Here is a 57671-nt window from a genome sequence, read left to right on the forward strand (position 1 = left end):
GGGTGGGAGGGGTGGGGCGGGTCGTAGGGCTGGGACATGCGGATCACTGTGCCACGCCCGCCCGTTGTTCCGACATCCCTCCGGTGATCGAGGGCAGGATGGGCCCATGCGTATCGCGGTCACCGGTTCCTCCGGACTCATCGGCACGGCACTCGTCCGCTCGCTGCGCGGGGACGGCCACCAGGTGGTGCGTCTGGTGCGGCGACCGGCGCGTGCGGAGGACGAGGTGGAGTGGAACCCGCGGCGGCAGTGGGTGGACACCTCAGGGCTGACGGGCTGTGCCGCCGTGGTCCATCTCGCGGGCGCGGGCGTCGGCGACCGGCGCTGGACCGACGCGTACAAGAAGGAGATCCGGGACAGCCGGGTGCTGGGCACCGCGGCCATCGCCGAGGCGGTCGCCTCGCTGGACACCCCGCCGCGGGTGCTGGTGAGCGGGAGCGCGGTGGGGTTCTACGGTGACACCGGGGAGCGCGCGGTCGATGAGAGTGCGCCCCCCGGCCACGGTTTCCTCCCGGATGTCTGCCAGGACTGGGAGGAGGCGGCGACCGCGGCCCAGGAGGCGGGCGTCCGTACGGTCTTCGCCCGGACCGGTCTGGTGGTCTCCGCCGAGGGCGGGGCATGGGGGAAGCTCTTCCCCCTGTTCAAGCTGGGGCTCGGCGGGCGGATGGGCAGCGGCCGGCAGTACTGGAGCTTTATCGCGCTGCGGGACCACATCGCCGCGCTGCGCCATGTCCTCGACACCCCCGAGCTCAGCGGGCCGGTCAACCTCACCGCCCCGGCGCCGGTGACCAACCGCGAGATCACGGCCGCCATGGGCCGGGTGCTGGGCCGCCCCACGCTCTTCCCGGTGCCCGCGCCCGCGCTCCGGGTCGCCCTGGGCGAGATGTCCGGGGACGTCCTCGGCAGCGTCCGGGCCGTGCCCCGCCGCCTCCTGGACTCCGGCTTCACCTTCGCCTGCCCGCATGTGGACGAGGCGATCAAGGCGGCGCTCGGGTAGGCGAGTTGGGCGCTCCGCGCCCCCTCCCGCCCTCACCCCTCCCGGTCGCGAAGCGTTGTGTGGACCGGTCGCGGATCCATCGCGAGGCGTTGTGTGGACCGGTCGCGGACCGGTCAATGACCGCGTGCGACTGGCGTGCGACCGGTGTGCGCCCGTGCCCGGTCGATGCGCGTCTGGCATCGACCGTTTTTGTCCGTACTGTCATGACCGTCTCGCCGAGCCGACTCGCGGGACCCACGCATCCGGGCCGCCGGTCGGGGCAACAGCCCCCGTGACGGACGCACCGACCTCGGGGAGGACACGTGCTCAAGCGCGCGCACCGCACGGACGTCGTCATCGTCGGCGCCGGGCTCGCGGGACTGGCCGCGGCCCAACGGCTGACCGGCGCGGGAGTCGCCGTCACGGTGCTCGAGGCCGCGCCCCATGTGGGCGGACGGATGACCACCGAGACCGTGGACGGCTTCCGGCTGGACCGCACCGGCCATCTGATGAACACCTCGTTCCCGGAGCTGCGGCGCACTCCGGGGCTCGGCACCCTCGCCCTGCGCCCCTTCGCCCAGGGGGTGCTGGTCCACAGCGAGGGCCGTACCCACCGGGTGGACACCCCCCGGAGCATGAGGGGCGCGTTCACCACGGCACGCGCTCTCGCGAACGCCGCCCGCGCGCCGCTCGGCAGTGGGCTCGATCAGGCCCGACTCGGTGCCGCGCTCGGCAGGCTCGCCGCCCTGCCGGCGGACCGCCTGCTCGCCCGCCCCGACCGGCCGGTCTCCGAGACCCTGGGGGGGCGGGGCCTACCTGCTCGTACGGTTGAGGGGGTGCTGCGTCCACTGCTCGTCTCGCTGCTGAGCGACCCGGACCTCACCACGTCCAGCCGCTGCGCCGACCTCGCGCTGCGCGGCTACGCACGCGGCCGCCTGTGCCTCCCGGCGGGCGGCGCGTCCACCGTCCCCGAACTGCTGGCGGCCGCGCTGCCGCCGGGGACGGTCCGTACGGGCGTCCGGGCCGTTTCGGCCTCCACCACCACCGTGGCCACCGCCGAACACGGCGAGTTCGGCTGCCGTGCGGTGCTGGTGGCCACCGGGGCGCACGACGCGGCCGGGCTGCTGCCCGGCCTGCGGGTGCCCGCCTTCCACCCGGTCACCGTGATGCACCACAGCGCCGCCCGGCCGCCGCTGCGCGAGCCCGCGCTGATACTCGCCGCGGGCGGCGATGGCCCGGTGGCCCACACGATGGTGGCCAGCGAGGTGGACCCCTCGCGCACCCCGCCCGGCCGGGTGCTGATCACCTCCACGGTGCTGGGCACCTCCGCCGCGCTGCCGACCGCCGAGCTCGACCGGGCCGTCCGGGACCAACTGGCGGCGGTGTACGGGACGTCGACGGCGAACTGGGACCTGCTGGCCGCCCACCACGACCCGTACGCCGTCCCGGCCATGCCCGCACCCCACGACCCGCGCCGCCCGGTGCGGCTGCTGTCCGGGCTGTACGTCTGCGGCGACCACCGCGACTCCAGTACGGTCCAGGGCGCCCTGGCCTCCGGCCGCCGAGCCGCCCGAGCGGTCCTCAGCGACTTCGGCGCCCCGCCCGGCTCGGACTCCGACGCCCATCCGCGCCCCTTGCCCGCCGCAGCGGCCTGACCCGGGCGTCCGGGGGCCTCAGGCGTGAGGCCAGGCCCCCGCCACGCCCCCAGCCGAGGAGAACCGACATCCGCATCGCCGCGGGCTGCCCCGCAGCGCGCCCGCGGGGCAGGGTCCCGTACGGCTCGCGTCTCACGGACCGGCCCGGCCCCGGTCCGTGCCCGCCGTGGCGGCCTACGCTCGCCCGCGAGGGCGCAGCAGGACCGCCGCGCCCGCCGCGCTGCGGCTGCCTCGCGACTGTGCGGCTGTGCGGCTGTACGGCTGCGCAGCCGCGCGTCACGACGCATCCGTGGCAGAGGCGTTGGGCATGGTGCGGGCGGCGGGAGCCGATAGCGCTGCCAGGAGCGCGGCCCGCCGCCGAGGGTGCACGCGGTCGCCTCCCACGCCTCGTGGCACGGCACGTATGGCGAAGCTCCGCCCTGGAGGGCACATCCCCAGGCGCGCAGGGAACGGGGCAGGGGCCCGGCACCGCACTCGGCACTCGGCACTCGGCACTCGGCACTCGGCACTCGACCGGAGACTCCTGGAGCCAGCGCCAATCCCAACGCGCGCGGCGCGAGGCCCGGCGCGGCCCGTGTCGCCGGAGCATGGGCGGGGGCGCCCCGCCCATGCTCCGGCCGTCGCCGATACTTCGGTCCTCGCCGAAGCGTGGCCGCCCTACGCTGGAGCCATGGTCACCACCACGGATGCCCGTGACGCCGACATCGCCCGCGCGGCGGCGGCCATCGCCGATCCGTCCCGCGCCCGCGTCCTGCTGGCGCTGCTGGAGGGGCGGGCGCTGCCCGCCAGTGTGCTGGCCGGTGAGGCCGGGGTGAGTGCTTCCACGGTGAGCGGGCATCTGGCCAAGTTGTTGGCGGCCGGGGTGGTGCGGGTCGAGCGGCATGGGCGGCATCGGTACTACCGGCTGGCCGGTCCCGCCGTCGGTGAGGCGCTCGAGGCGCTGGCCAGGATCGCCCCGCCGCTGCCCGTCACCTCACTGCGGCAGAGCACCCACGCACACGCCCTGCGCCGGGCGCGCAGCTGCTACGACCACGTCGCGGGCGCCCTCGGCGTGGCGCTGATGGCGGCGCTGCTGGAGCGCGGGGTCCTGGAGGGCGGTGACGGGCGCTTCCACCCCGAGACGGCGGCGGGCGACCGGCTCTCCGCCCCGGGCAAGGACACCGCGTATCGGCTGACGGCCCCGGGGCGCGCGGAGCTGGCGGCGTTCGGCGTGGACGCGGACGAGCTCGCCGGGCGCCGCCAGCTGATCCGCTACTGCGTGGACTGGACCGAGCAGCGCCACCACCTCGCCGGGGCGCTGGGCGCCGCCCTGACGGACCGGCTCTTCGCGCTGGGCTGGATCCGCCGTGGCAGCCGCCGCCGCGTGCTCGACCTGACCGGCGCGGGGCGTGACGGCCTGGAGCGCACCTTCGGCATCGTGCTCGACGCCTGAACACACCCCCGCCCCGCCCCGACTACCCCAGCGCCGCCACCCGCTCCCGGTAGCCCCGTACCGGTGCCGCGTCCCGGTAGGGCTCCAGGCGGCGCTCGAAGTCCCGTACGTACTCCGCCGCCCGCACCGACCGCATCTCCGACGCCTGCTGCGCCGCCTCCGCGCCCAGCTGGCACGCCTGCTCCAGCTCGCCGAGGCCCAGCCGCGCCGTCGCCAGGACCACCCGGCAGAACAGCCGGCTGCGCGCGAACCCGGCGCCGTGGAGCTGGAGGGAGCGCTCCGCGTGCTGGGCGGCGGCGCGGTACTGCTGCAGATCGCGGTGGCAGTGGCCGAATTCGTCGGCCAGCTGCGCCTCGTCGAACAGCCGCGCCCAGGACGGCACCTCGTCCCCCGGCCGGGCCGCCTCCAGCGACCGCTCGGCGCGGGCGAGCGAGGCGGTGCACGCGCGCACCTCGCCCAGGACGCCATGGCCGCGCGCCTCGATCGCGTGCAGCAGCGACTGCAGCACCGGCGGGGCGCCACCGCCCACCCCCTGCTGGGCCACCCGGGCCAGCTGTACGGCCTCCCGCCCATGGCCGAGGTAGACGGCCTGGCGGCTCATCGTGACCAGCACATAGCTGCCGTAGGTGCGGTCCCCGGCCGCCTGCGCCAGCCGCAGTGCCTGCACGAAGTAGCGCTGCGCCAGGCCATGGGCGGCGATGTCGAACGAGGTCCATCCGGCCAGCCGGGTCAGATCGGCGATCGCGCCGAACAGCCGCCGCCCGGTCGCCTCGTTGTACGAGCCGCGCAGCATCGGCTCGCCCTCGTGCTCGAGATAGCGCACCAGGGCCTGCCGGGCGTGGCCGCCGCCGTACGTCTGGTCCAGCGCCGCGAACAGCTCGCCGACCGAGCGCAGGGCCGCGATATCGCTCGGGGTCACCCGGTAGCCCGGGGCGCGCCGGTCGCGGTCGTGGCGCCGCTGGCGGGGCAGCGGCGCCCGGCCGTGAGCGCCATGGGCACCGTGGGGGCCATGGGCGCCATGAGAACCCTGGGCGCCGTGAGTGCCATGGACGCCATGGGCGCCATGAGATCCCTGGGCGCCATGGGCGCCCTGGCCGACCGCGCGCCCCGCTGCCGCCCCCACCGGGCCACCCACCGGGCCGCCCACCGGGCCACCGACCGGACCTCCCGCCCGGCCGCCCTGCGCGGGCAGCCGCCCGGCCCCGGCGGCTCCGGCCCCCGGCCCGGCCCCCGCTCCCACCGCCGTCCCCGGGCCCGGAGCGGCCCCCGCCGGTGGCTCGCCGCGCGCCACCCGGTCGTCGGGCCGTCCGATCAGCCAGTCGCGGCTGGGGACGACCAGACCCGCCGGGGTGAACGCGATCTTCCGCAGCTCCGCATGGCTCCCGGAGTCCTTGCGCCACAGCCCGCTGACGATGTCCACCGCCTCCTGCGGGGTGGCGGCGAACTCCAGCCCCGCGTAGACCGGAGCGCAGGCGTCCAGGCCCAGGTCCTGGGCGGTCAGTCGGCGTCCCAGCCGCCGGGTGAACACCTCGGCGATCAGCGCCGGGGTGGTGCCGCGCGGCTGCTGTCCGCGCAGCCACCGCGTCACCGATGTCTTGTCGTACCGCAGGTCCAGACCGTGCTCCAGTCCGAGCTGATCCACCCGCCGGGCCAGCCCGGCGTTGGAGAAGCCCGCCTCGGCGATGAGCGCGGCGAGCTGACGATTGGGAATGCGCTGCGGGGGTCGTTCCGTCATCAGCCTGCCGGTCTCCCTGATCGCTCGGTGGAACGGCGCGAATGTAACCGCCGCTCGAGGGCTGATCGCGGCCGTCCGGCTCCATTCATCCGATCGTGTGAGAACGAGCCGGGTGCGGACGTAAGGGGACACGGCCGTACAGTGGCGGGGGCGCCGCCGCGAGGCTCCGCCGCCCATCCGACGCGGGTCGAGAAGGAGCTTGCCGTGACCGCCGTGACCACGTCATCCCCGGGGGCAGCCCCCGGTTCATCGGCCCTTGCCTACGTCCACCTGGGCTTCGGCGCGGACGCCGTGGACTACGAGGAGGCGTGGCAGGAGCAGCGCCGGGTGCACGCCGCCCGGTTCGCGGACGAGATCCCCGACACCTGTCTGCTGCTGGAGCACCCCCCGGTCTACACGGCGGGGCGGCGCACGGCCGACAGCGAACGCCCCCTGGACGGCACCCCGGTGGTGGACGTGGACCGCGGCGGCAAGATCACCTGGCATGGCCCGGGCCAGCTGGTCGGCTATCCGATCCTCAAGCTGCCGCGCCCGGTGGACGTCATCGCGCACGTCCGCCGCCTCGAGGACGCGCTGCTGCGCACCTGTGCGGAGTTCGGTCTGGAGACCACCCGGGTCGAGGGCCGCAGCGGGGTGTGGGTGCTGGGCGACCCGGTGGACCAGCGCCCCGCGCTCGGCGGGCTGAAGCTGGATTTCGACCCGCGGCTGGAGGACGAGGAGTTCGACGCCCGGCTGAACGGGCCGGAGTACGCCCCGTCCAACGCCGGTCAGCGCCGCGAGGACCGCAAGCTGGCCGCCATCGGGGTGCGGATCGCCAAGGGCGTGACGATGCACGGCTTCTCGCTCAACTGCAATCCGGACAACACCTGGTTCGACCGGATCGTGCCGTGCGGCATCCGGGACGCGGGGGTGACCTCGCTCTCGGAGGAGCTGGGCCGGGATGTGCCGATCGCCGAGGTGCTGCCGGTGGTCGAGCGGCATCTGCGGGAGGTCCTGGAGTCCTCCGTCCCGCTGCCGCGGGCGGTCTGACCCTCCGGGGCCGTCCGGAGCCGTCCGGAGCCCTTCCGGTACGGACCTCGCGGGAATGCGTCCTCGCGACGTTCGGTTGCCCTGGACGTAAAACCGTACGAACCACGGGCGTACCCTGGTGACCGCCGACGATTCACAAGCCCGCCGGCAAACTCGCCACGCCGAGCCGCCCAGCAGAGTCAAGCAAAGAGGAGTGCCGGACGTGTCCGCAGTCGCACCCGACGGACGCAAGATGCTGCGCCTGGAGGTCCGGAACAGCCAGACCCCCATCGAGCGCAAGCCCGAGTGGATCAAGACCCGGGCGAAGATGGGCCCCGAGTACACCGAGCTGCACGGCCTGGTGAAGCGGGAGGGCCTGCACACCGTGTGCCAGGAGGCGGGCTGTCCGAACATCTATGAGTGCTGGGAGGACCGCGAGGCCACCTTCCTCATCGGCGGCGACCAGTGCACCCGGCGCTGCGACTTCTGCCAGATCGACACCGGCAAGCCGCAGGAGCTGGACCGCGACGAACCGCGCCGGGTGGCCGAATCCGTACGCACCATGGAGCTGAAGTACGCGACCGTCACCGGTGTGGCCCGTGACGACCTGGAGGACGGCGGCGCCTGGCTCTACGCGGAGACCGTGCGCCAGATCCACTCCCTGATGCCGGACACCGGTGTGGAGCTGCTGATCCCGGACTTCAACGCGGTCCCCGAGCAGCTCGCCGAGGTCTTCTCGGCCCGCTCCGAGGTGCTCGCGCACAACGTCGAGACGGTGCCGCGGATCTTCAAGCGCATCCGCCCGGGCTTCCGTTACGAGCGCTCGCTCGAGGTGATCACCAAGGCGCGCGAGGCGGGTCTGGTCACCAAGTCCAACCTGATCCTGGGCATGGGCGAGGAGCGCGAGGAGATCAGCCAGGCGCTCCGGGACCTCCATGACGCGGGCTGCGAGCTGATCACCATCACCCAGTACCTGCGGCCGTCCCCGCGCCACCACCCCGTGGAGCGCTGGGTCAAGCCCCAGGAGTTCGTGGAGCTCAAGGAGGAGGCCGAGGAGATCGGTTACGCGGGCGTCATGTCCGGCCCGCTGGTCCGCTCCTCGTACCGCGCCGGCCGTCTGTACCAGCAGGCCATCGAGCGGCGCAATGTCGCGGTGACTTCTCAGGCCGTCTGACTCTCCGTCGTCGCACCGCCGTCACATTGCGTCGGCGGTCGGCCATGTGAGCAACACGCTGTGTGATTGCGAGCACACACCGATCCGAGGGCTTTGAGAACGCCGCAGGTCAGGGGCGGAATACCGGCCGCAGCGGGGTTTCATCGGTGTTTGACCGGCCAGTCACGCACTGGTAACACCATTGGGTAACGATTAAGCCACGCACTGCTTATACGTTGTGCGTAATGATCATCCGCCGCTTCCGAGGGGTATCCATGCCGGCTGCGCCCGTACGCCCGTCCGTACGCCCGTCCGTCACCGACGCGCTCCTCGTCCTGGAAGGTCTGCTGCTGCGTGGCGGGCAGCGCACCGCCCGCCGCAACGCCTGGACCGCCGTGCTCGAGGACCGGCGCCGGGCCAAGGACCGGGACGAGGCCGAACACGTGCTGGAGGCCGTGTCCACCGGGGCTTCCCAGGCCACGTAAACTTCGCTGTATGGCGAGGAAGGAAACATCCGAGAACCCCGGGCGGCTGAAGCAGATCGCCCTGACCTACAAGATGACCAAACGGGTCGACCCGAAGGTCACACTTGTCGTCGCCGGCGTGGGGATCGTCACCTTCGGTGTCCTTCTCGCGATCGGCTTCTGGATCGGCCACCCGATCTTCCTGGGCATCCTGGGCTTCGTCCTGGCCTTCCTCGCGATGGCGATCATTTTCGGCCGCCGTGCCGAGCGGGCCGCCTTCGGACAGATGGATGGCCAGCCGGGCGCGGCGGCCGCGGTGCTGGAGAACGTGGGCCGCGGCTGGTCGGTGACGCCCGCGGTGGCGATGAACCGGAACCAGGACGTCATCCACCGCGCGGTGGGCAAGGCGGGCATCGTGCTGGTCGCCGAGGGCAATCCGAACCGGCTCAAGGGCATGCTGGCCGCCGAGAAGAAGAAGATGGCGCGCATCGTCTCGGACGTCCCGGTCCACGATGTGATGGTCGGCTCCGGCGAGGGCCAGGTCGAGATCAAGAAGCTTCGCACCACGCTGCTGAAGCTGCCCCGGGTGCTGCCGGGCGCGCAGGTCACGGTGGTGAACGACCGACTGCGCGCGCTGGGCGACCTGATGAGCAATATGCCGATTCCCAAGGGCCCGATGCCCAAGGGAATGCGGATGCCCAAGGGGCGCTGAGCGCCCACCCCTCACCCCAGCGGAAACGAAACGGCGGCCCGGACGGAGAGTCCGGGCCGCCGTTTCGTCCGGGGCCGCCGCTTCGCGAGTGAACGCCGTCGCCCGCGCGTAACGCCGTTGTACGCAATCCGCGGGCTCGGCCCGGATCCGTACGAGAATCCGCAGAGGGGTCCGTACGGGCTCAGACCCTGATCTGCACCGCGCGGGAGAGCCGGTCGTGCAGCCCCCGGGTGTCGCGGTCCCAGACCACCGCCGGGATGACCAGCACCAGCAGCACGCTGCGCAGCACGGCCCGCGGCAGGCTCAGCCGCGTCCCGCCCTCGCCGATGACCCGCAGCCTCAGCAGCAGCTTGCCGGGGGTGGCGCCGACGGTGCCGACGGTGACCAGGCTCAGCGCCAGGAAGACCAGCAGCGCCCAGTTCCCGGCGGCCTGGGCGTCACGGCCGGACAGCAGGGCGTAGGAGACGAGCAGGCACAGGCCCCAGTCGATGAAGAGCGCCCCGAAACGGCGTCCCAGGGGCGCGATGGAGCCCGGTCCGTCCTCGGGAAGACCGAGGCCCTGACCCCGGTAGCCGAAGTCGACGCCCATCTCCTCGGCGGCCGCACGGGGCCCGGAAAGCCACGATCCGATTGCTTGCCTCTTGTCCACCCGACTACGTTACTGCGACCGCATACGTTCCCCGGGCCGGGCCCCTCCGCAGCGGTTCCCGCGACCCATACGGCGCCTTTTCCGGTGCCGCCAAGGCCCCGAGGGCACCCCCGAGCCGGTTAACCTGGGTGAAACAAATGGGTCATGCCCGGGAAATCCCGTCTGCCTATGGTCGGCGGAAGCGCGCCACCGCACATGGAATACGCGCCACCGGACATATCCCCGTCCCACCGCGGCCGGGCTAGGAGGAGTTGGATGTTCCAGAACGCCGACGACGCTCGGAAGTTCATCTCGGACGAGGACGTGAAGTTCGTCGACGTCCGCTTCTGTGACCTTCCCGGCGTCATGCAGCACTTCACCGTACCGGCGGAGGCGTTCGACCCGAACGAGGAGCTGGCCTTCGACGGCTCGTCGATCCGCGGCTTCCAGGCGATCCACGAGTCGGACATGGCCCTGCGCGCCGACCTCTCCACGGCGCGCGTCGACCCGTTCCGCCGGGACAAGACCCTCAACATCAACTTCTTCATCCACGACCCGATCACGGGCGAGCAGTACAGCCGTGACCCGCGGAACATCGCCCGTAAGGCCGAGGCCTACCTCGCCTCCACCGGCATCGCGGACACCGCGTACTTCGGCCCGGAGGCGGAGTTCTACGTCTTCGACAGCGTCCGCTTCGAGACCAAGGCGAACGAGGCCTTCTACCACGTCGACTCCGAGGCGGGCGCCTGGAACACCGGTGCGCTGCAGGACAACCGCGGCTACAAGGTCCGCTACAAGGGCGGCTACTTCCCCACCCCGCCGGTCGACCACTTCGCCGATCTGCGCGCCGAGATCACCCTCGAGCTGAACAAGGCCGGTCTCCAGGTCGAGCGCCAGCACCACGAGGTGGGCACCGCGGGCCAGGCCGAGATCAACTACAAGTTCAACACGCTGCTGGCCGCGGCCGACGACCTCCAGCTGTTCAAGTACATCGTCAAGAACGTGGCGTGGCAGAACGGCAAGACGGCGACCTTCATGCCGAAGCCGATCTTCGGTGACAACGGCTCGGGCATGCACGTCCACCAGTCGCTGTGGCAGGGCGGCTCCCCGCTCTTCTACGACGAGCAGGGGTACGCGGGCCTGTCCGACACCGCCCGCTACTACATCGGCGGCATCCTCAAGCACGCCCCGTCGCTGCTGGCCTTCACCAACCCGACGGTGAACTCCTACCACCGTCTGGTCCCGGGCTTCGAGGCCCCGGTCAACCTGGTGTACTCGCAGCGCAACCGCTCCGCCGCGATGCGCATCCCGATCACCGGCTCCAACCCGAAGGCCAAGCGCGTCGAGTTCCGCGCCCCGGACTCCTCCGGCAACCCGTACCTGGCCTTCTCCGCCCTGCTCCTCGCGGGCCTGGACGGCATCAAGAACAAGATCGAGCCGGCCGAGCCGATCGACAAGGACCTCTACGAGCTCGCCCCCGAGGAGCACGCGGGCGTCCCGCAGGTCCCGACCTTTCTCCCGGCCGTCCTCGACTCCCTCGAGGCCGACCACGAGTTCCTCCTCCAGGGCGGCGTCTTCACCTCCGACCTGATCGAGACCTGGATCGACTACAAGCGCACCAACGAGATCGCCCCGCTCCAGCTGCGCCCGCACCCCCACGAGTTCGAGCTCTACTTCGACGTGTGAGCCGCGCCCGCTCCGTGAGCCCCCGCGGCTCCGGCCGAGCCCCCGCCACCGCCCCGATGGGCGGGAACGGGGGCTCCGTGGCGTGGTGCGGGGGCGGGGGTCAGCCGTCGCCGAAGCCGCCACCGAACCCTCCGCCGAAGCCGTCGAAGCCACCGCCGTCGCCGAAGCCTCCCCCGAACCCGTCGTCGAAGCCACTCCCGGAGTCGCCGCCGTCCCCGCCGTCGCCGAAGCCACCGTCGAACCCACCGGGCCCGTAGCCGGGGCCGAGGGATCCGCCCAGCAGCGTGCCGACCAGCAGCCCGGGCAGCAGCATCGAGCCGTAGCCGCCGAAGTAGCCGCTCGCCCAGGGCCCATAGGCCGGACCGGCGTCCCAGTACGGTCGGCGCCGGTCGCCGCCGACCGGGACGGTGCGGGCGTCCGGGTAGTGGCCGTCGTCGATGCGGGTGGCGTCCGCGGCGCAGGCGGGGACGGAGCGCTGGGCGCCGCCTGGGGGTGCCCATGGGACGTCGCGGACCGAAGGGCCATGGCGCGGGTCGAAGAAGCACGGCGGGCGCCGCTGGGGCAGCGGGCCGCCCTCGCGGCGGGCGTCGAGCACCGCCAGCGCGAAGCGGCCCTCCTCCAGCGCCTCGGTCACCGGCCGTACGTCCTCGGGCCGCCGGGCGGCGGCCGACCTGGCCTTCGCCTCCTCGTAGGCGTCCAGGGCGCGGCCGTAGTCGTCCGCCATCTCGGGGGTGGACGCCGGGTCGGCGGGGTCGAAGCGGGTCCCGCTGAGCCTCTCGCCGTACGCGGTGATGTCCTCCTCGACCGCGCCGCGCACCTGCTCAAGCTCGGCCCGTTCGCGCTCGCGGCGCTGCTTGCGGGTGCGCCGGGCCAGGAACAGCCCGCTTCCTCCGACGGCGGCCAGGACGATCAGCACCGCCACCGCGTCCCCCAACGACAGGGTGGAGCCCCGAGCGCCCTGGTGGCCGCCGGACCCCTGGTCGCCGCCGGACCCCTGGTCGCCGCCGGACCCCTGGCCGGTCCGGTCGTGGATCGCGGTGGCCGTGTCGGTCACGAAGCCGTTCAGGGTCGCCGCGAGGTCGTGCGGGTGCTGCCGGAGGTTCCGCTCCGCCAGCGCCTGCGAGGTCCGCCCCGGCAGCACCGAGCTGTCGGAGGCCGCCCCGAAGGAGGAGCCGAGCGCCACCGCGTAGACGCCGGGACGGTCGACGGCGGCGCGCAGCCGCTCGAAGACGCGCTCTCCCCCGTACGCGGGGTTGTCGGGCAGAACGGCCACGTAGACCGGCACATCGGCGGTGCGGATGTGTGCCACCAGGGCACGGGCCTGTCCGGCGCTCAGGGCGTCGGAGGCGCCGGGATCGACGTATACGGGGCTGCTGCGCAGCGCCTTGCCGATCTTGTTCACATCCGTTTCGGCATGCGCGCCCCCGGCGGTGAGCAGCACCGCCGTCAGGGCGACGAGGACGGCCAGCAGGAGCGTTCCCCATCGCGGGATCTTGCCGGACACACTTCACATTTACCCGCACAGGGGGCGGATATGCGAACGCGTATGCGTCGGCGCCGCATGGCTGGGCCCCGCCACCGCCCCTTTCGGGCAGTGGCGAGGCTCAGTGCTGTGCGATCAGGCCGTGATCATGGCCGTCGTGACCGTGCCGTGATCATGGTCGCAGCCGTGATCGTGTCCGTGATCGTGGCCTAAGCTCCGGTGACCACCTGTGTGTAGTCGGAGACGCCCGAGGCTCCGAAATTGGCGTCGCCCGAGTAGACCGCGCTGACGTCCCAGTCGCCTTCCGTCAGCATCTGGTCGGAGAGGAAGGCGAACCCATTGGCGTCCACGGGCTGCACGGAGGGGATGGTGGTCACCCCATCGGTGAGGGTGAAGGTGACCGTGCCCGTCGGGGTGCCGTCGCCGGGCGGGAGGGCTTCGACGAAGGCGACGAAGTCGATGGGCGCGCCAGCCGCTGCCGGGTTGGGGTTGGAGCTGAGCGAGGTCCTCGACTCGGCCGCGTTCACCACCTGCGTCAGCGTCGCCGACGACGACGGGGCGAAGTTGGCGTCACCGCTGTAGGTGGCCGTCACGGTGTGCGAACCCGTGCCCAGGTCGCCGGTGGTGAACGTCGCCGTGCCGCCCGACAGCGGCTCGGTGAACGAACCGCCCCCGCTGCCGCTGATCACGAAGGTGACCGTGCCGGTCGGGGTCCCGGTGGCGGGCGGGTTCGGCGTGACCGTGGCGGTGAACGTCACCGGCTGCCCGAACACGGACGGGTTCGCCGAGGAGGTCAGCACCGTGGTCGTGGGCGCGGGCCCGGGGCTCACGGTGTGGGTGTCGGTGCCGGTGGACGGCAGGAAGGTGGCGTCGCCGCCGTAGATGGCGACCACGGTGTGGGATCCGGCACCGAGGGTGCTGAGGGTGAGCGTGGCCGTGCCGCCGGACAGCGGCTGGGTGAACGAACCGCCCCCACTGCCGCTGATCACGAAGGTGACCGTTCCGGTCGGGGTGCCCGTACCGGGCGCGACCGGGGCGACGGTGGCGGTGAACGTCACCGGCTCCCCCAGCGTCGAGGGGTCCGGCGCCGATATCACCGATGTCGTCGTCGACGCCTGGAGCACGACGACGGCCGTGGTGCCGGTGGACGGGGTGAAGTCGGCGTCGCCGCTGTAGGTGGCGGTGACGATGTGGGTGCCGACGCCCAGGCCGCTCGCGGTGACCGAGGCGGTCCCGCCGGACAGCGTGCCGGTCAGGGTGGGGCCGCCGCTGACCACGAAGGTGACGGTACCCGTGGGCGTTCCGGCGCCGAGCGGGATCACGGTGGCGGTGAGCGTGACCGACTGCCCGGACACGGCGGGGTTCGGCGCCGCCGTGACCAGGGTGACCGTGGGTGAAGCCATGATGGCCCTCCAAGTGGGGTGGGATGGTGGGCCGTTGCTCGCCATGCGGGGCCGTGACCGCGGCGCGTGGCAGCGCATCAGGATGGGGTGCGCGCTCATGGTGTTCGACGCGGAATGCGCGCTTACGGCGTTCGACGCGGGAGGCGCGTCGCGCCGTCCCCGCCCGATGTGAAACCCACCGGTCTGTAGCACCAGTAGGCACGCGACACGCCGCCAACACCATAGATACACCCCCGAATTACCCCATACGGCGCAGCGCTCGCCCCTCCCCCAGCGCACCTCCCACACCCCGTACGGCGCATATGCCTCGCCGTCAACTGCCCGCGCACGCAGGGCGCATGGCGCGGCGGAGGCGGGGCCAGGGTGTTACCGGAACCAGGACGGGCCGCGGTTCTGGGAGATGGCGAATCCGATGAGGCCGTCGTCGCCTTCGGATTCGTCCACGGCGACCCAGCAGCCGCCGGGGTCCTCGGTGCGGAAGTGGCGCATCCGGTCGATCCACTGCCGGGAGGCGGCGGCCGGGCGGGGCCGGGGCTCGGGTTCGCCGACCCTCCCGCTGCGGCGGTCGGCCTCGAGGAGGGTGGTGGCCGAGGCGCGTTCGGCGGCGGGGAGGTCGTCGGCGCACAGCGGCCTGGCCCGCACGGAGTCCAGGCGGTCGATACGGTCCACGCAGTCCGTACGGTCCGTACGGGGCTAGTCCGCGCGGCCCGTGGCGGCGACGGTGACGCCGAGGCCGATCATGGAGAGTCCGCCGACGCCGCCGACCATCGCGAGGCGCCGCGGGGAGCGGGCGAACCAGGTGCGGGCGGTGGCCGCGGCCAGGCCCCAGACGCTGTCGGAGATCACTGCGATGGCGTTGAAGACCAGCCCGAGCAGCAGCATCTGCGGTACGACGCGCCCCTGCTCGCGGTCGACGAACTGGGGCAGTACGGCGGCGAAGAACACGATCGTCTTGGGGTTGGCCACGCCGACCGCGAACCCCTCCCACAGCGTGCGCAGACCCCCGTGGGCGGGCCCCGCGCCGGTGAACGCGGCCCGCAGCGAGTGGCGCTGCCGCACCGCCTTGACCCCCAGGTACACCAGATACGCGGCGCCCACGAGCTTCAGCGCGGTGAAGACGAGGACCGAGCGCTCCACCACGGATCCGATGCCCAGCGCCACGGCCACGACCAGCACATACGCCCCGAGGGTATTGCCGACGACCGTGGTCAGCGCGGCTCGGCGGCCCTGGGCCAGTGCCCGGCCGACCACGAAGAGCACGCTGGGACCGGGGATCACGATCAGCAGGAAGGACATGGCCGCGAAGGCGAGCAGTCGGTCGCTGGGCACCATGAAGCGCATCGAAGCACGCGAACGGCGCGCGGCTCCAGCGGTTTTCCCGGGCGCATCGCCCGGGCCTTGGCCCGCGGACGGCCCCAACTCGTACGCCGTTCCCCGGCGTTGGCGCGGAAGGTGGACCGTGGTGCCGGAGGACGGCGGTGGGGTGCCCGCGCCGCGTGGGGGCGGCTCCCTGAGCGGTGGCGGGCGCCGGTCCCGCTCAGGGGCTCTGGAACCGGCCGTTTTCGGCCGCGCGGGCGCGGGAGGCGGCTATCTCGGCGTAGGCCCGTTCGCGGCCCTCCCAGTGGGAACCCTCGACGGACTTGCCGGGCTCGAGGTCCTTATAGACCTCGAAGAAGTGGGTGATCTCCTTACGGTCGAATTCGGGGACGTCATCGATGTCCTGCACGCCGACATAGCGCGGGTCATGGGCCGGGACACAGAGGATCTTCTCGTCCGGGCCCTGCTCGTCGCGCATGCAGTACATGCCTATGGCCCGGCAGAGGATCACACAGCCGGGAAAGGTCGGCTCGGCGACGGTGATGAGGGCGTCCAGCGGATCGCCGTCCCGGCCGAGGGTGTGGTCGACATAGCCGTAGTCGGCCGGGTACTTCGTCGAGGTGAACAGCATCCGGTCCAGCCGGATCCGGCCGGTCTCATGGTCCATCTCGTACTTGTTGCGTGACCCCTCGGGGATCTCCACGACCACATCGAACTCGCCGTGCTCCATCGCCGCCTCCGCTCCCCGTCGCGCTCCGGTGTCCTTCCAGTGTGCGCCGGGCCCGCCGGGCGGGCAGCTCCGGCCGGGGGCAGCTCAGCCGCCCCGCACCAGGGCGTCGATCTCGGCCTCGAAGAGGACCGAGGGATCGAAGCCCATGCCCGTGAACTGGCCTTGCACATCAAGGCTGATCACGCCGTGGAGCCTGGTCCAGGTGCGCAGCGCGCGGCCCTTCAGCTCACCGCCGGGCTCCTCCCCCGGCACCCAGGAGCCCGCGTCCTCGAGGTGGCGCACCAGCTCGGCCTCGAGGTCGGTCAGGGGCTGCTGCCCCGGGCCGGTGGCAGCGCGGTGCGCGGTGGCGCCATCGGCATCGCCGACGGTGGAGCAGGCGTCCACGATGGTCCGCATCAGCCCCGCCGCGATCTCGGTGGTCTCCGGCGGCGCGTGGTAACCGGGCACCGGGGTGCCGTAGATGAGCAGATAGCGGTCGGGCTGGCGCTTCGCCCAGTCGCGCAGGGCACGGGCCATGGCGCGGAAGCGGTCGGCGGGGGCCGCGTCGGCGGCGTCGGCGGGTGCCGCATCGGCAGGGGCCGCGTCGGCGGCGTCGGCGGGGGCGGCGTCGGCGACGGCCCGGGCGAGGGTTTCGGCCAGATCGCGGTAGGTGTCGGTGATCAGCTCGGTCAGCAGCTCGTCCCGGCTCGCGAAATAGCGGTAGAGCGCGGGGCCGGTCATCCCCATCGCCTTCGCGATCGCGTTCACCGAAATGCCCGCCGTGCCCGACTCGGCCAGCTGGGCCAGGGCCACGGCCTTGGCCTCCTCCCGGGTCTGTTTGCGGTAGCGCTCACGCCGTGCTGTCGCCATGGACGCGCCTCTCGTGCGGCTCTTCGAATTCGGGCTTGACACGTCGAGAGTAACAGGTTCATTGTTTGGTTAGAAGATCTCACAACAACGAGAACTCCTCACTTGGAAACGAGGTCAGCCGTGATCACCGAAGTCGTTCTGCCGGGCCAGGTGGAGCCCGAAGGGCTCGAGCTCCGCACCCGCCCGCTGCCCGAGCCCGGTCCCGGGCAGGCGCTGGTGGCCGTCGAGGCGTCGGGGGTGTCCTTCGCGGAGCAGCAGATGCGCCGCGGGAAGTACTACGACCAGCCGCCGTTCCCCTTCGTGCCCGGCTATGACCTGGTGGGCACGGTGGTCTCGACGGGCCCCGGGGTGGATCCGGCCCTGCGCGGGCGGCGGTTCGCGGCGCTCACGAAGATCGGCGGCTGGGCCAGCCACACCCTCGTTGACGCGGGCGATCTGGTGAAGGTCCCCGAGGGGGTGGACGCGGCGGAGGCCGAGACGGTGGTGGTCAACGGGATCACGGCCTGGCAGATGCTCCACCGCGTGGCCAAGGTGCGCCCCGGGATGACCGTGCTGGTCCATGGGGCAAACGGCGGGGTGGGCACCACCCTGGTCCAGCTAGCCCGCCACTCGGGCATCAAGGTCATCGGCACCGCCTCGCCCCGCCACCACGACGCGGTGCACGCCCTCGGCGCCACCCCGCTCGACTACCGCGATCCGGATCTGCCCGCCCGGGTGCGGGCATTGGCGCCCGGCGGGGTTGACGCGGTCTTCGACCACATCGGCGGCGAGGGCATCGTGGACTCCTTCCGGCTGCTCGCCCGCGGCGGCACGCTGGTCTCCTACGGCACGGCGGCCACCCGGGACGTCCCCGGCTCATCCCGGACCCCGGTGCTCAAGCTGCTCGCCCGGCTGACCCTGTGGAACCTGCTGCCGAACGGACGGCGGGCCCACTTCTTCAACCTCTGGGCCGGGCGGCGGCGCCCGGCCGCCTTCCAGGAGCGGATCCGCGACGATCTGGGGCAGGTGCTGGCACTGTTGGCGAAGGGCGAGTTCACCGCGCTGGTGGCGGCGAGGATCCCGCTTTCCGACGCCGCGGAGGCGATGCGCCTGGCCGAGTCCGGCACCGTCGCCGGAAAGGTGGTCCTGGTCGCGGACGAGGACGCCCGTCGGCGCCGGAGCGGCGAGGAGGGCGCGCGGTGAGCGCCAGGTTCATCGGCACCTCCGCGACTCCTCCGGAGCAGGAGCCCAGGGCTCCCGGATGCCCGACTTCTGGATGCCGGACTTCTGGATGCCCGACTTCTGGCTGCCCGGCTTCCCCGTCGCTGCTGGCCGTCCGTGATAATTTTCGTATACGAGTTGTATGCGAAGCAGCATGGGGGCCCAGTGCCAGCGCAGTCCGGACGAGAAAAGGCGTACGCGTTCCTCAAGGAGACCGTGCTGACCGATCCCGACATGCAGGGCAGGTTCCTCACCGAGCAGGAGATCGCCGACCGGATCGGCATCTCCCGGACCCCGATCCGTGAGGCTCTGCTCCTGCTGGCGGCCGAGGATCTGGTCCAGCTGGTCCCCAAGCGGGGTGCGCATATCGCCCCGCTCTCCGGCCGGGAGATCACCGAGCTGATGGAGCTGCGCGGGATCGTCGAGCGCCACGCCGCCGAGCGGACCATCGAGGCGGGCACGGTGCCGGTCGGGAAGCTGACGGAGCTGCTGGAGCGGCAGCGCGGGCTGATGGGTCCTGAGCAGGCCAAGGAGTTCATCGCCGTGGACCACCTCTTCCACGCGACCATGGTCGCCGCGGTGGGCAATGAACTCCTCAACCGGCACTACGACGGGCTGCGCAGCCGCCAGATCCGGGCCGGGGTGGTGGCCCTCTACACCCAGACCGGCCGCCAGGAGGAGGTGCTCGGCGAGCACCAGGCGATCCTGGACGCGGTGGCCTCGGGCGACCCGGAAGCGGCCCGCACGGCGATCAGCGCCCACCTGGAGTCAACCCTGAAGGTCCTGCTCACCGGATAAGCCACCCGGGCAAGCCACCGCCCGGGAGTGAGCCACGGCCCCGGGATGGGCCATCGCCCGGGGGAGTTACGGTCCGGCTGTCGATTCCGGGTAGGTGATCACGAGCATGGTGACGCCCTCTTCGGAGAGCCAGGGGCCATGTGGCATTCCGGGCCGTCGGCAGGCGTAGAAGCCGCGCGCGAAGGTCTCTCCCAGGGTCAGGTCGCGCATGCTGCCCTCGAGGAGGTAGACCTCCTCCCAGCCGTCGTGGCGGACCACCCCGGACGGGGAGGTGTCCGTTCCGGGCTCCCAGCGCACCAGGGCGGTGGTGTGGGTGCCGCTCTCGTCCGTGGCGAGGATCTGTTCGCTGACCCCCGCGGCCGCGCCCGGCGGTCGCCGCCAGGGTCCGGCGGGCAGATGGAACTCGTGCTCCGGTTTGGCCCCGGCGGTGCCGCTCATGGCTGTCCGCCCAGCCTGCGGTTGGCCAGGACGGACACCGTGCGGCGCACCGCGGTGACCTCCTCGGTGTCCACCTCTCCCACCAGCAGCCCGGGACCCGCGTCCAGCCGCTCCCGTACGGTGCCGTCGGGGCCGATCAGCGCGCTGTGGCCGATACCGGTGGGGGCGGAGCTCGCGGCGGTCACACCGGACGCCGCCGGGTCGGCCTGACCCACCGCCGCCAGCCATACGGTGGCGTCGAGCGCCCGCGCCCGGGTCAGCAGCTCCCACTGCTCGCGCTTACCGGGCCCCGCGCCCCAGGACGCGGGCAGCAGCGAGAGCACCGCGCCCGCGTCGGCGTGGGCCCGGAAGAGCTCGGGGAACCGCACGTCGTAGCAGGTGGCCAGGCCGATCCGGACACCGTCCAGATCGAAGGTCACCACCTCGGAGCCCGGCGCCACGGTCTTGGACTCGGCGAAGCCGAAGGCGTCATAGAGATGGATCTTGTCGTAGGAGGTCTCCACCCCCGGGCCGGTGGCCAGCAGGGTGTTGGCCACCCGGCCGTCGGGCGCCGGGGTGAACATCCCGGCCACCACCACCAGCCCGGCGTCCTTGGCGATCTGCCGGACCTCGGTGGCCCAGGGGCCGTCCAGCGGTTCGGCGATGGGGCCGAGCCGGGTGCCGAAGCAGGCCATGGCCGCCTCAGGGAAGGCGGCCAGACGCGCCCCGGCCGCCGCCGCCCGCTGGGTCTCCTCGCGCAGCAGGGCGAGGTTCGACGCCGGGTCCGGACCCGTGGTGAGCTGGCTCAGTGCGATGCGGAGGGGCATGGCGGGTGCTGCCTCATTCCCTGGTCGAGGGCGATTTCCTGGTCGTGAGCGCCGGAGTGCGGATCGGAGAACGGGTCGGAGCGCGGTCGGGGTTCGTGGTCCCGACCGGGTACGCGGCCTCGTCCCGCCCCTTCCCCGGTACGGCTCGCTTTACAGCTCCGCGAGCGGGACAGGATCCGCGAGCGGGACAGGATCCGCGAGCGGGGACAGGACGGGACGGGACAGCGGTCACGATACGGTCGCGGCGGAGGCGACGGTCAGCGGCTCCGGCTCCTCCTTCTCGGCGGACGACGGATCCCGGCCCAGCCAGAGGCCCGCCACCGTGACCGCGGCGGTGACCGCGATGTAGACGGCCAGCGGCACCCAGGCGTGATACTCACCGAGCAGCGTGGCGAAGAGCAGCGGCGCGATCGCGCCGCCGATGATCCCGGCGAGGGTGTAGGCGAGCGAGGAGCCGGTGTAGCGCAGCCGCGGGGAGAACTGCTCGGCGATGAAGGCCGCCTGCGGCCCGTACATCAGCGAGTGGATCACCAGCGCGCCGACGACCCCGAGGGTGAGCAGCGCCCAACTGCCGTCCGCGACCAGCGGGAAGAACAGGAACGGCCAGACCCCGGCGGCCACGGCAGACCCCCCGTACAGCAGCCGCCGGTTGACCCGGTCCGAGAGCGCCCCGGCCAGCGGGATGAGCACGATCTGCAGCGAGGAGCCGATCAGCACGGCGGTGAGCGCCGAGCCGCGTGACATGCCGAGTTCATCGGTGGCGTAGGTGAGCACGAAGACGGTGAACATCGCGTACAGCACGTCGGGGGCGACCCGGCTGAGGATCGCGGCGGTCAGCGCCCTCGGCTGGGTGGTGAACACCTCGCGCAGCGGCGCCTCCGGGCGGTCCTGCGCGGCCTCCATCGCCTTGAAGACCGGGGTTTCCTCCAGCTTGGCGCGGATCCACAGACCGAACACCACCAGAAGCCCGGAGAGCAGGAACGCCACCCGCCAGCCCCAGTTGGTGAACTGGTCCTCCGTCAGCGCCGCGCCCAGCGCGGCCAGGACGCCGTTGGCCAGCAGATTGCCCGCCGGGGGCCCGACCTGCGCGGCCGAGGCGTAGAAGCCGCGCCGCCGTGGATCGCCGAACTCGCTGGACAGCAGCACCGCGCCGCCCCACTCCCCGCCGACGCCGACGCCCTGCGCGAAGCGCAGCAGCACCAGCGCGACCGGGGCCGCGACGCCGACCGTGGCGTAGGTGGGCAGCAGCCCGATCAGCAGGGTGGCGCCGCCGATCAGCACGAGCGTCGCGATCAGCACCTTCTTCCGGCCGATGACATCGCCGAGCCGACCGAAGACAAAGCCGCCCAGCGGCCGGGAGACATAGCCGACGGCGTAGGTGGAGAACGCCAGCAGGGTGCCGGTGGTGGGGTCCTTGGAGGGGAAGAAGAGATCGCCGAAGACCAGGGCCGCGGCGGCGGAGTAGACGGCGAAGTCGTACCACTCCAGGGCGGTGCCGGTGAGGCTGGCGACGAAGGCGCGGCGGACCCCGGACCGGTCGGCCCGGGGTGGCGGTGCGCTCGATGCGGTGGGCTGCATATTCCGTCCTCGAGATGGTGCATGAGGCTTACGGGATGGTACGTGGCGTTTTCGGGGTGGTGCGAGGGGTGGGGGTTGCGCGGATCGGCCTTCCGGCATACTTCTTGTATACCAAGCGTATGCGCAACCCCTCCGGAGGAAGTTAACCGCTTCGAAACCGCGAAGTGCGCGGTCACCCGCGGCAGCGGGTGACCGCCCGGCCAGCACAGAAACCGCAGACCCCCAGCCCCGTCGCCCCCTGGAGAGCACAGCACCCATGACAACGAAGCCGTCGCAGCCCGCAGCACAGCCCGCCCCGTCCTCGCTCACCTTCGAACTCCCCGACGGCTCCCTCCACCAGGTGGAGGTCGTCCAGGTGCTCAACGCGGGCTACGCGGGACGCAGCCAGGAGGATGTGGCCGCCCATGTGGCCGAGCTCGCCGAGCTGGGCGTGCCCGCACCCTCCGTGACGCCCGCCCTCTACCCGGTCGCCCCCTACCTGGCCCAGCAGACCGGCCGGGTCCGCGTCCAGCACGCCCGCACCTCGGGCGAGGCCGAGTGGGCGCTGGTCGTGGCCGCCGACGGGGAGCTGCTGCTGACGGCGGCCTGCGACCACACCGACCGGGAGCTGGAGGTCCACGGCGTGGCCTGGAGCAAGAACGCGGCCCCCGATGTGCTGGCCACCCGCGCCTGGCGGCTCTCCGATGTGGCGTCCCGCCTCGACGACCTGACGCTCCGCGCCTGGGTCACCCACGACGGCGCGGAGACCGAGGTGCAGAGCGGCAGCCTGGCCGAGCTGCTGCCGCCCGCGTACTGGGTGGAGGTGCTGCGCGAACGCGGCGCCCTGGTGCCCGGCACCGTGCTGATCTCCGGCACCATCCCGATGGCCGAGGGCGTGGACCAGTTCGCCGAGCGCTGGCGGGTGGAGCTGGGCGACCCGGCCACCGGCCGGACCATCGAATGCTCCTACGACGTGGTCCCGCTGCCCGAGCCGATCGGCTGACACCCACAGCCACACCCATGCCCCACACCCACACCCACACCCACACCCACCGGACCATGGGCAGCACACGCGAAGGCCGTCCGCCGCACGGCCCCGAGGGGCAGCCGGTGGACGGCCTTCGCCGCTGTCCAGACGGTTCGGTGATTCAGCGTCCGGTCAGGTTTCCCTGCCCTTCCGCATCACCATGCCGGCTGCGACCAGGCCGAACAGGCAGGTGATGGCACCCACCACGACATTGTTCGCGATCATCCCGGCATCGGCGCCCCGGGCGACCACCCAGGGAGAAATGATCATCCATACACCAATCGCGGACATGGCCCAGCACAGGCTGTACATCCTCCTCGGCGCCGTGGTGAGGCCGAGCCCCAGCAGGGCGATGGTGATGCCGAGGATGAGGTTGTTGACCATGAGGTTGGGGCTGGTGCTCGAGAAGTGCACCACCCAGGGAGAGATGGCGAAATACAGACCGGCCAGCAGAACCGGCCCGTCGAGGAAGACAACGTCCCGCGCGTCCATCATCCGCGCGTAACGCTCCCGCATTTCGGACACGTCGGGGTGGCCCGCTATATCGCCTCTCGCACGTGAGACGTCGGCCATTCGACTCGCCTCCTTCGATCCATGCAAGTCTGACCGCACAGTGCGGTAAAAACACCGCACCCCCATTGTGCGCCTCGCCTGGGTATATAGGTAGATGCCGGATTTGCGAACTGGGGTGTATCGTGCGCCCCCGCACGGCCGGGAAGCCATCGCGGTCCTTCCCTCCAACGGCCGAGCGCCCCGGGCCCGGTATCTGCTTCAATAGGGCCATGGCCAGCCTCCACGACATCGCGACGGGTCGTTACGACCTGGAGCCGTTCTGGCCGTCCCGGCAGGCGCACCACTTCGACCGCGAGTGTTGCCGCGCATCCGATGCGCGGGCCCGCTCGCTCGGTCGCTGACCCCTCCGCCCGGCCGCCCGGCCCGCGCGCACGACGTCCACTGACGCCCTCTCGCGCGAAAGAGCTGACCTCATGACGAACCTCCGTGGCCTGTCGTCCGCCACCGCCTCCGCTTCCGCGGCCCCGTCCAGCCCGTCCGCCCCGCCCGGCCGCCAGCGGCTGCGAGCCGTCGCACCGGACGAGGTGCCGCCGGTCGCCGATCTGCTGCACCCCGGCGCCACCTGGCTGCCCGCTCCCCCGCACACCGTGCCCGCGCTCCCCGGCCATCCGCCGATGGTCGGCTATCTGGTGCTGGTCCCGGCCGACCGGCAGGTACCCGAGGCGGCGAGGCCGTCCACGGAGGGGGTTACGGCGGTGACGGGTGACGAGCTGATCCGGATCGACCCCGACCAGCGGACCGCCGAGATCGCCGGTCGCCCGCTGGACCTGACGTACCTCGAGTTCGAGCTGCTGAGCCATCTCGTCGCCCATCCGCACCGGGTGCACACCCGCGATCAGCTGGTGACCACGGTGTGGGGGTACGGCCATGTCGGCGACGGCCGGACCGTCGATGTCCATGTGGCCCGGCTGCGCCGCAAGATGGGCCCCGAGCACCGGGGGACGATCGTGACGGTGCGGCGGGTGGGGTACAAGTACGTGCCCACCGCCTGACCCCCTCGTCACCCCGCGAACGTCCGCCGTGCCGGACAGGCCAGCAGCCTGTCCGGCACGGCGGACGCGTCCGGTACGGGTCCGGACCTCAGCGGACCCAGGGCCTCAGCGGGCCCTGGGCCTCAGCAAACCCTGGGCCTCAGCGCCCCGCCGCCACCAGCGGCGGTCGCTGCGGCTCCACCGGCTCCTCGCCGTGGCTCACGCTCGGCAGCCACCGCAGGGCGCGCGGCAGATACCAGTTGCGCTCCCCGAGCAGCGCCATCACCGAGGGCAGCAGCACCATCCGCACCAGCGTGGCGTCCACCAGCACCGCGACCGCGAGCCCGACGCCCATCTGCTGCATGTCCTGCATCCGCAGCAGGGCGAAGACCGCGAACACGGCGACCATGATGGCGGCCGCCCCGGTGACCGAGCCCGCCGTCGTCCGGATGCCCTCGCGGATCGCGTCCCGGGTGGCGAGGCCCCGCCCATGGGCCTCCCGGATCCGCGAGACCACGAACACGTGGTAGTCCATCGACAGCCCGAAGAGGATGACGAGGACGAAGAGCGGCATCCACCCCTCGATCGCCCCGGCCGGTTCCATCCCCAGCCACTCCGCGCCCCAGCCGTGCTGGAAGACGGCCGTCATCGTGCCGTACGCGGCGCCCACCGACAGCAGGTTGAGCAGGATCGAGACGATGGCGATCGGCAGCGACCGGAAGCAGAGCAGCATCAGTACGAAGGTCACGGCGGCGATGAAGAGGAGGACCGGTGCGATGTCGGTCTTCAGCTGGTCGGTGAAGTCACGGCTGGAGGCGAGCTCACCGCTGACGTACGCCTGGTCGGAGACCGGTCCGAGGATCCTCGGCACCAGATCCTCCTTGAGCGTGTCCAGGGCGCGCCGGGAGGTGGCGTCCTGACCGTCCCCGGCCAGCGGCACCTCGATCCGGGCCACCCCCTCCGCACGGTGCGCCTCGACGTCGACCGTCTTCCCGAACCGCCCGGACGCGGTGAGCTCCTTCCTGAAGTCCGCCACGGCCGCGTCGAAGCGGGCGGAGCCGACCCCGTCGGAGCGCAGCACCACCTCGGCCGGGGCGGGGCCGCCGGGGAAGGCGCCGGTGATCTCCTGGTACGCCACGGTGATCGGGGCGTCGGAGCCGAACTGCTTCTCCAGGCCGAGCTGTTCGGTCTTCATCCCGAGGGCGGGCGCGCACAGCACCAGCAGCAGCGCCCCCGATACGGCGGCGAACAGCTTCGGCTTGGCCAGCACGGGCCGCATCAGCCTGCCGGAGAGGCCACCGCTGGCGTGCACGCCCTTCTTGCGGCGGCGGTTCAGCAGCGGCACCCGCCCGGCGTCGATCCGGTCGCCCAGCCAGGACAGCATCGCGGGCAGCACGGTCACCGAGCCGAGCATCGCCATCAGCACGACCAGGATGGTGGCGACCGCGAAGCCGTGGAACAGCATCAGCCCGGACAGGAACATCCCGGCCATCGCCAGCATGACGGTGACCCCGGAGATCAGCACCGCCCGGCCGCTGGTGGCCGCCGCGATCCGCAGCGCGGTCCCGGCGTCCCGGCCCGCGGCCCGCTCGTCGCGTTCCCGCCGCAGATAGAACAGCGAGTAGTCGACGCCGACGGCCAGGCCCACCAGGAACATCACCGAGTTGGTGGAGTCGAACAGCGGCAGTCGATGGCTGACCAGGGCGAGCAGTCCGAAGGTGCCGACGCAGGCGGTCACCGCGAGCAGCACCGGCAGCAGCGCGGCCACCAGCGCCCCGAAGACCACCAGCAGAATGCCCAGCGCCAGCGGTACGGCGGTCAGCTCGGCCTTCTTGAAGTCGTCGGTCAGCATGTCGTCGAGCCGGTGCTGGGCGGTGGCGTCGCCGAACTCGTAGGCCACCACGCCCCGATGGTCCGACTCGGTCTTCTCCACCGCCTCCACCACGGGCTCCACCCGCTCCCCTGCCGTGTCCGGGTCGCCCCTCATCTCAAAGCTGATCAGTGCCTCCCGGCCGTTCTCCGAGCGCACCGGGGGCTGGACCCGCACCGTCTCGCCGGTCCGCTCCAGCCGCGCGGAGAGGTCGCGGGCCGCGTCCCGCCAGCCGTCCGGGCGGTCGCTGCGCAGCATCACCATCTCTCCGGCCGGGGTCTGGAGGCCCGCGTCCTCCAGGATCTTCTCGGCGCGTGCGGAATCGCCCGTACCGTTCTCGGAGTTGGTCATCTGCCGGGATCCCGACATCCCGCCGACCACGGCGACGACCACGACGAACAGCAGCCATCCGATGATCGCGGTCTTGCGGTGGCGGATGGACCACCCGCCCAGCCGCACGGCCAGGCCCTTCCTCGTTGCGCTCATGGCGTCTCTCCCCCTGAGGTGCGGACTGAACAGGTCATGCCACGACGGTAGAAATCCGCAGGTCCGCGCCCCAGCCGGACAGCCACCCTGTTGCCGAGCCCTAGGGCGACGCGGGGAGGTGGTGCCAGGTACACCCCGGGACGGTGTCCGGCCCCCGTGTCCGGGCGGCGGGCCGCTGACAGACTGAGGTGGCCCGCCGGTGCGGGCAGGACGTTCCGACCAGCGAGGGGGAATCCGGATGAGGGCACGTAAAGGGCTGACGGCCTGTGTACGGGGGTTCGCCGTCTCCTGGCTCGCACTGGTGTCGATCACCCTGTCGGTGCTGACGATCGTGTCGATCAGCCTCATCCCACTGGGCATCGGGGTGTTCAGCACCCCGCCCCTGATCCGCGCGGTGCGGGCGCACGCCAATCGGCGCCGGCTGCTGGCCGCCGCCTGGTCCGATGTGCGGATCCAGCTGCCGTACCGCCCGCTGCCGGCCGACCGGCGCTCCGGGATCACCGGGCAGGTGGAGCTGTGCACCCTCCTGCTGAAGGACCCGGCGACCTGGCGCGATCTGCTGTGGCTGCAGGTCGACATGACGGCCGGGTACACCATCGCGCTGCTGGCCTTCGCCCTCATGCCGTACGGGCTCGAGGGGTTCGTCCTGGCCGCCGGGGTGTGGCGGCCGATCGTGGACGCGAGCGGCACCTACTGGTACGCGTTCCTGCCCATCGACTCGCTGACCACCGCCCTGCTGGCCGTCCCGGTCGGCGTCGGCTTCATCGCGCTCGGCTCGGTCCTCTCCCCCGTCCTGCTGCGCGGCCACTTCCTGCTGGCGCGCTCCTTCCTGGACCCGACCCCGCACATGGCGCTGGAGCAGCGGGTGCGGCAGCTGACCGAGACCCGGCACGACGCCGTGGACACCTCCGCCGCCGAACTGCGCCGCATCGAACGCGATCTCCACGACGGCGCCCAGGCCAGGCTCGTGGCGATGGGCATGAGCCTGGGCACCGTGGAGGCGCTGATCGAGAAGGACCCGGCCAAGGCCAGGGAACTGCTCGCCGCCGCCCGTACGAACTCCGCCGAGGCCCTGACCGAGCTGCGCGACCTGGTCCGCGGCATCCATCCGCCCGTACTGGCCGAGCGCGGCCTGGGGGACGCGGTGCGCGCGCTGGCGCTGCGGATGGCGGTGCCCGTGGAGGTGGACGTGGACCTCACGGGACGTCCCGATGAACCGGTCGAGTCGGCGGCGTACTTCGCGGTGAGCGAGGTGCTGACCAACGCGGCCAAGCACGCGGGCGCCTCGCGGATGTGGCTGGACGTCCACCACCAGGACGGCATGCTGCGCATCACCGTGACCGACGACGGCCGCGGCGGTGCGGAGATCACCCCGGAGGGCGGGCTGAGCGGTGTCGAGCGGCGCCTGGGCACCTTCGACGGGGTGCTCGCGGTCAGCAGCCCGGCCGGCGGGCCCACCATGGTGACGATGGAGATCCCCTGCGGCCTGTCGGCGCCCAACGCCGCCCGATGACCCGCCGCCGGGAAGACCAACGATCCGCCGCTGGGCAAACCGGCCGACCCGTCGCCGGGGAAAATCCGGCGGCGGGGCGCGCCGCCCCGGTGTTAGCGTTCCGGTGCCGGCCGCGGGACTCCGGTGCGACTTCCGGAACCCGCCTGCTAAGCGACGATTCGCAGTTCGTGCCCCCATTCCCCGGCCGGCTTCCGCACCCCGCCGCCGGAGGGCCCCATGGAGACGCTGGCCGATCTGGTCGCGGCCGAGGACGTCCTGCTGTTCGTGAACGCGGCCATCACCTCGACTGGCCAGCGGGAATTCCACTCCGACGCGGGCGAGCAGCGCATGTCGCTCGACTTCCTCCACTCCTACATGCTCGGGAACTACCGGGAGCTGTACGCGGCGACCCTCGCGCTGAACGTCAATGACCACAACGCGGCGCTGATCGTCCGGCGGCTGCTGGAAACCGCCAAGGAGGCCACACCGGAACAGCGCACGGCAGAGGGCCGCCTGATCGCCCGCCGTCTCGCCGCGCTTCCGCCGCCCCGGGTCTACCGGCTGTTCCGCGGGCTGCGCCGGGCCGGGGTCAACAACCGCCGCACCCGCGCCATCGTGCGGGACTGGCTGGCGGCCCGCCCCGATCCGGCGTTCGACGCGGTGAAGTACCGGGGCGCGGTCAAGTCGGCCGCCCGCCACGCCCATCTGCGGCTCGACGGCGAGCTCGGCCCGTTCCTCTTCGAGCCGGTGGGCCGCCGGAGCGAGGGGTTCTCCGCCCCGCTGCTGGAGGCGTGGCGCCGCGCCCACTACGAGCGGTCCGCGGTGTACGACCTCCCGTACACCGTCGCCGAGGGCTTCGCGGCCAAGCACGGCATCGACCGCGCGGTCTTCCTGGAGCGGATCGCCCCGCGGCTCACCCGGCTGGAGCGGCTGCGGCTGCAGGGGGCGGCCCGCGCGGCCGGGGCCGACTCGGTACGGGCGGATCTGGCCACCATGCCGCTGACCCGGCTGGCGACCTATGTGCTCTCGCTCCCGCTGGGCGAACGGGTCGCGCGCCGGGCCGAGTTGACCGCCGCGCTGCGCGCCGCCGCACGGCGCGCGGCGGGCGCCAGGGCCGGTAGCTGGGGCCGGGTCGCGGCGGTCCTCGACGACAGCTTCTCCTCCTTCGGCTCCACCCGGAAGCGGCGCCGTCCGCTGGCCGTCGCGCTCGGCTGTCACTTCCTGCTGGAAGCGCTGGCGGAGGAGTTCACCCCGCTGTGGCTGTCGGGCGGCCGGGATCCGCTGCTGCGGTATCCGTACGGCGCCACTCCGCTCGGCGAGCGGATCCTGGACGCGCTGGAGCACCGGCCGGACCGGCTGCTGATCGTCTCCGACGGCTGGGACAACGCGCCGCCAGGGCTCGCCGGAGAGGTGCTGCGGGTCTGGCGCACCCGCCTCGACCCCGGCCACCGCACGGGTGCGGTGCACCTCAACCCGGTCTATGACGCGGAGGGCTTCGACGTGCGGCGGCTGGCGCCGGGCGTGCCCACGGCCGGGGTGCGGGACGCGGAGGACCTGCCGACGCTGGTGGAGTTCGCGCGGTTCGCCGAGGGGCGCACCGGCCTGGCCGAGCTGCGGGCCCATCTCGACGCCCGGGTGCGGCACTTCCTGGACCGGCCGGGGCCGGACGAGCCACCGCCGGAGGGACCATGACCACATCGCTCGAGCTCACCGGGCTGACCGCCCTGCCCGCCCAGACCTGGGGCGCGATCCGGCTGGTGCCCCTGGTACGGGACGAGCCGATCGCCGATCTGCGGCTGGACGCCCGGCTCTACGGCGACGGCCCGGCCGCCGTCGCGCTGGACCGGCGCACCGCGTACTACGCCTACGTTCCACACGGTTTCGTCGCCACCTGGACGGCCGACGGGACCCCGGCCGCGGCGTACGGCACCCGGCTGCGGCACGGGGACGAGCGGCGGGGGGACGAGCGGCGGGACGGCCCGCCGCCGTGCGTCCCCCTGCGCTTCCACCGCCGGATGGCGCGCCGCGAAGACCGCGGACGGCTGCGCTTCCTCCCCCTGCACCTCGCGCTCGAGGGCTATCTCGCCCTGCACTTCGGCGGCCCGGCGGTGGTGTGGGAGGAGTGGTCACACCGGGCGGTCAGCCAGGGTCTGTCGCCGCGGGTCGAGCAGGCGTACACCGGCGCCGAGGTGGCGGGGCTCGGCGACGCCCTCCGGGTCTTCGAGATCCACCCGGGCCAGTGCGGGGTACTGCTCTACGCGGCCGACGCCCTCGCCGCCGCCTTCGTCGTACCCCATCCGGACGACTACCGCGCGCTGCATCCGTCGCTGCTGCACGACCTGTACGGCGAGCTGGTGTACCACTACGCGACGCTGCACGGACCGGTGCCCGACTTCCGGGCGCGGATAGCGGACGGCGCGGTGTCCACCCTGGCCGGGCTGCGCGCCGAGGCGGCCCGACAGCGTGCGGAGTGGGCGGACTTCCACACCACCGCGCTCGCGGGCGGGCTGCTGGAGGGGGATTACGAGGTCCAGCGGGTGTACCGGATGGGCCCGTTCGCGCTGTCCCGCTTCCTGCCGCCGTTCCACCGCCGCACCGAGCAGCACATCGGCGAGACCATCAACCACGACGACGGCCGCCTCGCCTATCTCAAGACCTTCCGCCTCTCCGAACACCAGGTGCGCCGCGGCCATCTGCTCACCCGGCTCGCGGCGGCCGACTGGAACCTGGAGGCGGCGGCCGCTCTCCTCGGCGTCACCCCCGCCCAACTGGCGCTGCGCGTCGAAGCCGCGGGATTCGGGGCGCTGCTGCGGCAGGACGTGCTGGACCACTACCGGGCGGAGGCGCGCCGGGGCCGGTAACGGCCGCCCCCGCGCGGTAGATTCGACAGCGATTCGGCCGTGTCCCCGCCGCCCGGGGCCCGAGGACGTCATGGAGCAGCCGTGCGTGTTGTGGTCGCCGAGGATCTGTTCCTGCTGCGGGACGGGCTGGTGCGGATGCTGGAGGCGTATGACTTCGAGGTCGTGGCCGCCGTGGAGAGCGGGCCCGAGCTGAGCAAGGCGCTGGCCGAGCTGGAGCCGGAGGTGGCGGTGGTGGACGTGCGGCTGCCGCCGTCGTTCAGCGACGAGGGGCTGCAGTGCGCGCTGGCGGCGCGGCGGGCGCGACCGGGGCTGCCGGTGCTGGTGCTGTCGCAGCATGTGGAGCAGCTGTACGCGCGGGAGCTGCTCGCGGACGGCAGCGGCGGCATCGGCTATCTGCTCAAGGACCGGGTCTTCGACGCGGATCAGTTCATCGACGCGGTGCGGCGGGTCGCCGCCGGGGGCACCGCGATGGATCCGCAGGTGATCTCGCAGCTGCTGGACCGGCGCGCCCAGGACCGGCCGCTGGCGCGGCTGACGCCGCGGGAGCTGGAGGTGATGGAGCTGATGGCCGAGGGGCGGTCCAACGCGGCGATCGCGTCCCAGCTGTTCGTCACCGAGCGGGCGGTGGCCAAGCACACCTCCAACATCTTCGGCAAGCTGGGCCTGCCGCCGTCGGACGACAACAACCGGCGGGTGCTTGCGGTGCTCGCCTACCTCGACCGGGGCTGAGCGACGGGGCCGCCTGGCCTCCCGTCCGCCCCATTGCTCCCACCCCGCAACGCTGGTTAAGTGCCTTGCCTATATGAGCCATTGGCCTTGTCCGTTGGGGGGCGCATGAGCGATCTGAGCAGACGCACGCTGATCGGAACCGCCGGAGCACTGGGGGCCGGGGCCACGCTGGGGAGCCGGTTCCCGGCCGCGGCCGACGCACCGCACGACGCACGGGACACCGCAGTGACCGCATTCGACACCGCTCCCGCGCGCGCCGCCCTGCGGCGGCTGCTGCCGGCGCACGCCGACCAGTTCCGGCTGGTGGCGCTGGAGAAGCACGGCGCCGAGGAGCGGTTCGAGGTGGGCGGGCAGACGGGGCGGCTCACGGTCTACGGGACCAGCCCGGCGGTGCTGCTCACCGGGGTGCACTGGTACCTCAAGTACACCTGCCACGCCCAGATCTCCTGGTCCGGCATTCAGCTGAACCTGCCGCGGCAGCTGCCCGCGCCCGCCCGGCGGGTCACCCGCTCGACCGCGCTCCCGCACCGCTTCGCGTTCAACGACACCCATGACGGCTACACCGCGCCGTTCGCCGACTGGGACCGCTGGGAGCACCTGATCGACGTCGCGGCCCTGCACGGCTGCAACGAACTGCTGGTCACCCCCGGTCAGGAGGGTGTCTACCACCGGCTGCTCCAGGACTTCGGCTATCCGGACGACGAGGCGCGCGCCTGGCTCCCCGCCCCCTCCCACCAGCCGTGGTGGCTGCTGCAGAACATGAGCGGTTACGGCGGCCCGGTGTCCCCCGCACTGCTGGCCAAGCGCACCGCACTGGGGCGGCGGATCGCCGACCGGCTGCGGGAGCTGGGCATGCGGCCGGTGTTCCCCGGCTACTTCGGCACCGTCCCGGACGGCTTCGCCGACCGCAACCCGGGGGCCCGCACGGTTCCGCAGGGCGACTGGAACGGGCTCAGGCGGCCCGACTGGCTCGATCCGCGCACCGAGGTGTTCCGCGAGGTGGCCGCCGCCTTCTACCGCCACCAGGGCGAACTGCTGGGGGAGGCCGGCCTGTTCAAGATGGACCTCCTGCACGAGGGCGGCGACCCCGGTGACGTTCCGGTGCCGGAGGCCGCCCGCGCCGTGGAGACCTCGCTCCAGACCGCGCGCCCCGGCGCCACCTGGGTGATCCTCGGCTGGCAGGAGAACCCGCGCCGCGATCTGCTGGACGCCGTCGACCACGACCGGATGCTCATCGTGGACGGTCTGTCGGACCTGGACACCGTCACCGACCGGGAGGAGGACTGGGGTGGGGTGCCGTACGCGTTCGGCACCATCCCCAACTTCGGCGGCCGCACCACGATCGGCGCCAAGACCCACATGTGGACCGAGCGGTTCACCGTATGGCGCGACAAACCGGGCAGCAAGCTGGTCGGCACGGCCTATATGCCGGAGGCGGTCGAGCGGGACCCGGCCGCGCTCGAGCTGTTCAGCGAGCTGGCGTGGCGGGACGAGGCGGTCGACCGGGCCGAGTGGTTCCGCTCCTACGCCGATGTGCGCTACGGCGGGCGGGACACCGGGGCCCGGGAGGCGTTCGCCGCGCTGCGCGACACCGCGTACGAGATCAGCAGCAAGGACGGCCGCCCGCATGACTCGGTGTTCGCCGCCCGGCCCTCCCTGACCGCGCGTTCGGGCACCAACTACGCGACCCACACCCCCGCCTTCGACCCGGCCGGGTTCGACGTGGCCTTCGCGGCGCTGCTGGGAGTGCGCGCCAGGCTGCGCGACAGCGACGCCTACCGCCACGACCTGACCGACATCGCCCGGCAGGCGCTCGCCAACCGCTCCTGGCAGCTGATCCCGCAGCTCCAGGACGCCTATGACCGCAAGGACCGCGCCGCCTTCCGCACCCTGTCCCGGCTGTGGCTCAAGCTGATGCGGCTCAGCGACGACATGACCGGCGCCCACCGGCGGTTCCTGCTCGGCCCCTGGCTCGAGGACGCCAAGCGGATGGCGTCGGGCGAGGAGGAGTCGGCCCGGCTGGAGCGTGCCGCGCGCACCCTCATCACCACCTGGGCGGACCGCGCCACGGCCGACGGCGGCAAACTGGCCAACTACGCCAACCGCGACTGGAGCGGCCTCATCGCCGACTTCCACCTCCCCCAGTGGCAGTCCTATCTGGACGAGCTGGAGGACGCGCTGGCGGAGGACCGGGCGCCGCGCTCCTTCGACTGGTTCGCCGTCGAGGAGCCGTGGACCCGCGAGCGCAAGAGCTATCCGGTGCGGCCGACGGCGGACGCCCACCGCACCGCCCGGCGGGTGTACGAGGCGCTGGCCAAGGCCCCGTACCAGGGCACCCTGACCGTCACCGCCGAGCCCGCCACCCTGCCGCCCGGCGGCTCCGCGTCCCTCACCGCCGCCCTGCGCAACGTCAACGGGCTGCGCGCCACCGGCCGCATCGGCTTCGACCTCACCGTGACCGGTCTCGACCCGTCCCCGGACGGGCCGACCCGGCTGCGGCGCGTCCCTGCGGGCGGCACGGGGAAGGTCCGCTGGCGCGCCACCGCGCCCGACGAGCCGCTTGAGCACCCGCTCAAGCCGCTGCCGTACGAGCTGGGCGTGACGTACGGGCCGCGCGGCGAGAAGCGGGTGCGGGCCGTGCGCACCGGGACGCTGTGGATCGCCGGACCGCTGGCGGAGGGGGTGCGGACGGTCACCAACAACGGTGCCGCGTTCGGCCAGCTGGGCGAACGGTTCGCGATCGACGGCGCGGGCCAGGACCTGTGGAAGGGCACCGCGGAATTCGGCTCCGTCTACCGCGACGGCGTCCTTACGGTGGGCACGGCCATGACCGTGAAGGTGGACGCCCAGGCGGCCACCGGGCCCTGGGCGCGGGCCGGGATCATCGTTCGCGACGACCTCGCGACGGCGGGCTCCCCCGGCTTTGTGAACCTCTCCGTCACCCCGGCCAACGGCGTCGTGCTGTCGTACGACTCGGGCGGCGACGGCACGCTGGACGCCTACCAGCGGATCACCGGCGTCAAGGCACCCGTACTGCTGCGGCTGACCCGCACCGCCGCCACCTCCTACACCGGCGAGCTGTCCACCGACGACGGCGCGAACTGGCAAACGGTGGCCACCGTAACGGCCCCGGGCGCGACGGCCGCCCAGGACGCCGGGATCTTCATGACCGCGACGAACGGCGGTACGGGTGCGCGGGGGACGGTGGAGTTCAGCGCCTGGCAGACGGATACGCCGTAGCGGGTTGGCGTCTGGGGGGCGGGGCGGGCGCCTGCGGCGGGCTGTTCCCCTCCCCGCCCCTTCCCTCAACTGGGGCTCCGCCCCAGCCCCCGCGCGGGCGTCCGCCGCGAAGGTCGCCGTGCTGATCCCGGTCGCGGAAGACCCCAGCCCCCGCGCGGGCGCGGGCGTCCGCCGCACCAGCGCGCAGCCATGAACAGCCCTCCGCTGCGGGTGCTCACGGCGCCAACAGCCGCCTCGCCGCCCCGGGGCCCCACCGCCCGACAGGGGGCAGGGGGCTTCGCCCCCAGGCCCCGGGGTCTGGGGGGGGCGAAGCCCCAATTTCGCGAAGGGCAGCGGAACAACCGCCACAGGCGCCACGTCCCGCGCGAGACAAGGCTCCACCGCACGGCAGAGGCCCAGCAGGGGCGCTTCGCGCCTGGGCGCCCGGGGGCTGGGGCGGAGCCCCAGTTTCGGGAAGGGGCGGGGGGAACAGCCCGCCGCAGGCGCCACGTCCCGCGCAAGGCGAGGCTCCGCCAGGAGACGGGGCTCCACCCCGAGACCCCAGGCGCTAGGCCAGCGCCCCACCGCGCGGCGAAGCCGCACATCGATGCCGTGAGAAGGGGCGGGAAGGCGAACAGCCCGCCACAGGCGTCAAAGGCCCGCCGGGTAGCCGTAGGTGACCAACTCGCCCCGCCGCTCGTTCACGAACCGTGGACCAGCACCAGGCGACACTCGCCACCGACGACGAACCCACCGGCCTGATCGACGTCGAGCAGGCCGAGGCCGCCCTCGTCGAGCACTACCCGCGGCTGGTGCGGCTCGCGTATCTCATCCTGCCGCCGGGCCTCGGGCGCACCCGCCGCGTGCTCGCGGCACACGCCCTCGCCCAGCGCGCCCTGCCCCGCAACCGGGGCTACGGCACGGGCCAGGACCCGCACCCCGACGTCGAACTGCCCTGGCAGCGCGGGACGAAGAACCCGGGAGCCGACAGCACGGGCTACGCCTATGTGCGGCTGCGGGTGCTGCGCCTGGCGCTCCGCGCCGCCCGGCAGCGGCCCTGGTGGCGGCGGCCCCCGGCGCTCCCGCAGGTGTTCGGGCTGCGGCTGTTCCCGCGCTCCGGCGGCGCCGATGAACTCGCCCTGGAGAAGGCGCTGTCGGAGCTGTCGGGACCCGGCCGCGCCGCATACGTCCTGCTGGAGCTGGAGCAGCTGGACGAGCACGAGACCCGCGCCCTGCTGCGCGCCGCGGGGGTCGCCGACGCGCGGGACGCGGTGGACGAGGCGGAGTCGGTGCCGGATCCGGCGGGCAGCCGGGACGCATCGCTGCTGGAGTCCGCCGAGTTCGACCCCTGTTCGCTCCAGGCCCGGCCCACCGATCTGATGCGCCGCCGTCAGCATCTGCGGGCGGCGGTGGTGGCCGCGGTGGCGCTGGTGGTGTGCGGAACGCTGCTGGGGATGCCGGGGCGGGGCTGGGAGCCGAAGGGCGCCGCCGCGCCCTCGTACGCCCGCAATCCGGCCTCCGAACGGGCCCTGGACCCACACAGGTTGACCCGCGCCGCGCCCGACGCCTGGCGCACCGCGTCCCGCGCCGACTTCTCCTCCTGGCCCGCGCGCGGCGACCGGGCCCGGGACACCGCGCTGCTGCGCCGCGCGCTGGCCGTCTGGGCGCGGCCGGGCGGTTCGGTGCGGGTGTCGGCCACCATGGGCACGCAGTCCGGGCCGCCGTCGGGACCGCCGCAGCTGCTGTTCGCGGGCGAGGTGGACCGGGCCACGGTGGTGCTGCTGTACGACGGGCTGCGGGTGGCGCGGTACGCGGAGGCGGACGAGGGCGGCGAGGAGGGCGGGGGCGGCGCGGTCGCGCTGGACTTCGCCCGGCTGGACGCCGCGGACGCGGGCACCTCGACCGCGCTGGTCCTCAGCCGCACCGACGGCAACGTCCGCTATCTGACCGCCCCTTGGGTACGCCACGCCTGGGTGCGGGATCTGCTGCACCCGGCCGGGGCGCCGCGTCTGCTGCGCCGCACCGGGGACGGGGTTACCGATCCGGTGCGCACCGTTCCGCGGCTGCGCCCCTGCCGTGGCTGGCCCGCGCTCCAGTTCGGCTCGCGGCTCGTGGCCGACCTCGGCGAACTGGCCCCGGCCCGGCTCACCTACGGTGCCCCCGGCGCCGGGGTGCGCGATGTGGCGGGGCGGGCGGCCCGGGCGAGCTGGGCCAGGACCGGCTGCCGTCTGGCGATGTTGCGGGCGCGCGGGGTGCGCTCGGTCAACGCCTGGCGGTTCGCCGCCCAGGCCCTGCCGGAGGCGGGCGGCCACGCGGCCTGGCTGTGCACCCGCGCCGACACCTGGCGGGGCACGGGCAGCAAGGTCCTGGCCCAGTTCCAGCCGTGGGACACCCGCCGGGGCAGGACGGGCGCGGTCGCGGCCGACGCCGACAACTCCCCCGCCTGCGGTCCGCGCGAGCCGCGGGTGCTGGCGGGGGTGCTGTGGAAGGCGCGGTCCGGCCACTGGTATCTGTTGGCCGCGGGAAGCCGTCAGGTGACCGGGATCGTCGCCACGGGTGGCGTCCGGGGCCGCACCTATGGCCGCGGGCTGACCCTCCCGGCCAAGCCGGGCGCCCGCGCCGACCTCAAGGCCCACCTGGCGAACGGCACCCGACTGGGCCCCCTGGGCTAGGGGGTTCGCGGGATCTTCCCCACCCCGCCCCTTCCCGATACCAGGGGCTCCGCCCCTGGACCCCGGGGTCCGCGGTGGGACCTGGCGGTTGGGGCCGCGAGGTCGGCGGGGCGCCCCCTTCCCGCGGTATCGACGTGCGGCTCCGCCGCGTAGCAAGGGGCTCCGCCCCTACGCCCCGGGGTCTGGGGCGGACCCCAGTTGAGGGGAAGGGGCGGGGAACAGCGCGCCGCGCCCTTCCGCACTCCCCGAAAGTGCCCCGACCTGCCGTCGATCACCCGCAGCGCCGTCGTGGCTGATCGCGCCTACGCGGCGGAGCCGCATATCGACACAGCCCCGCGCCCCTGCGGGGCGCAGCCCCCACCTCTTCGCCCTTGGGCCCGGGGTCTGGGGCGGAGCCCCAGGTGAGGGAAGGGGCGGGGAGGGGAACAGCGCGCCGCAGGCGTCACGCTCCGCCGTGCCCTTGGTCGCGCAGTTGCCCGCGCCCCTCAGCCCCCGCCGTGAAGACGGCGGCCGTGCGGGCGGGCACGCTGAAGGTGCCGGTCGCGCGCTCGTAGCGGGACGTCCGCACCGTGGCGTCGGCGCCGCCCGCCTGCACCGGATGGAGGGCGTACGGCGTCCCGGCCACCGCGGGGATGCTCTGCGTCTGCCGGGACGGCGTGGCGTTGAAGACCACGACGAGCGGGCCGAGCCGCATGGTGATCACGCCCGGCGTCTCCCCGGTCCCGGACAGCGGGAAGGACAGCGCCCGCTGCACCCCCTCCGCAGTCGCCTGGCTGAACGCCTTCTCCGTGGTACGGATCCGCAGCAGGTCCCGGTAGGCCGCCGAGGCCCCCGCGATCTCGGAGCAGCCGGGGCGTACCGCCGGATTGGTCAACAGGGGCTTGGCGTACGGCCACTTGGACTCGTTGTCCGCCGCCGGGGGCAGCCCCCGCCCGAAGCCGTTGCCGGACGCGCAGTCCCAATGGACGGCGTTGAACCAGTCCCCGCTGTCGAAGGAGTTGCGGTCCAGCGACTTCGAGCGCAGCAGATCGGTGCCCGCCTGGCTGAGCGCCGGGCCCTGGGAGAGGGTGGCGGTGGCCAGGGCCACCACCTGGGCCCGGGCGCGGTCGGCCGCCGAGGTCGTCGTGGGGAGCTTGTAGGCGAGCGCGTCGTACAGGGTCTCGTTGTCATGGGCGTCGGCGTAAGCGAGCGCGTCGCCGGGGGCCGCGGCGTAACCGGCCGGGGAGCCGTCGTAGTCGACCTCGGAGCCCTTGACCCGGTGTCCGCCGGTGTCGGTGAAGGTGTAGTCGGCAAGGTTGCCCGACAGCCCGACCTTGATCAGGTCCTGGGCGTGCAGCAGCCGGGCCCGCTGCTCGTCCCGGCCGCCGTTGGCCGGTGAGCCGTTGGGGTCGGTGAAGAGCCCGGAGGCGAAGCCCTGCACCCGGGGGTCCTCGTCGAACGGCCCGCCGCCGCGCACCGCGTCCCGCGCCCGGTCGCTGAAGGTGGCGATGCCGGTCCCGGCCATGTTGCGCTGGGTGGCCTGGACGAAGCGGGCGTCGTCGGCCACCTCGCCGAAGTTCCAGCCCTCCCCGTAGAGGATGATCGACTTGCCGTCCACCCCGTCCTTGGCGGGGGTCAGGGCGTCCAGGGCCTTGCGCACGGCCAGGATGTTGGCCTTGGGGTGGTGGCCCATGAGGTCGAAGCGGAAGCCGTCGACCTTGTACTGCCTGGCCCAGGTGACGATGGAGTCCACCACCAGCTTGCCCATCATCGCGTGTTCGGGCGCGGTGCCGGGGCAGCAGGTGGAGGTGGCCACGCTGCCGTCGTCCAGCAGCCGCTGGTAGTAGCCGGGCACGATCCGGTCGAGCACCGACTTGTCGTCCTGCCCGGCGGCCACGGTGTGGTTGTAGACCACGTCCATGACGGTGCGCAGCCCGGCGCGGGCCAGCCCCCGCACCATCTGCCGGAACTCACGGGTGCGGGCCGGGCCGTCCGGATCGCTCGCGTAGGACCCCTCCGGCACGGTGTAGTGCAGCGGGTCGTAGCCCCAGTTGTAGCCGTCCCGGTCGGCGGCCCGGGCCACGCACTTCTGCTGCTGGTCGGAGTCTGCGGGCAGGTCGGCCAGATCGCAGTCGGGCCGGGCCTGGTCCGACCGCCGCTCCGGAACGGTGCCGAAGTCGAACGCGGGCAGGAGGTGGACGTACGAGGTGCCGGACCGGGCCAGCCGCGCGAGGTGCCGCATGCCGTCCGAGCCGCGGTCGGTGAAGGCGAGGTACTGGCCGGGGTGGGCGCTGGTGCGGTCCGCGCTGGAGAAGTCGCGGATCTGCAGCTCCTGGACGCGGGCGTCGCGCAGCGGAACGGCCCCGGGCTTCTTCAGCGACGCCCAGCCGGCGGGGGCGAGCCGGGGGTCGGCCAGATCGGTGACCAGGCTGCGGGCGGAGTCGGCGGTCAGGGCGGTGGAGTAGGGGTCGGTGACCTCGTTGGTGACGGTCTTCCCGACGCTCGGCGCCCAGACCCGGACCCGGTAGCGGTACGGCTTGTCCCGCCAGCCGGGGCTCCCGGTCACGCTCCACACCCCGCTGCCGGGGTCACGGCGCATGGCGACGGTGCGCCCGTCGAGGTCGAGCGACACCTTGTGGGCGGTCGGCGCCCAGACGGAGAGGGTGGGGCGGCCCCCGTGGAAGACCGGGCCGAGGCGGGCCCGGCGCGCCCGGTCCGCGTAGAGGTCGTCCAGTACGCCGGGAATCTGCACCCCGGTGCGGTGCAGTACGCGGTCGGGGTCGTCGGCCGCGCGCTGGACGGCGGCGAGCGGGCCGCGCAGCGCCGTGGCGGCCTTGTCGCGGTCGCGCGGGTCGAGCCGGAAGGCGGGGCGGTCGGCCAGCTGGGGGTAGGCGGCCTTCTGGGCGTCGGTCAGGGCGGCCGGGGCCAGCCGCAGGGTGCCGCCGTGCGCGTAACGCAGCTCCTCGGCGGTCGCGGCGGTGTGCTCGACCTTCCAGACGACGGTGGCCCGGTCGATCCACTGCGCCTCGGCGGTGGCGGCCCGAGTCTGGGTGCCCGCGGCCCGGGCGGCCGCCCGGGCGGTCTGCGAAACGGCGGGCACGGCCGCCGCGCCCAGTGCGAGGGCGGCGAGCGCGGCGGCGGTGCGGAAGAGGGTGGCTCTCGGGGGTTTCACGGGGCTGGTGGCTCCTTGAGGTGTGGTGTGGAGGTGGGCTCCGCGCCCACGCCCCGGGCCGGGGCGGAGCCCCTGGGCCTGATCGGTGCGAGCCCCTGGCCTGATCGGTGCGGGCGGCGCGGCCTAACCGCAGTTACGGGCCCCGGTGTGCAGGGCCACCGCCGTATTCGCGCCGAGCGTGGCCGTGAACTGCCCCGAGGAGTCGACCGTGACGGGCTTGCCGCTCTGGACGTCGCAGTAGCCGCCCGCCGGGAGCGAGGTCTGGAAGGTCCGGGTCAGGGGGCCGCTCTCGTGGTTGATGGCCACGTACGCCTTGTCGCCGCGCCCGAACGCGACGGCGTCGTTGCCGTTGTCCCACCAGTTGGTCACCGAGGCGCCCCGGGCCGTGTTGCGGAGGGCGACCATGCCGCTGATCTCGGGCCACTTGTGCTGGCACTTCCAGCCGTCCTGGTAGCAGGCGTTCACCGCGCCCCCGTTGGGCGGGCCCGCGTCGCCGTCGCTGAACTCGTAGCCGGAGTGGACGTCCGGGGAGCCGTAGGGCCAGGCCAGCATGAAGACATTGGCCAGGGTGTAGTCGGCGCCGTCCTTGTAGGTGAGGGTGGAGCCGTTGCGCTCGGTGTCCCAGTTGTCGACGAAGACACCGGACTGACCGCTCGCCATGTAGCCCCAGCCCTCGCCGAAGTTCTTCAGGGACGCCAGGCTCTCGCTCTGGAACACCCGCTTGAGGTCACGGCCGTAGCGGAACTCCTGCACATCGCCGTTGCGCAGATACTCCGTCGGGGAGACCGCCTCGCCCTCGCCGTAGATGACCTCCTGCTTCCAGTAGACGCCGGGGTCGCTCAACTGGCTCTTGATGGCGGCCAGATCGTCCGCCGGGATGTGCTTGGCGCCGTCCACGCGGAAGCCGTCCACGCCGAGCGAGAGCAGGTCGTTGAGGTACTGCGCGAGCCGGGTGCGGACGTAACTCTCGCCGGTGTCCAGGTCGGCGAGGCCCACCAGCTCGCAGTGCTGGACGTTCCAGCGGTCCTGGTAGTCGCTGATCTGCGCGGTGCAGTCGTCCATGTCCTGGGGCTGGTAGATCCCGGGGTAGTCGTACTTGGTGTACGAGGAACCGCCGGTGCCGGTGCCGGACCCGGCGGACATGTGGTTGATGACGGCGTCGGCCACCACCTTGACCCCCGCGGCGTGACAGGTGTCGACCATGTTCTCGAAGGCGGTACGGTCGCCGAGCCGCCCGGCGATCTTGTAGCTGACGGGCTGGTAGGAGGTCCACCACTGGCCGCCCTGGATGTGCTCGGTGGCCGGGGACACCTCGACATAGCCGTATCCGGCGGGGCCGAGGGTGCCGGTGCACTCCTTGGCGACGGAGTCGTACTTCCACTCGAAGAGTTCGGCGGTGACGTCCTTGGTGCCGGGCGGTGTCGCCCGCGCGGTCTGGGGCAGGGCGACGAGCGTCACCGCGCTCGCCGCGAGGGCGAGGGCGAGCGCGGTGGCGAGGGGGATGCGGCTGCTGGCCATCGTTCCTCCGTGGGGGGGGGAGTTCGGGGGTGCCGATCGAGCCTCGTACGGCAACGCGCCATGCCCGTAAGGCCAGTTGAAGGTTCTTGCTGCAAGACGTCAGTGGTGGGGTGGTGACGGGACCGTACTCGCGCGTTTTTGTTGTTGCAAGACCTTTCGCAAGCAATTGCGGCGGTGTTACGTTCAACCGCGTTCTCCGGTCCGGCCGGCCGGGGGTCCGCATCAAGGGCCCCACGCGCCCGGCCGGTCGGATCGGTTTGGTGTGGTGTGGTGTGGTTCGCTTCGGTTTGGTGTGGGGGACGAGGTGTCCGTCAGTCCCGGTCCGGGACGGCCATTTCCCCGAGGAGGGACCAGTCCTCCTGCGGCACGTTCGCATTGACGATCCGCGGGGTCGCCGCGAGATGCGGCGGCAGTGTCCGCTGGGCGGCCTGGAAGTGCGGCGAGTTGACGTGTGCCGCACCGGCCTCCTCATCGCGGAACGCCTCGACGAGGACGTATTCGGCCGGGTCCTCGACGCTGCGGGACCAGTCGAACCACAGGCACCCGGGCTCGGCGCGGGTGGCCCGCGTGAAGTCGCCCACGATCTCGGGCCAGCGGTCCGCCTGCTCGGGCAGCACCCGGAACTTCGCGGTGATGAAGATCATCGATAAGCCTTTCGTCGGTGGTGGCCAACCGGGCCCCCGGTGGGTGACCGGTCGGACTCCATGATCGGCGATGACGCCTCGGCCGGGGCACGCTAGGCGGTACGCCCCGCGCGGACGAACGGGGTCGGCTGGCGCCGAGACATCGGCGGGCTCCCGGGAAGCCACGCGGCGGAGCGGCATGGCGGTGCTTCCCCCTCCCCGCCCCTTCCCGATACCAGGGACTCCGCCCCTGGACCCCAGAAGCTGGAAGGCAGAGCCTTACCACACAGCCGAGCCATCCCCACCCGACAACCAGGGACTCCGCCCCCACCACACAAGGCGCCCCCGGACCGCCGGGCCTGGGGCGGAGCCCCAGTTGTGGGAAGGGGCGGGGAGGCGAACAGCCCGCCACAGGCGCCACCATCCGCCACGCCGATGTTGACCTGACCTACGCGGAATGCGGGGTGAGTCGGCGGCTGGAACTCCTCTCCTTGCCCGACTTCTTGCAGTCGTGGGTGCGTCCGGTGGCGTGGGAGAACCGGGCGATTCGACGCCATGCTGAGCGTCTTCAGGTCACGGTCCGCTACCGACCGGTACCAGATACCACGCCTACCGCCCGATGGGGAATCGGCGGGAACTTCTCGCATCGGATGCCCGCACCCGTCCCAGGCTGTCTCGCGGTGGCTCCGGGCCATGTTCGATCCGTCTCGGATCACGGCGCCACGGCTCGGCAGTAGATGTCGCCGTTGCCGTTGCAGGTCCCGCACGTCTTTCCCGTCTTGGGGTCGGCGCCGATCCCTCCGCAATCGGGGCAACCACCCTCGGAACACGGCGAGCGAGGGTCCGGCCGGACTACGCTGGTGCCTGCCCGTCCAGTCGAAGGGACTCCGCGATGTTCGTGATCCGCCGAGCGACAGCGACCGACCGGGAAGCGGTCAAGAAGCTGACGCAAGCACGCGCCCGGTGGATGGCTGAGCGCGGTGTGAGAGGCGCCCAGGGCTGGGAACGGTTCGCAGAGGAATCCGGCCGCCAGACAGCCGCCCCGGACACGCCCGTGTGGGTCGTCGTGACGGAAGCGGGCCGCGTGATCGGCCGGACGACGCTCGGCGAACAGACACCGTTGTGGGGATGGACCGAAGAAGAGCGGGCGCAGCCCGCGTACTTCCTCAACACGACCGTGACACACCCGGAGTTCGCCGGTCAGCAAGTGGGGTCCCTGCTCGCCTGGTGGGCAGTGGACCGGGCCGCCGCGACCGGACGGGAGTGGGTCCGCCGTGCGGTTGGTCCCGACCCCGGATTGCTGCGGTACTACTGCGATGTACAGGGCTGGCGGATCATCCACCAGACGGAGCGCTACGGGGAAGACGCGTACATGCTGGGACGTGAGGCTGAGCCGCTTCCGGATCTCACGCATCGTCTACTCCCCCACGCCTGACATCCCGCGCAATCCAATCTCGGTGGACGCAATGTGAAACAACGTCCGATCCATCTCTCCGTGCGGGCCTTTCAGGAATTCAGAGTCCACTGTCTTCGCGAGTCCGCTTCCGTCCACGAATCCGGCGTCAATCAACACGCTTCCTTCCCGGACCATGGATTCCAGGAACGGGACGACGTAGCGGCGCATCGCGGCGTTCATCGCGTGGACGAAGTTTTCGGGAGTCGGCGCGTGAACAGCTTCCGGAGACAGGCCGAGGCGGACCAGACGGAGCCTGTTCAATGCCTTGTGCTCTCGCCACGGGCGCGGCAGCCATTCCGCGAATCGGATCAGCTCAGGGTCCGCGAGCGGCGATACGGGCCACAGTCCGTTGCGCATGAACTGGGGGGTGCGGCAAGCGAATGCGAGAAGCGTGCTGTCGTACAGCACCGCGGACGGTGCGATGCCGTCGTTGATGTGGTCCACGACGGCCAACGTCCGCTGCCCGGTCCAGGGTCCGGGCGTCGGGACTTCTCCGGCAGGTGGACGTTCGTCATCGCGCAGAGAGGTGAGTTCGTCACCACCCGTGCCGCCGAACGACCACCACATGCCTGCCCTGGTCAGGGCACGCATCATGACTTCTTCGGCCTCGGTCCAGGGGTCGTCATACGGACTCACCGCCTGGCCGTTAGCCCGCCGTCCGGCAGGGTTGAGCGGCAGATGCGCCATCACGTCCGTACACACGTCCCGCGCGATCCCGAAGGCGCTGATCATCTCCTTGCGGCGGCGGATCTGCTGCTCGCGGGCTTCGCCATCGAGGAGCATGGCGGCGGCTGTGATGTCGGGGCGGTCGGGTTCGGTGAGGCCGGCTGCGACGTTCGCCGAGTCCATCCCGCCGGACAGCTCCACGGCCGAGTGGTCCGCGATGAAATGCCGTCGCGTGATCGCCTGTGCGAGTAACTGTTCGTAGGCGTCGAGGACATCCGCGCCCGGCCGCAGGGCACGCGGCTCGGTGTGCGGGGCACCCGGCGGGTAGGCAAGCGCGAGGCCATCGGCGGTCCACGACGCGGTAGAGCGCTCCGTGAGCCGGTGGACCCCCTCCCAAAGGGTGTCGTGGGTGTACCGATGCTGGAGCCGCAGCACACGGGCAACCTCGCGGTCCACCAGGGCACCGGCCCGACAGTGTCCGCGAAGGTCAGCCAGATCCCATGAGCCGTCCAACTTGCCGTTGTCGCTGGCGAGATAGAGCGGCGCCACGGCCCACGCGCCCGCTCGGACCGTCGCAGTCCGGGGCGTCAGCTCGACGGCCGTCCAGTCCAACGCCCCGTGACAGGCGGCCCGTAGACGTGCGCGGTATGCGTCCGGGGCCAAACGGACCGGCGGCGGCCTGCCGGGAATCGCGTCGGTTCCACGCCCGCGTTCCGTTGAGATCACCGCTACGGCCGTGCCGTCGGTGATCATTTCGTGGCAGATGCCCGGATGCTCGTACGGCTCGATGCGGGATGCGCCGTGCCGCCACTCGTGGCCGGTCCATGTCCACTCGACCGAGCCGCTGTCCAAGCTGGCCCGCGTGATGCTGAACTTGAGCAAGGGAGGTCCCCCTCGGAATGGCACGGCCCACCGCCTGCGAGGACGGTGGGCCGTGGGAGTCGGACTACTCGTGTTCGTCGCGCTCGGTGTTCGTGTCGCTGTTGCCGGAGAACTTCTTGGTCTCCAGGCGCTCGCGGAGCGTCGGCACTGTGAAGACCGGCGTCCCCGAGAACACTTCTTCCAGGTTCACGCGTTGTCCCTCCCTTCTGCTGTCGTGTGCCGTCAGGAACAGCCACCGGCCCGTGCCTGCCGGATAGGTCGTCGCGTGCGCGGGACGAGGGCAACTATGCGATGGCATCTTCGCGACGGGTCAGCAGGTCTCCGGGCGGCGCTCCGCCGCGTCGCTGTCGCCGCCTGCCGGGCTTTCGCCCTCAGTCACGCCCAGACGACCGCCACGGCTTTCCGCGATCCGCAGCGCATCGGCGAGCGCTTCGGTCAACCGGACAGCCAGAAAGCGGAGTTCACGCGCAGATGTCTCGTGATCGGAGAGCAGTCCATCGGCGTGTGCCAGGAGCTCAGCCCCCATACCGAGCTGTACGGCTTCCACCTGATCGGCGAATCGGGACAGGAAGCCGCCGTCGCTAGCCAGGTAGCAGCGCTTCCCGTCCATACCTTCCCAGGGGAGCAGACGTACCGGCCGCGTCTGGTACATCACGCGACCACTACTCCGCGGATGAGGCGCGGACCGATGTCGATGCCGTGGACAGCCAGCCAGAGCGTCGCCGCTGTCGTCGCAGCCGGACTTCCCGCCGTCCCTCGTGGGCCAGCACGTACGGGCGCACGAGGGCGATGTCTTCACCCCGTGCGGGCTCGGCGGGCACGCGCTGCATGCTCACCGTGGGTGCGTCTTCCCACGGGCCGGTGAACGGTGAGCCGGCCGCTCTGTGACGGCCCGCCGCTGGCAGGAACAGCCTCAGCAGCAGCTCGAGGATGCGGTGGATAAGGTGCGGCACGTCAGCGCTCCCATCAGCGTTGGCCATGCCCCCGGGCTGTTCGTAGCGGTCGCGGGGGTCTGTTCGCGCCAACTGTCCTGCCAGGCAAGGAATCTGACTTCCCGCCGATGGGTACCCCATGATGGGTAGGCTGAGCGTCAGGCCAGTGCGACACACTGTCACCAGCAAGCGCGACGGGGCAGCTTATGACCGCATACGAACCGCCGACAGCGCTGCCGCGTGCTCTCCTCAACCGGGCGGACATGCGAGCAGCCATCACGGCCCACGACTTCGGCACGGTGTTTCTACTCGCTCGGGCAGAAGCCAAAATCAGTTACTCAAAGATCGCGGCTGAGTGCGGCATCAAGCCGGAGCGAGTGGGCGCCCTGGCACGGGGCGACGGCAGCGTGACGACCTTCGAGAAGATCGCCACCATCGCCGACGCCTTACGCATCCCCGGGCACATGCTCGGCCTCGCACCCCGCACGTGGGAGGCGACGGAGCAGCCACCCGGATATCCCGCCGCGCCCGCAGGTACTACCGGTACGACCCGAGATGGAGATAGCGCAGTGCGGCGACGGGGTTTCTTCAAGGCGTCGGCCCTCGCCGGATTGGCGGTCGGCCTGCCGGAACTCACTCCACTCACGACCGGCCACCGGATCGGCCGCGACATCCCGGACCGACTACGCCAGCGGACCGCCCGCCTGCGCCGTCTGGACGACGTTCTCGGCGGAGGCGACACCTACCGTGTCTATCTCGGCGAGTACCAAGCCACCAAAGCCATGATGCGAGAGGCCGGCTACACCCAGCAGACCGGCCGCGCCCTGCTTTCCGTGCTGGCCGAACAGGCGCAGCAGGCGGGATGGGCCGCGTTCGACGCGGGCAAGCACGCTGACGCTCGTGGCCTGTACGAAGCCAGCCATCAGGCCGCCACGGAAGCCGGAGACGCAGCCCTCGCCGGAAACGCTCTCGCGTTCCTCGCCTACCAGCGGATCAATGGCGACCGGGCCGCCGGAGTCGAGACCGCCGAACAGTCCTGCCGCACCGCAGGCCCGGGAGCGCCGCCCGGCGTCCGGGCACTGCTTCACGAACGGCTTGCATGGGCCTACGCGGTCGCCGGGCGCGACAGCGAGACAGAGCGGGCACTGAGCGCGGCTGAGGCAGCCCTCAGCGATGGTGACGGGACTCCGCAGCCCGATTGGGTCGCATGGGTGGACCGGGACGAACTCCGGATCATGACCGGCCGGTGCTGGACCGAACTTCGCCACCCACTCCGCGCGGTCCCCGTGCTGGAAGACGTGCTGACCCGATACGACGACACCCACGCCCGGGACAAGAGCCTGTACCTGTCCTGGCTGGCCGAGTCCTACCTAACCGCCCGCGAAGTGGAGCAGGCCGCGACGGTCGCCGGCCGCGCACTGGACCTGTCCGCCGGAGTCGCCTCCGTACGCCCCCGCCAACGCCTCGAGCCCACATTGCGGCAGTTCAGCGTCTACCGGGATCTACCTGCGGTGGCCGAAGTCCTCGAACGGGCCAGGGCGTGACGGATTCAGTCCAGGCCGGGCTGGGTGCTCTTGTCGATCCAGCGCAGGTAATCCACTGCCCCGGCGAGCGGCACCGCCGAGACCTCCGGGTTCTTCCACGGGTGGTGCTCCAAGAGGTGCACTTCCAGCGCCGCATACCGGTCAGCGCGGGTCTTGAGCAGAAGCTGCCACTCTTCGCCGGTACCGAACTCGCCTTGATGCCAGAACACCGAGGCCACCGGACCGACGATCTGCGCACCGGCCGCCAACCTGGCGGCTACAACCGATTGCGCCAACTTCACGGCGTCGTCACGGGTTTCCGTGGCCGTGGCCACCTGTAGGTACTCAGCCATGCCGCCGAGCCTAGACCCGGACCAGGCTCGGGCACATAAGGCATCGAGCCGTCGTGCTGTCCCGGGGGCCACCCCGGCGGGCGATACCCACACCCAGCAACACCCACCTCCCTGGAGCGGCGTTACGGTTGGGGTCACTTTCCCTTCCTTATCTCCTATCCCGTCTGGGGCGCAGCCCCAGTTGTGGGAAGGGGCGGGGAGGGGAACAGCCCGCCGCAGGCGGCACCAACCGGCGGGCACTGTTAGCGGAGCCTCGCCGTGGAGCCGCGCACCACCAGATCCGGCTGGAAGACGAACTCCGTGTGGTGGACCGGGTCCCCGGCCATCTCCTCGAGCAGCGCCCCCACCGCCGCCGTCGCCATCGACTGCACCGGCTGCCGCACCGTGGTCAGCGGCGGGTCGGTGAAGGCGATCAGCGGGGAGTCGTCGAAGCCGACCACCGACACATCGTGCGGCACCCGCAGCCCGCGCCGGGCCGCCTCCCGGATCGCCCCGAGCGCCATCAGATCGCTGCCGCACACGATGCCCGTACAGCCCTGGTCCAGCAGCGTGGCCGCCGCCACCTGCCCGCCCTCGACGCTGAACAGCGTATGCCGCACCAACTCCCGTGCCTCGTCCGCCGACCGGTCCAGCAGCTCCGCGCTCGCCGCGAGGAACCCCTTGACCTTGCGCAGCGCGGGAACGTAGCGGGCGGGCCCCACCGCGAGGCCGATCCGGTGGTGGCCGAGCGCGGACAGGTGGCGGACGGCCATCCGCGCCGCCGCCCGGTCGTCCGGCGAGACGAACGTGGCCTGGATGTGCTCGTTGTAGCCGTTGATCAGGACGAACGGCACCTTGCGCCCGGCCAGCCGGGCATAGCGGGCGGGGTCGGCCGTGGTGTCGGCGTGCAGTCCGGACATGAAGACGATGCCTGCCACATCGCGCTCCTCCAACTGCTCGACCAGTTCGTCCTCGGTGGCGCCGCCGGGCATCTGGGTGCACAGGATCGGGGTGTAGCCATGACCGGCCAGCACCTGCTCGATGATCTGGGCGAAGGCGGGGAAGACGGGGTTGGTCAGCTCCGGGATCACCAGGCCGACAAGACCGGCGCTGCGCCGCCGCAGCCGCACCGGCCGGTCGTAGCCGAGGACGTCGAGGGCGGCGAGCACCCGCTGCCGGGTGGTGGCCGCGACGCCCGCCTTGCCGTTGAGCACCCGGCTGACGGTGGCCTCGCTGACCTCGGCCTGGGCGGCGATATCGGCGAGCCGCGGCGACGCGACCGGCGAACGCGCCGCGGACGGGCCAATCCCGGAGGGGCCCTCCTCCGCCGCACTCGCCGCCGCGTCCCGCCCCGCCGCCAGCGGACCCGTCACGACTTGGTCGCCCCGGCCGTGAGCCCCGCCACCAGATGGCGCTGCGCCCAGGAGAACACCAGCGCCGCCGGGATGGCGATCATGACGGCGGCGGCCGTCATCGAACCCCAGTCGGAGGTGTACTGGTTGACGAAGGTCTGGAGCCCCGCGGCGAGCGTGAGGTTCTCCTCCCCCGTCATAAAGGCGGAGGCGTAGGCCACCTCGGCCCAGGCCGTGATGAAGGTGTAGAACGCGGTCACCGCGAGCCCCGGCTTGGCCAGCGGGACGACCAACCGCCAGAAGGTCCCGAAGGGGTTGAGCCCGTCGACCCGGCCGGATTCGTCGATCTCCACCGGGATGGTGTCGAAGAAGCCCTTCATCATCCAGGCGCAGAACGGCACGGCCACGGTGAGGTACGTGACGATGAGCGAGATCGGCTGGTTGAGCCAGCCCAGCGTCGACATGATGTTGTACAGCGGCACGATGAGGATGGCCACCGGGAACATCTGGGTGATCAGCAGCAGCCACATCAGCGGGCGCATCCCCGGGAACCGGAAGCGGCTGACGGCGTAGCCGGTGGTGGCCGCGACGAAGACGCCCAGGAGCGTGGTGATGACCACGATGAACAGCGAGTTGCCGAACCAGGTCAGGAACTCGGTGTCGCCCAGGACGTGTTGGTAGTTCCGCAGCGTCGGGTCCTTCACCACATCGGTGCTGAACGCCTCGCTCTTGGGCTTGAACGAGGTGATCAGCAGCCACAGCGGCGGGAAGACCGCGACCGCGGAGGCGACGATGAGGGTGGTGTGCAGCCCGACGGAGGCCAGCGGTCCGCGTCGTTGGTCGCGCATGGCTACCACACCTCTCCCTGCCTGCGGAGCGAACGGCGGTAGATCACCGCGAAGAGCATGAGGATGAGCAGGATCAGCACGCCCCAGGCCGAGGCGCCGGCGAAGTCGCGCGGGCTGTTGACGAAGGAGAGCCGGTAGGCGTAGGTCACCAGGATCTCGGTGGAGTCGCCGGGTCCGCCGCGGGTCAGCAGGAAGATCACCGGGAACATGTTGAACGTCCAGATGGTCGACAGCAGGACCACGGTGGAGCTGACCGAGCGCAGCCCGGGCAGGGTGATGTGGCGGAACCGCTGCCAGGGGCCCGCCCCGTCCATCTCGGCGGCCTCGTACAGCTCACCGGGGATGGACTGCAGCCCGCCGAGCAGCGCGACCAGCATGAACGGCACCCCGAGCCAGATGTTCACGGCGATCACCGAGACCTTGGCCATGGTGGGGTCGTTCAGCCAGGGCACCGCGTCGATCCCGCCGCCGTGCAGCACCTTGTTGAGGATGCCGTTCTTCTCGTTGTAGAGCAGCCGCCAGGCGAAGACGGAGACGAAGGCGGGGACGGCCCAGGGCAGGATCAGCAGCGAGCGGTAGAGGGCGCGCCCGGCGAACCGCCGGTTGAGCAGGACGGCCAGGCCCAGGCCGATCGCGAAGGTGAGCGCCACACAGCTGACGGTCCAGGTGACGGTCCAGCTCAGCCGGTCCCAGAAGACCTGGTCCTTCAGGATCGCCCGGAAGTTGTCGAGGCCGACCGTCCGGTAGGTGGCGGGGATGTGGTTGATCCCGATGGTGCGCTCGACATTGGCCTCGTTGGCGTCGGTCAGCGACAGATAGACGCCGCGGACCAGCGGATAGCCGATGATCAGCCCGATGACGGCCACGACGGGCGCCACCATGGCCCAGGCGTACCAGTGGCGGGCGAGCGCGTCGCGGATCCGGCGCGGCGGTGGGGTGCCGGGCTTGCGGGCGCGGCCGCCCCGGCCGCGGGCGCCCTTCGCGCCCGCGGCCGGGTCCAGCGGCCGGCTGGTGTCGACAGCCATCGTCGCCGGCCCTACTTCCAGTCGCCCTTGAGGAGCTTGCGGTAGGCGTCACCGACCGACTTGGCGGCCTTCTCGGGTGAGGTCTTGCCGGTGAGGACGCCCGGGAACTGCACCAGGATCGCCTGGAAGAGGCTGTTGCCCTCGGGGATCCAGGGGCGCTCGACGGCCTTGTCGACGGCGGCCTTGAAGAACTTCACATTGGGGTTCGCGGCGACCGTCTTGTTGGAGTAGACGGAGGTGCGGGTGGGCAGCAGGGAGAGCTTCTCGGTGGTCTTGGCCTGCACCTCGGCCGAGCTCATGTACCGCGCGAAGGCGTAGGAGGCGTCCAGGTTCTTCGATCCGGCGTAGACGGTGAGGTTCTGGCCGCCCTGCGGGGCGCCCTGGCCCTTGCTGCCCGCCGGGACCGGGACCACCCCGAGGTTGGACTTGTCCTTGAACGCCTTGCCCGCCAGGGTGTCCTCGATCGCCCACGGCCCGTTGATCGTCATCGCGACGTCGCCGTTCTTGATGGCGTTCTGCATGTTGTCCCAGCCGTCGGTGGCGTCGGTCTCCGCCGCCTTCGAGGTGACCAGGTCGCGGGCGGCGGCGAACGCCTTGATGCCGGGCTCGTCGTCGATGGTGACCTTCTTGGCGCCGGTGTCGAGGAGGTCACCGCCCTCGCCGTAGATGAAGGGCAGGTACCAGTAGGCGTCGTCGCCGCGCAGATAGAGGCCGGTCTTGCCGGTCTTCTCCTTGATCTTCTTGGCGGCGGCCTTGAGCTCGGTCCAGTCCTTGGGCGGCTCGACCCCGGCGTCCTTCAGCATCTTCTTGTTGTAGAAGAGGCCGAGGGTGTCGATGACCTGCGGTACGGCGTAGGTCTTGCCCTTGAACTTGGCCCCGGCGAGCGCCTTGGGCAGATAGTCGGACTGATCGGCGAGGGCGGGGGTGCCGTCCAGCGGGGCGAGATAGCCGATGTTGGCCAGGTCCTGGGTCCAGGCCACCTCGGTGCGCAGCACATCGGGCGCGCCGGAGCCGCCGGAGCCCGCGGCGTTCTTGAACTTGGCCAGGGCGTCGCCGAAGGGCACATTGACGTAGTTGACCTTGACGTCGGGGTACTTCTTCGCGAAGCCCAGGGCGAGCTCCTTGTACGTGCCCTTCTCCGCGTCGTTCGACGTGTCCCAGTAGGTCACGGTGCCGGAGAGATGACCGCCGGACTTCTTGTCGCCGCTGCCGCCGTCGTCACCGCCGCATGCCGTCGCCGCGAGCGCCATGGCCGCGACGAGTGCGGTGGCCGCTATGCCACGTCGCATCTGAACTCCTCCAAAGCCGGCCGCTCCCTCGCGGCCCCGGGTTGCGGAGGAACGTAACAGGGCCGCAAGCCCGTCGAAAGACCTTGCGGCAAATTTCTGCAAGGGGACGGGGCATCGTTACGTCCGCGTGTCCCCGCGGTGGCCGCTCCGCTCCCGTCCCGCCGCTTGACAGCCCCCGTTCCGGCGCTGAACAGCCCCGTTCCGGCGCTTGGCATGCGTCCACGGGCACGACCGGAGCACTCCCCGAGGGCATCAGCGCGCCCTGCAAGCTCTTCCGCAAGCCATTGCAGAGCTGTTACGTTTCGCGCCATGACCCAGGAGCTCACGACCTCCCTGACCTCCCTCGCCACCGATCCGGCGGAGCCGTCCGAAGGCCACGGATGGTGGCGCGACGCCGTCATCTACCAGGTGTACGTACGCTCCTTCGCCGACAGCGACGGCGACGGGATCGGCGATCTGCGCGGGGCGCGGGAGCGGCTGCCGCACCTCGCCGGGCTGGGTGTGGACGCCGTCTGGCTGACCCCCTTCTACGCCTCCCCGCAGGCCGACGGCGGCTATGACGTGGCGGACTACCGCGCCGTGGACCCGCTCTTCGGCTCCCTCGGCGATGCGGACGACCTGGTGCGCACCGCCCATGAGCTGGGGCTGAAGGTGATCGTGGACGTCGTCCCCAACCACAGCTCGGACCAGCACCCGTGGTTCCGCGAGGCACTGGGCGACCGGCCGGGCGGCGCGGCCCGCGCCCGCTACCACTTCCGCCCCGGCCGCGGCGCCCACGGCGAACTGCCGCCGAACGACTGGGAGTCGGTCTTCGGCGGCCCCGCCTGGACCCGTACCACCGGCCCGGACGGCACCCCCGGCGAGTGGTATCTCCATCTGTTCGCCCCCCAGCAGCCCGACCTCAACTGGGACTCCCCCGAGGTCCGCGCGGAGTTCGACTCGGTGCTGCGCTTCTGGCTGGATCTGGGCGTGGACGGCTTCCGTATCGATGTCGCCCACGGCATGGTCAAGGCCGCCGGGCTGCCCGACATCGGCCGCACCGAACAGGCCAAGCTGATCGGCTCCCAGGTGCTGCCGTTCTTCGACCAGGACGGGGTGCACGAGATCCACCGCTCCTGGCGGCGGCTGCTGGACTCCTACCCCGGTGACCGGATCGGCGTCGCCGAGGCATGGGCGCCCACCGCCGAGCGGCTGGCCCTCTACGTACGCCCCGACGAGCTGCACCAGGCGTTCAACTTCCAGTTCCTGAAGTGCCCGTGGGACGCGGCCGCGATGCGTCAGGTGATCGACGAGTCGCTGGCCGCCACCGCCTCCGTCGGCGCCCCCACCACCTGGGTGCTCTCCAACCACGATGTGGTCCGGCACACCACCCGCTACGCCGAAGGGGCCGGCGGCGGCCCGGCACGAGGGCTCGCCCGCGCCCGGGCCGCGGCCCTGCTCATCCTGGCGCTGCCCGGCTCGGCCTATCTCTACCAGGGCGAGGAACTGGGCCTGCCCGAGGTGACCGAGCTGCCGGACGAGCTGCGCCAGGACCCGGCCTTCTTCCGCACCTCCCCCGACGGGCAGGAGGGCCAGAGCGGGCAGGACGGCTTCCGCGACGGCTGCCGGGTGCCCCTGCCCTGGACCCGCTCCGGCGACTCCCACGGCTTCGGCCCCGGCTCCAGCTGGCTGCCCCAGCCGGAGGGCTGGGCCGAGCTGTCCGTCGAGGCGCAGACCGGCGACCCCGGCTCCACGCTGGAGCTGTACCGGGACGCGCTCGCGCTGCGCCGTGAGCTGCCGGGGTTGGGGGACGGCTCGATGAGCTGGCTGGAGGCTCCCGCGGGGGTGCTCGCGCTGTCCCGGCCGGGCTTCGTGTGCACGCTCAACACGCTCGGGGAGGAGGTCGAACTGCCGGTGCCCGGGCGTGCGCTGCTGTCGTCCGCACCGCTGGCGTACGGGGCCGGAACGCTGACGTACGAGGCCGGAACCGTGCGCATTCCGCCTGATTCGTGTGCGTGGTGGGCAATCTGACACGCGACCGGTACAGTCCCACTCCATGACCGCACGGCTCGCTGACATCGCAGCCCAGGCGGGGGTCAGCGAAGCCACCGTCAGCCGCGTCCTCAATGGCAGGCCGGGGGTGGCCGCGGCCACCCGCGAGTCCGTCCTCGCCGCTCTGGACGTCCTCGGCTATGAGCGGCCGGTGCGGCTGCGGCAGCGCAGCGCCGGGCTGGTGGGACTGATCACGCCCGAGCTGGAGAACCCGATCTTCCCCGCGCTCGCCCAGGTCATCGGGCAGGCGCTCACCCGGCAGGGCTACACCCCGGTGCTGGCCACCCAGACCCCCGGCGGTTCGACGGAGGACGAGCTGACCGAGATGCTGGTGGACCGGGGGGTGGCCGGGATCATCTTCGTCTCCGGGCTGCACGCGGACACCTCGGCCGATATGCAGCGCTATGACCAGCTGCGCGGCCAGGGCGTGCCGTTCGTGCTGGTGGACGGCTTCTCGCCGAGGGTGCGGGCGCCGTTCATCTCCCCGGACGACCGGGCGGCGATGGGGCTGGCGGTCACCCATCTGGTCTCGCTCGGACACACCCGGGTCGGTCTCGCGCTCGGGCCGAAGCGATTCGTGCCCGTACTGCGCAAGATCGAAGGCTTTCAGCAGGCGGTGCGGGACCGGCTGGGGCTCTCCCCGGCCGAGTCCGAGGAGCTGATCCAGCATTCGCTGTACACCCTGGAGGGCGGCCAGGCGGCGGCGACCGCGCTGATCGAGCGGGGCTGTACGGCGGTGGTGTGCGCGAGCGACATGATGGCCCTGGGTGCCATCCGGGCGGCCCGGCGGCAGGGGCTCGCGGTCCCCCAGGACATCTCGGTGGTCGGCTTCGACGACTCCCCGCTGATCGCCTTCACCGATCCGCCGCTGACGACGATCCGCAAACCGGTGCAGTCGATGGGGCAGGCGGCGGTGCGGGCGCTGCTGGAGGAGATCGGCGGCACCCCGGCTCCGCCCAGCGAGTTCGTCTTCCTGCCCGAGTTGGTGGTACGCGGGTCCACGGCATCGGCCCACGGTGTGGAGGCGCGGGGCCGGGTGGCCGGGGGCGCGGGCTAGTGACGCCTGCGGCGGGCTGTCCCCCTCCCCACCCCTTCCCTCAACTGGGGCTCCGCCCCAGACCCCGCTCCTCAAACACCGGAGGGGCTGGGAGGTGGGGCTCGGTCCCGGTGCCCGGTGGACGTATACGGGCATACGCACCGTGGAGGACCCCCCGGACCAGGACATAAGCATCGAAGACCCGATGCCGTGGATGATCTGCGGGTGGGTGTCGTCTGGCAGACTGTTGCCCCATGGGTGGAGCGACGATCAGGACCACGGCAGGCCGAACAGCCACCCCGGCACCCAGCGCGGACACCGACGCGGAGGGGGCGCCGGGCCTCACCCTGATGGACCGTTTGCGTACCCCCAGAAGGCCCCGGCTCTGGTTCGAGATCGTCCTCATCGCCGTCAGTTACTGGACCTATTCGCTGATCCGCAACGCCGTCCCGGAGCAGCGGCCGGAGGCACTGCGCAACGCGGGCTGGATCTGGGAGTGGGAGCACCGGCTCGGAATGGCCTTCGAACGGGGCGTCAACCATGCGATCGACTCGGTCAGCTGGCTGATCGTGGGCATGAACTACTACTACGCCACGCTCCACTTCCTCGTGACGCTCAGCGTGCTGGTGTGGCTCTACCACTGGCATCCGGGCCGTTACGCCGCCACCCGGCTGGCGCTCTTCGCGACCACGGGCGTGGCCCTGCTCGGCTACTACTTCTTTCCGTTGGCCCCGCCCCGGCTGATGAGCGGCGGCCACTTCATCGACACCGTGGTGGTGCACAACACCTGGGGCTCGATGGCCTCGGGAAACCTCGCCGATATGTCGAACCAGTACGCGGCGATGCCCTCGATGCACATCGGCTGGTCGCTGTGGTGCGGTCTGACCATCGCGACGCTGGCCCGTCCGGTGTGGGTGAAGACGCTGGGGCTGCTCTACCCCTCGGCCACGCTGCTGGTGATCGTGGCCACCGCCAACCACTTCTGGATGGACGCGGTCGGCGGGGTCGTCTGTCTCTCCTTCGGCTTCGCGCTGTCGTGCGCGTGGTACGGCTCGCCGCCGTACCGGCTGCCGAAGC

General features: G+C 72.1%; 47 protein-coding genes (1 of these 47 running past the window's edge). 23 read left to right on the forward strand and 24 right to left on the reverse strand.

Translation table 11 applies throughout. From position 1 onward, the window contains the following. The first annotated feature begins 106 nt into the window (after positions 1-106). From VT50_RS20570 to VT50_RS20580, 3 genes are all read left to right on the forward strand, one after another. On the forward strand, positions 107-997 hold the full coding sequence (locus VT50_RS20570) for a TIGR01777 family oxidoreductase (RefSeq protein WP_079343864.1): 891 nt from the start codon (positions 107-109) through the stop codon (positions 995-997). Positions 998-1299: 302 nt separating this feature from the next. Further along, positions 1300-2631: an NAD(P)/FAD-dependent oxidoreductase gene (locus VT50_RS20575; protein ID WP_046086272.1), complete on the forward strand. Its 1332-nt coding sequence runs from the start codon at positions 1300-1302 to the stop codon at positions 2629-2631. Positions 2632-3301: 670 nt separating this feature from the next. Beyond that, complete coding sequence (locus VT50_RS20580; protein WP_046086271.1) at positions 3302-4063, forward strand: ArsR/SmtB family transcription factor; 762 nt, start codon at positions 3302-3304, stop codon at positions 4061-4063. A 22-nt stretch (positions 4064-4085) separates the two neighbouring features. Here the strand turns inward: VT50_RS20580 and VT50_RS20585 are convergent, their stop codons facing one another. Beyond that, positions 4086-5798: an NsdA family TPR-like regulatory protein gene (locus VT50_RS20585; RefSeq protein WP_046086270.1), complete on the reverse strand. Its 1713-nt coding sequence runs from the start codon at positions 5796-5798 to the stop codon at positions 4086-4088. A gap of 204 nt (positions 5799-6002) precedes the next feature. Here VT50_RS20585 and lipB point away from each other — a divergent pair, with 204 nt between their 5' ends. The 4 genes from lipB (at position 6003) to VT50_RS20605 (ending at position 9135) form a co-directional block, all read left to right on the forward strand. Further along, positions 6003-6827, forward strand: coding sequence for a lipoyl(octanoyl) transferase LipB (lipB, locus tag VT50_RS20590; RefSeq protein ID WP_206269448.1), 825 nt, complete (start codon positions 6003-6005; stop codon positions 6825-6827). Positions 6828-7029: 202 nt separating this feature from the next. Next, positions 7030-7980 carry a lipoyl synthase gene (lipA, locus tag VT50_RS20595; protein ID WP_046086269.1) on the forward strand — a complete coding sequence of 317 codons (951 nt, stop codon included), beginning with the start codon at positions 7030-7032 and terminating at the stop codon, positions 7978-7980. Positions 7981-8234: 254 nt separating this feature from the next. Continuing rightward, complete coding sequence (locus VT50_RS20600; RefSeq protein WP_046086268.1) at positions 8235-8444, forward strand: SCO2195 family GlnR-regulated protein; 210 nt, start codon at positions 8235-8237, stop codon at positions 8442-8444. A gap of 10 nt (positions 8445-8454) precedes the next feature. Further along, positions 8455-9135, forward strand: coding sequence for a DUF4191 domain-containing protein (locus tag VT50_RS20605; RefSeq protein WP_046086267.1), 681 nt, complete (start codon positions 8455-8457; stop codon positions 9133-9135). 181 nt (positions 9136-9316) lie between these two features. Here VT50_RS20605 and VT50_RS20610 read toward each other — a convergent pair whose 3' ends face one another. Next, positions 9317-9784 (reverse strand): RDD family protein, encoded by a 468-nt coding sequence (locus VT50_RS20610; RefSeq protein ID WP_075200349.1) that lies wholly within the window; start codon positions 9782-9784, stop codon positions 9317-9319. Between the two features lie 255 nt (positions 9785-10039). On the opposite strand from VT50_RS20610, the gene glnA reads away from it, so the two are divergent. After that, on the forward strand, positions 10040-11449 hold the full coding sequence (gene glnA / locus VT50_RS20615) for a type I glutamate--ammonia ligase (RefSeq protein WP_046086265.1): 1410 nt from the start codon (positions 10040-10042) through the stop codon (positions 11447-11449). Between the two features lie 100 nt (positions 11450-11549). Here the strand turns inward: glnA and VT50_RS20620 are convergent, their stop codons facing one another. The 6 genes from VT50_RS20620 to VT50_RS20645 all read right to left on the reverse strand — a co-directional run bounded on the left by VT50_RS20620 (position 11550) and on the right by VT50_RS20645 (position 17231). Beyond that, positions 11550-12953, reverse strand: coding sequence for a hypothetical protein (locus tag VT50_RS20620; RefSeq protein WP_046086264.1), 1404 nt, complete (start codon positions 12951-12953; stop codon positions 11550-11552). A 188-nt stretch (positions 12954-13141) separates the two neighbouring features. After that, a complete protein-coding gene (locus VT50_RS20625) occupies positions 13142-14335 on the reverse strand; it encodes an Ig-like domain-containing protein (RefSeq protein WP_046086263.1) in 1194 nt (397 codons plus the stop codon). A 366-nt stretch (positions 14336-14701) separates the two neighbouring features. Next, entirely contained in the window at positions 14702-15004 is a 303-nt protein-coding gene (locus VT50_RS20630; RefSeq protein WP_046086262.1) for a GNAT family protein, read from the reverse strand. Positions 15005-15028: 24 nt separating this feature from the next. After that, the gene (locus VT50_RS20635; RefSeq protein ID WP_046086276.1) at positions 15029-15667 is read right to left on the reverse strand and encodes a LysE family translocator; all 639 of its coding nucleotides are present in this window, start codon (positions 15665-15667) and stop codon (positions 15029-15031) included. Between the two features lie 205 nt (positions 15668-15872). After that, positions 15873-16382 carry an inorganic diphosphatase gene (locus VT50_RS20640; RefSeq protein WP_046086261.1) on the reverse strand — a complete coding sequence of 170 codons (510 nt, stop codon included), beginning with the start codon at positions 16380-16382 and terminating at the stop codon, positions 15873-15875. An 84-nt stretch (positions 16383-16466) separates the two neighbouring features. Beyond that, positions 16467-17231 (reverse strand): TetR/AcrR family transcriptional regulator, encoded by a 765-nt coding sequence (locus VT50_RS20645; protein WP_046086260.1) that lies wholly within the window; start codon positions 17229-17231, stop codon positions 16467-16469. 120 nt (positions 17232-17351) lie between these two features. Here VT50_RS20645 and VT50_RS20650 point away from each other — a divergent pair, with 120 nt between their 5' ends. Further along, positions 17352-18413: a medium chain dehydrogenase/reductase family protein gene (locus VT50_RS20650; protein WP_046086259.1), complete on the forward strand. Its 1062-nt coding sequence runs from the start codon at positions 17352-17354 to the stop codon at positions 18411-18413. Between the two features lie 183 nt (positions 18414-18596). Continuing rightward, on the forward strand, positions 18597-19229 hold the full coding sequence (locus VT50_RS20655) for a GntR family transcriptional regulator (RefSeq protein WP_046086258.1): 633 nt from the start codon (positions 18597-18599) through the stop codon (positions 19227-19229). A 66-nt stretch (positions 19230-19295) separates the two neighbouring features. Here VT50_RS20655 and VT50_RS20660 read toward each other — a convergent pair whose 3' ends face one another. From VT50_RS20660 to VT50_RS20670, 3 genes are all read right to left on the reverse strand, one after another. Further along, the gene (locus VT50_RS20660) at positions 19296-19667 is read right to left on the reverse strand and encodes a cupin domain-containing protein (protein WP_046086257.1); all 372 of its coding nucleotides are present in this window, start codon (positions 19665-19667) and stop codon (positions 19296-19298) included. After that, positions 19664-20473, reverse strand: a complete 810-nt coding sequence (locus VT50_RS20665; protein WP_046086256.1) for a carbon-nitrogen hydrolase family protein — start codon at positions 20471-20473, stop codon at positions 19664-19666. Before VT50_RS20665 ends, VT50_RS20660 begins: the two co-directional genes overlap by 4 nt. Before the next feature lie 228 nt (positions 20474-20701). Beyond that, positions 20702-22051: an MFS transporter gene (locus tag VT50_RS20670; protein ID WP_046086255.1), complete on the reverse strand. Its 1350-nt coding sequence runs from the start codon at positions 22049-22051 to the stop codon at positions 20702-20704. A 256-nt stretch (positions 22052-22307) separates the two neighbouring features. Between VT50_RS20670 and VT50_RS20675 the strand changes: the two genes are divergently transcribed. Beyond that, positions 22308-23033 (forward strand): DUF2848 domain-containing protein, encoded by a 726-nt coding sequence (locus tag VT50_RS20675; protein WP_046086254.1) that lies wholly within the window; start codon positions 22308-22310, stop codon positions 23031-23033. A gap of 156 nt (positions 23034-23189) precedes the next feature. Here the strand turns inward: VT50_RS20675 and VT50_RS20680 are convergent, their stop codons facing one another. After that, on the reverse strand, positions 23190-23630 hold the full coding sequence (locus VT50_RS20680; RefSeq protein WP_046086253.1) for an SPW repeat protein: 441 nt from the start codon (positions 23628-23630) through the stop codon (positions 23190-23192). Between the two features lie 413 nt (positions 23631-24043). Between VT50_RS20680 and VT50_RS20685 the strand changes: the two genes are divergently transcribed. After that, a complete protein-coding gene (locus tag VT50_RS20685; protein WP_046086252.1) occupies positions 24044-24622 on the forward strand; it encodes a winged helix-turn-helix domain-containing protein in 579 nt (192 codons plus the stop codon). 139 nt (positions 24623-24761) lie between these two features. Here the strand turns inward: VT50_RS20685 and VT50_RS20690 are convergent, their stop codons facing one another. Beyond that, on the reverse strand, positions 24762-26957 hold the full coding sequence (locus VT50_RS20690) for an MMPL family transporter (protein WP_046086251.1): 2196 nt from the start codon (positions 26955-26957) through the stop codon (positions 24762-24764). Between the two features lie 238 nt (positions 26958-27195). On the opposite strand from VT50_RS20690, the gene VT50_RS20695 reads away from it, so the two are divergent. From VT50_RS20695 to VT50_RS20720, 6 genes are all read left to right on the forward strand, one after another. After that, positions 27196-28470 (forward strand): sensor histidine kinase, encoded by a 1275-nt coding sequence (locus VT50_RS20695; RefSeq protein WP_046086250.1) that lies wholly within the window; start codon positions 27196-27198, stop codon positions 28468-28470. A 216-nt stretch (positions 28471-28686) separates the two neighbouring features. Then, positions 28687-30141, forward strand: coding sequence for a hypothetical protein (locus VT50_RS20700; RefSeq protein ID WP_046086249.1), 1455 nt, complete (start codon positions 28687-28689; stop codon positions 30139-30141). Further along, positions 30138-31310: an ARPP-2 domain-containing protein gene (locus VT50_RS20705; protein ID WP_046086248.1), complete on the forward strand. Its 1173-nt coding sequence runs from the start codon at positions 30138-30140 to the stop codon at positions 31308-31310. The genes VT50_RS20700 and VT50_RS20705 overlap by 4 nt, the downstream gene beginning before the upstream one ends. An 81-nt stretch (positions 31311-31391) precedes the next feature. After that, on the forward strand, positions 31392-32039 hold the full coding sequence (locus VT50_RS20710) for a LuxR C-terminal-related transcriptional regulator (protein ID WP_046086247.1): 648 nt from the start codon (positions 31392-31394) through the stop codon (positions 32037-32039). 105 nt (positions 32040-32144) lie between these two features. Continuing rightward, entirely contained in the window at positions 32145-35279 is a 3135-nt protein-coding gene (locus tag VT50_RS20715; RefSeq protein WP_046086246.1) for an alpha-N-acetylglucosaminidase, read from the forward strand. A 689-nt stretch (positions 35280-35968) separates the two neighbouring features. After that, the gene (locus VT50_RS20720; protein ID WP_046086245.1) at positions 35969-37930 is read left to right on the forward strand and encodes a hypothetical protein; all 1962 of its coding nucleotides are present in this window, start codon (positions 35969-35971) and stop codon (positions 37928-37930) included. A gap of 442 nt (positions 37931-38372) precedes the next feature. Here the strand turns inward: VT50_RS20720 and pulA are convergent, their stop codons facing one another. From pulA to VT50_RS20735, 3 genes are all read right to left on the reverse strand, one after another. Further along, positions 38373-41081 (reverse strand): pullulanase-type alpha-1,6-glucosidase, encoded by a 2709-nt coding sequence (gene pulA, locus VT50_RS20725; RefSeq protein WP_075200348.1) that lies wholly within the window; start codon positions 41079-41081, stop codon positions 38373-38375. 123 nt (positions 41082-41204) lie between these two features. Then, positions 41205-42599 carry an alpha-amylase gene (locus tag VT50_RS20730; protein WP_046086244.1) on the reverse strand — a complete coding sequence of 465 codons (1395 nt, stop codon included), beginning with the start codon at positions 42597-42599 and terminating at the stop codon, positions 41205-41207. A gap of 311 nt (positions 42600-42910) precedes the next feature. Beyond that, complete coding sequence (locus VT50_RS20735) at positions 42911-43243, reverse strand: putative quinol monooxygenase (RefSeq protein WP_046086243.1); 333 nt, start codon at positions 43241-43243, stop codon at positions 42911-42913. An 871-nt stretch (positions 43244-44114) separates the two neighbouring features. Here VT50_RS20735 and VT50_RS20745 point away from each other — a divergent pair. Continuing rightward, a complete protein-coding gene (locus tag VT50_RS20745) occupies positions 44115-44657 on the forward strand; it encodes a GNAT family N-acetyltransferase (protein ID WP_046086242.1) in 543 nt (180 codons plus the stop codon). On the opposite strand, the gene VT50_RS20750 is transcribed toward VT50_RS20745, so the two are convergent. The 3 genes from VT50_RS20750 to VT50_RS20755 all read right to left on the reverse strand — a co-directional run bounded on the left by VT50_RS20750 (position 44640) and on the right by VT50_RS20755 (position 46878). Continuing rightward, positions 44640-46226 carry an asparagine synthetase B family protein gene (locus tag VT50_RS20750; protein WP_053048565.1) on the reverse strand — a complete coding sequence of 529 codons (1587 nt, stop codon included), beginning with the start codon at positions 46224-46226 and terminating at the stop codon, positions 44640-44642. The two genes, VT50_RS20745 and VT50_RS20750, sit on opposite strands and share 18 nt — an antisense overlap. A gap of 64 nt (positions 46227-46290) precedes the next feature. After that, entirely contained in the window at positions 46291-46416 is a 126-nt protein-coding gene (locus VT50_RS41005) for a hypothetical protein (RefSeq protein ID WP_276207316.1), read from the reverse strand. A gap of 120 nt (positions 46417-46536) precedes the next feature. Continuing rightward, positions 46537-46878 (reverse strand): hypothetical protein, encoded by a 342-nt coding sequence (locus tag VT50_RS20755; protein WP_046086273.1) that lies wholly within the window; start codon positions 46876-46878, stop codon positions 46537-46539. A 486-nt stretch (positions 46879-47364) separates the two neighbouring features. Here VT50_RS20755 and VT50_RS20765 point away from each other — a divergent pair, with 486 nt between their 5' ends. Further along, complete coding sequence (locus tag VT50_RS20765; RefSeq protein WP_046086241.1) at positions 47365-48702, forward strand: NsdA family TPR-like regulatory protein; 1338 nt, start codon at positions 47365-47367, stop codon at positions 48700-48702. Between the two features lie 5 nt (positions 48703-48707). On the opposite strand, the gene cutA is transcribed toward VT50_RS20765, so the two are convergent. The 5 genes from cutA to VT50_RS20790 form a co-directional block, all read right to left on the reverse strand. Then, positions 48708-49034: a divalent-cation tolerance protein CutA gene (gene cutA, locus VT50_RS20770; RefSeq protein WP_046086240.1), complete on the reverse strand. Its 327-nt coding sequence runs from the start codon at positions 49032-49034 to the stop codon at positions 48708-48710. A gap of 242 nt (positions 49035-49276) precedes the next feature. Next, a complete protein-coding gene (locus tag VT50_RS20775; protein ID WP_046090007.1) occupies positions 49277-50320 on the reverse strand; it encodes a LacI family DNA-binding transcriptional regulator in 1044 nt (347 codons plus the stop codon). A gap of 62 nt (positions 50321-50382) precedes the next feature. Then, the gene (locus VT50_RS20780; protein WP_046089993.1) at positions 50383-51213 is read right to left on the reverse strand and encodes a sugar ABC transporter permease; all 831 of its coding nucleotides are present in this window, start codon (positions 51211-51213) and stop codon (positions 50383-50385) included. Between the two features lie 2 nt (positions 51214-51215). After that, entirely contained in the window at positions 51216-52238 is a 1023-nt protein-coding gene (locus VT50_RS20785; protein ID WP_078840976.1) for a carbohydrate ABC transporter permease, read from the reverse strand. An 11-nt stretch (positions 52239-52249) separates the two neighbouring features. Beyond that, positions 52250-53527 (reverse strand): extracellular solute-binding protein, encoded by a 1278-nt coding sequence (locus VT50_RS20790; RefSeq protein ID WP_046089994.1) that lies wholly within the window; start codon positions 53525-53527, stop codon positions 52250-52252. 309 nt (positions 53528-53836) lie between these two features. Between VT50_RS20790 and VT50_RS20795 the strand changes: the two genes are divergently transcribed. From VT50_RS20795 to VT50_RS20805, 3 genes are all read left to right on the forward strand, one after another. Continuing rightward, positions 53837-55537, forward strand: coding sequence for a glycoside hydrolase family 13 protein (locus VT50_RS20795; RefSeq protein ID WP_046089995.1), 1701 nt, complete (start codon positions 53837-53839; stop codon positions 55535-55537). A 25-nt stretch (positions 55538-55562) separates the two neighbouring features. Then, positions 55563-56615, forward strand: a complete 1053-nt coding sequence (locus VT50_RS20800; RefSeq protein WP_046089996.1) for a LacI family DNA-binding transcriptional regulator — start codon at positions 55563-55565, stop codon at positions 56613-56615. 233 nt (positions 56616-56848) lie between these two features. Next, positions 56849-57671, forward strand: the 5' portion of a protein-coding gene (locus VT50_RS20805) for a phosphatase PAP2 family protein (protein ID WP_046089997.1). 26 nt of this gene lie beyond the right edge of the window; 823 of the gene's 849 nt are visible here — the first part of the coding sequence; its start codon is at positions 56849-56851; the stop codon falls past the right edge of the window.

This window comes from Streptomyces antioxidans, from assembly GCF_000968685.2.
GTDB classification, from domain to species: Bacteria; Actinomycetota; Actinomycetes; order Streptomycetales; family Streptomycetaceae; genus Streptomyces; species Streptomyces antioxidans.

Excerpts from the sequence above, each read along its gene's own strand:
- VT50_RS20660 (WP_046086257.1), bottom strand. The coding sequence starts at position 19,667 with ATGAGCGGCACCGCCGGGGCCAAACCGGAGCACGAGTTCCATCTGCCC.
- VT50_RS20635 (WP_046086276.1), bottom strand. The coding sequence starts at position 15,667 with ATGGTGCCCAGCGACCGACTGCTCGCCTTCGCGGCCATGTCCTTCCTG.
- VT50_RS20675 (WP_046086254.1), top strand. The coding sequence starts at position 22,308 with ATGACAACGAAGCCGTCGCAGCCCGCAGCACAGCCCGCCCCGTCCTCG.
- VT50_RS20570 (WP_079343864.1), top strand. The coding sequence starts at position 107 with ATGCGTATCGCGGTCACCGGTTCCTCCGGACTCATCGGCACGGCACTC.
- VT50_RS20715 (WP_046086246.1), top strand. The coding sequence starts at position 32,145 with ATGAGCGATCTGAGCAGACGCACGCTGATCGGAACCGCCGGAGCACTG.
- VT50_RS20730 (WP_046086244.1), bottom strand. The coding sequence starts at position 42,599 with ATGGCCAGCAGCCGCATCCCCCTCGCCACCGCGCTCGCCCTCGCCCTC.
- VT50_RS20665 (WP_046086256.1), bottom strand. The coding sequence starts at position 20,473 with ATGCCCCTCCGCATCGCACTGAGCCAGCTCACCACGGGTCCGGACCCG.
- VT50_RS20735 (WP_046086243.1), bottom strand. The coding sequence starts at position 43,243 with ATGATCTTCATCACCGCGAAGTTCCGGGTGCTGCCCGAGCAGGCGGAC.
- VT50_RS20765 (WP_046086241.1), top strand. The coding sequence starts at position 47,365 with ATGACCGCATACGAACCGCCGACAGCGCTGCCGCGTGCTCTCCTCAAC.
- VT50_RS20800 (WP_046089996.1), top strand. The coding sequence starts at position 55,563 with ATGACCGCACGGCTCGCTGACATCGCAGCCCAGGCGGGGGTCAGCGAA.
- VT50_RS20580 (WP_046086271.1), top strand. The coding sequence starts at position 3,302 with ATGGTCACCACCACGGATGCCCGTGACGCCGACATCGCCCGCGCGGCG.
- cutA (WP_046086240.1), bottom strand. The coding sequence starts at position 49,034 with ATGGCTGAGTACCTACAGGTGGCCACGGCCACGGAAACCCGTGACGAC.
- VT50_RS20680 (WP_046086253.1), bottom strand. The coding sequence starts at position 23,630 with ATGGCCGACGTCTCACGTGCGAGAGGCGATATAGCGGGCCACCCCGAC.
- VT50_RS20585 (WP_046086270.1), bottom strand. The coding sequence starts at position 5,798 with ATGACGGAACGACCCCCGCAGCGCATTCCCAATCGTCAGCTCGCCGCG.
- VT50_RS20670 (WP_046086255.1), bottom strand. The coding sequence starts at position 22,051 with ATGCAGCCCACCGCATCGAGCGCACCGCCACCCCGGGCCGACCGGTCC.
- VT50_RS20755 (WP_046086273.1), bottom strand. The coding sequence starts at position 46,878 with ATGTACCAGACGCGGCCGGTACGTCTGCTCCCCTGGGAAGGTATGGAC.
- VT50_RS20745 (WP_046086242.1), top strand. The coding sequence starts at position 44,115 with ATGTTCGTGATCCGCCGAGCGACAGCGACCGACCGGGAAGCGGTCAAG.
- VT50_RS20780 (WP_046089993.1), bottom strand. The coding sequence starts at position 51,213 with ATGCGCGACCAACGACGCGGACCGCTGGCCTCCGTCGGGCTGCACACC.
- VT50_RS20640 (WP_046086261.1), bottom strand. The coding sequence starts at position 16,382 with ATGGAGCACGGCGAGTTCGATGTGGTCGTGGAGATCCCCGAGGGGTCA.
- VT50_RS20795 (WP_046089995.1), top strand. The coding sequence starts at position 53,837 with ATGACCCAGGAGCTCACGACCTCCCTGACCTCCCTCGCCACCGATCCG.
- glnA (WP_046086265.1), top strand. The coding sequence starts at position 10,040 with ATGTTCCAGAACGCCGACGACGCTCGGAAGTTCATCTCGGACGAGGAC.
- VT50_RS20685 (WP_046086252.1), top strand. The coding sequence starts at position 24,044 with ATGACGAACCTCCGTGGCCTGTCGTCCGCCACCGCCTCCGCTTCCGCG.
- VT50_RS20605 (WP_046086267.1), top strand. The coding sequence starts at position 8,455 with ATGGCGAGGAAGGAAACATCCGAGAACCCCGGGCGGCTGAAGCAGATC.
- VT50_RS20700 (WP_046086249.1), top strand. The coding sequence starts at position 28,687 with ATGGAGACGCTGGCCGATCTGGTCGCGGCCGAGGACGTCCTGCTGTTC.
- VT50_RS20690 (WP_046086251.1), bottom strand. The coding sequence starts at position 26,957 with ATGAGCGCAACGAGGAAGGGCCTGGCCGTGCGGCTGGGCGGGTGGTCC.
- VT50_RS20600 (WP_046086268.1), top strand. The coding sequence starts at position 8,235 with ATGCCGGCTGCGCCCGTACGCCCGTCCGTACGCCCGTCCGTCACCGAC.
- VT50_RS20625 (WP_046086263.1), bottom strand. The coding sequence starts at position 14,335 with ATGGCTTCACCCACGGTCACCCTGGTCACGGCGGCGCCGAACCCCGCC.
- VT50_RS20705 (WP_046086248.1), top strand. The coding sequence starts at position 30,138 with ATGACCACATCGCTCGAGCTCACCGGGCTGACCGCCCTGCCCGCCCAG.
- VT50_RS20785 (WP_078840976.1), bottom strand. The coding sequence starts at position 52,238 with ATGGCTGTCGACACCAGCCGGCCGCTGGACCCGGCCGCGGGCGCGAAG.
- VT50_RS20645 (WP_046086260.1), bottom strand. The coding sequence starts at position 17,231 with ATGGCGACAGCACGGCGTGAGCGCTACCGCAAACAGACCCGGGAGGAG.
- VT50_RS20695 (WP_046086250.1), top strand. The coding sequence starts at position 27,196 with ATGAGGGCACGTAAAGGGCTGACGGCCTGTGTACGGGGGTTCGCCGTC.
- VT50_RS20790 (WP_046089994.1), bottom strand. The coding sequence starts at position 53,527 with ATGCGACGTGGCATAGCGGCCACCGCACTCGTCGCGGCCATGGCGCTC.